Raw genomic sequence first — 51,767 nt, 5'->3', positions numbered from 1 at the left:
GAAACTTCGTTCCCTCCTGAGTGGATCCTGAGTACGGCCGGACACGTGAAATCCGGTCGGAAGCAGGGAGGACCATCTCCCAAGGCTAAATACTCCCTAGTGACCGATAGTGAACCAGTACCGTGAGGGAAAGGTGAAAAGCACCCCGGAAGGGGAGTGAAAGAGATCCTGAAACCGTGTGCCTACAAGTAGTCAGAGCCCGTTCATGGGTGATGGCGTGCCTTTTGTAGAATGAACCGGCGAGTTACGATTGCATGCGAGGTTAAGTTGAAGAGACGGAGCCGCAGCGAAAGCGAGTCTGAATAGGGCGAAATAGTATGTAGTCGTAGACCCGAAACCAGGTGATCTACCCATGTCCAGGGTGAAGTCCAGGTAACACTGGATGGAGGCCCGAACCCACGCACGTTGAAAAGTGCGGGGATGAGGTGTGGGTAGCGGAGAAATTCCAATCGAACTTGGAGATAGCTGGTTCTCTCCGAAATAGCTTTAGGGCTAGCCTCACGTAGTTAGAGTCTTGGAGGTAGAGCACTGTTTGGACTAGGGGCCCTCATCGGGTTACCGAATTCAGACAAACTCCGAATGCCAATGACTTATCCGTGGGAGTCAGACTGCGAGTGATAAGATCCGTAGTCAAAAGGGAAACAGCCCAGACCACCAGCTAAGGTCCCAAAGTATACGTTAAGTGGAAAAGGATGTGGAGTTGCTTAGACAACCAGGATGTTGGCTTAGAAGCAGCCACCATTTAAAGAGTGCGTAATAGCTCACTGGTCGAGTGACTCTGCGCCGAAAATGTACCGGGGCTAAACGTATCACCGAAGCTGTGGGTGGACACCTTATGGTGTCCGCGGTAGGAGAGCGTTCTAAGGGCGTTGAAGCTAGACCGTAAGGACTGGTGGAGCGCTTAGAAGTGAGAATGCCGGTATGAGTAGCGAAAGATGAGTGAGAATCTCATCCACCGTATGCCTAAGGTTTCCTGAGGAAGGCTCGTCCGCTCAGGGTTAGTCGGGACCTAAGCCGAGGCCGAAAGGCGTAGGCGATGGACAACAGGTTGATATTCCTGTACCACCTCTTTATCGTTTGAGTGATGGGGGGACGCAGGAGGATAGGGTAAGCGCACTGCTGGATATGTGCGTGTAAGCAGTTAGGCTGGTGAATAGGAAAATCCGTTCACCTTAAGGCTGAGCTGTGATGCCGAGGGAATTATAGTACCGAAGTTCCTGATTCCACACTGCCAAGAAAAGCCTCTAGCGAGATAAAAGGTGCCCGTACCGCAAACCGACACAGGTAGGCGAGGAGAGAATCCTAAGGTGAGCGAGAGAACTCTCGTTAAGGAACTCGGCAAAATGACCCCGTAACTTCGGGAGAAGGGGTGCTTTTTGGGGTGAATAGCCCCGAAGAGCCGCAGTGAATAGGCCCAGGCGACTGTTTAGCAAAAACACAGGTCTCTGCAAAGCCGCAAGGCGAAGTATAGGGGCTGACGCCTGCCCGGTGCTGGAAGGTTAAGAGGAGGGGTTAGCGCAAGCGAAGCTCTGAATCGAAGCCCCAGTAAACGGCGGCCGTAACTATAACGGTCCTAAGGTAGCGAAATTCCTTGTCGGGTAAGTTCCGACCCGCACGAAAGGCGTAACGATCTGGGCACTGTCTCAACGAGAGACTCGGTGAAATTATAGTACCTGTGAAGATGCAGGTTACCCGCGACAGGACGGAAAGACCCCATGGAGCTTTACTGTAGCCTGATATTGAATTTTGGTACAGCTTGTACAGGATAGGTAGGAGCCTGAGAAGCCGGAGCGCCAGCTTCGGTGGAGGCGTCGGTGGGATACTACCCTGGCTGTATTGAAATTCTAACCCGCACCCCTTATCGGGGTGGGAGACAGTGTCAGGTGGGCAGTTTGACTGGGGCGGTCGCCTCCTAAAATGTAACGGAGGCGCCCAAAGGTTCCCTCAGAATGGTTGGAAATCATTCGCAGAGTGTAAAGGCACAAGGGAGCTTGACTGCGAGACCTACAAGTCGAGCAGGGACGAAAGTCGGGCTTAGTGATCCGGTGGTTCCGCATGGAAGGGCCATCGCTCAACGGATAAAAGCTACCCTGGGGATAACAGGCTTATCTCCCCCAAGAGTCCACATCGACGGGGAGGTTTGGCACCTCGATGTCGGCTCATCGCATCCTGGGGCTGTAGTCGGTCCCAAGGGTTGGGCTGTTCGCCCATTAAAGCGGTACGCGAGCTGGGTTCAGAACGTCGTGAGACAGTTCGGTCCCTATCCGTCGTGGGCGCAGGAAATTTGAGAGGAGCTGTCCTTAGTACGAGAGGACCGGGATGGACGCACCGCTGGTGTACCAGTTGTCTTGCCAAAGGCATCGCTGGGTAGCTATGTGCGGACGGGATAAGTGCTGAAAGCATCTAAGCATGAAGCCCCCCTCGAGATGAGATTTCCCATAGCGTCAAGCTAGTAAGATCCCTGAAAGATGATCAGGTTGATAGGTCAGAGGTGGAAGCGCGGTGACGTGTGGAGCTGACTGATACTAATCGATCGAGGACTTAACCAAGTCATATTAAGTAAGGCAAACTCGTTTTTACTATACTTCTTCTGCATTATCTAGTTTTGAGGGAATGAAAAATTTTAAATTTCCTCTTGAAAAATATAAAAAAGACACTATAATAATAAAGTGTCTAATATAAAGTCTGGCGGCAATGGCGAGAAGGTCACACCCGTTCCCATCCCGAACACGGAAGTTAAGTTTCTCAGCGCCGATGGTAGTTGGGGCGAAAGCCCCTGTGAGAGTAGGACGCTGCCAGGCATTTCATTATTCCGCAGTAGCTCAGTGGTAGAGCTATCGGCTGTTAACCGATCGGTCGTAGGTTCGAGTCCTACCTGCGGAGCCATTTTATTTTTACCAACAAAGATAGCTGTGCTTCCATAGCTCAGTAGGTAGAGCACTTCCATGGTAAGGAAGAGGTCAGCGGTTCGAGCCCGCTTGGAAGCTTACCTGATTTTTATAATAGAATATGGCCCCTTGGTCAAGCGGTTAAGACACCGCCCTTTCACGGCGGTAACACGGGTTCGAATCCCGTAGGGGTCACCATTTATTGGAGGATTAGCTCAGCTGGGAGAGCATCTGCCTTACAAGCAGAGGGTCGGCGGTTCGATCCCGTCATCCTCCACCATATTATTATGCCGGCTTAGCTCAATTGGTAGAGCAACTGACTTGTAATCAGTAGGTTGAGGGTTCAAGTCCTTTAGCCGGCACCACTTTTTGTGGAGGGGTAGCGAAGTGGCTAAACGCGGCGGACTGTAAATCCGCTCCCTCAGGGTTCGGCGGTTCGAATCCGTCCCCCTCCACCATTTATATTTTTTCGATATTTGGACAAGCTAGAAATATTACATTATTGGGCTATAGCCAAGCGGTAAGGCAACGGACTTTGACTCCGTCATTCGTAGGTTCGAATCCTGCTAGCCCAGCCAAATCAAAACATCGCTGAATTATCTTCAGAGGATTTTGCGAAAAGTACCGAGAGGTAGTTTGAGCAATGATAGTGAGCCATTAGCTCAGTCGGTAGAGCATCTGACTTTTAATCAGAGGGTCGAAGGTTCGAGTCCTTCATGGCTCATAATTTTTACGAGAAACCCGGGATATTGCATCCTCGGGTTTTTATTTTTTTAAAATGACGGTTTATGAAGGACATTTTCTGTTATCCGGCATATCATTTTGTCCTTCATGGGCGTTATGAAGGACATTTGTCGTTATCCAGGATATCATTTTGTCCTTCATCGGGGTCATGAAGGACATTTGTCGTTATCCAGGATATCATTTTGTCCTTCATCGGGGTTATGAGGGACATTTTCCGTTATCCAAGGTATCATTTTGTCCTTCATCGGGCTAATGAAGGCCATTCCCCAGTATCTAGGATTCCAAAATGTCCTTCATCAAGTGTATGAAGGGCATTTTTCGATATCAAGCTGTTGTTTTGTCCTATATCCCATTTATTAAGAACACACGCACCAATTCCGCCAACATTTAAATGTCTCCTCCCCCCGCCACGCGCATATATATACAAATTTCTGTCGAGTTGAGTCATCAGTATGAAAGCGGTTAAAATAGAGGCATAGACAATTAGGAGGAGACATAATGAAAAAGAAACTTTCGATTATTGGAATGCCTATGGACTTGGGGCAGATGCGCCGCGGGGTTGATATGGGACCAAGTGCCATTCGATATGCTGGTATCAACGAACGCCTAAAGCCATTATTTTCAGAAATCCATGACATGGGAGATATTCCAATTGGAAGACCAGAGGTTGTCGTCGATAAAGAATCCAATCTAAGAAACTTAGACCTGGTTGCAGAAAAAAATACTCTACTTTCAGAAAAGGTTGATGAGGCCGTTAATGAAGGCTGGTTCCCGCTTGTTCTTGGCGGTGATCATAGTATTGCCATCGGCACATTAGCAGGTGTGGCTAAGCATTATCAAAGCCTTGGTGTCATCTGGTACGATGCCCATGGTGACCTGAATACAGCAGAAACAAGCCCATCCGGAAATATCCATGGTATGCCTCTTGCGGTCAGCATTGGCTTGGGACATCCATTATTAACTAATATCGGCGGCTATGCACCAAAAGTGAAGCCTGAGAATGTCGTCATTATCGGAGCCCGCTCCCTTGATGAAGGAGAACGGATTCTAATTAAAGAAAGAGGCATCAAGGTTTACACCATGCACGAAATCGATCGCCTGGGAATGGCAAAGGTGATGGAAGAAACAATCGCTTACCTCAAGGAAAGAACCGATGGTGTTCACCTATCGCTTGACCTCGATGGCCTAGATCCAAGCGAATGCCCAGGCGTTGGGACACCGGTAATGGGTGGAATCAGCTACCGCGAAAGCCATCTTGCTATGGAAATGCTCGAGGAATCAAAATTAATTACCTCCGCAGAATTTGTTGAGGTTAATCCTATTCTCGATGAAAAAAATAAAACCGCCTCCATCGCTGTCGGACTAATGGGGTCATTATTTGGCGAAAAACTTCTATAAAAACCACACAGCAGCTGCCGAAACAAGGGCAGCTGCTAATTTTTTTCTACAGCTGCAATTTTTACAATTCATTTATTATTCCTCCACAAAACGTTCATAATTCCAATGTAACATTACTATTAGCACCTCTATGAATTCTTTTAGCAATTTTTACTAATACTTTGTTAAAATTATAGGTATTGAGAACTTTTTTTACCTAAAACGAAACCTTTTTGCTAACGATACGTATATCGGGTAGCAGCATTGGAGCTGAGGTAATTTAATGGAAGCTATAGTAAAAAAGAGAATAAAACAAGTCATTAAAGGCGACCAAGACGCATTTGGGGAAATTGTTGAAATATATAAAAACAGTGTTTTTCAGCTTTGCTTTCGAATGCTTGGGAACCGGCATGAGGCTGAGGATGCAGCACAAGAAGCCTTCATCCGCGCCTATGTGAATATAAAATCCTTTAACCAAGATTTAAAGTTCTCCACGTGGCTTTTTCGAATTGCCACCAATCTTTGTATCGACCGGATGCGCAAAAAGAAACCGGACCATTATTTAGATGCAGAGGTGGCCGGTACGGAAGGGCTGTCGATGTATTCGCAGATTCCATCCAATACCGAACTGCCGGAAAAGGAATTAGAAAGCATGGAACTGCAGGAGACAGTTCAAAAGGAAATTTTAAAACTCCCCGAAAAATATCGGTCAGCTATCGTATTAAAATATATGGAGGATTTGTCCTTAAACGAAATAAGTGAAATTCTCGACCTTCCGGTTGGAACAGTCAAAACAAGAATTCACCGCGGACGGGAAGCGTTGAAACAACAATTAAGGTATGTGTAAAAAAAGAGGTGAAACAAGAATGTGTCCAGACCATATCATCGAACTCATGCACGAATACTTGGACGAAGAAATTGATTTAGAAAAGGAGAAGGTTTTACGACTACACCTCCAAAACTGCAAAGACTGTGAAACGATTTTTTACGAACTGAAGAAAACGATCGCTTTTGTCAAAAGCGTTTCAAATATGCAGGCCCCAGCCAATTTTACAGCCAATGTTTTGGCGCGTCTGCCGAAAGAAAAGAAGAAGGTACTAATGACACGCTGGTTTAAGAATCACCCAATTCTGACGGCCGCATCCTTATTTGTTGTCTTAATGGGTGGCAGCCTGATGTCAACGTGGAATCATGAGCGGGAGTTCTCTGTGACAAAACAACGGAATTTAATTGTCAAAAACAACACGGTCATTGTCCCAAAGGGAGAAGTTGTCAAGGGGGACGTTGTCGTCCGAAATGGAACACTCAGAATAGAAGGAGAAATCCAGGGAGATGCGACTGTCATCAATGGGGAAAAGTACCTCGCTTCTGCGGGCCATGTTACGGGCGATATTGAGGTAGTAAACGAAGTGTTTGATTGGATCTGGTACCAGATGAAAAAAACAGCCAAAGACGTAGTAGGTGTTTTTGACCAGACGGAAACTAAATAAATGACAAATCACTCAAAATGGAGTGATTTGTTTTTTTAAACAGTAACATATAATAAGTACAAGTTTAGTTTGTGATATAATGTATTGGTTATATTGTTTTACTAGCAAATTTACGGAGGAAAAACCATGCCGTTTGCCGATTGGACATTCTGGAAGTATATATCGAGTACAATTGATATTGTCCTTGTCTGGTATGTCATTTATAAATTAATTAATATTATTAAAGGAACCAAAGCGGTTCAGCTTTTAAAAGGAATTTTTGTTATTCTGCTTGTGAAGGTCGCCAGTGATTTTTTCGGGCTGACCACCTTGAGTTGGATGATGGAGCAGGTCATTACCTACGGATTCCTGGCCATTATCATTATTTTTCAGCCAGAGCTTAGAAGGGCTCTTGAGCAGTTGGGAAGAGGCCGGTTTTTCTCCAGGTCAAACAATCCTGAAGATGAGGATCAGGAGAAAACAGTGGAAGCCATTATGAAAGCAACAGATTATATGGCGAAACGGAGGATTGGCGCCCTTATCTCGATTGAAAGAGAAACAGGGATGAGCGATTACATAGAAACCGGTATTGGATTAAATTCAAGAATTTCTTCTGAATTGCTGATCAATATCTTCATTCCGAATACACCGCTTCATGACGGCGCAGTCATTATCCAAAGAAATAATGTGGCGGCAGCGGCGTGTTATCTGCCTTTATCGGAAAGCCCCTTTATTTCAAAAGAATTGGGAACCCGGCATAGGGCGGCTTTAGGAATAAGCGAAGTGACGGACAGTATCACGGTTGTCGTATCGGAGGAAACGGGCGCCATCTCGCTTACCAAAAACGGTGAACTGCACCGTGATTTAAAAGCGGATGAATTTCGCGAAATACTGACAAATGAACTGCTGGATCAGCACAAAACAAAACAAGCTTCTTCAGCTCGTTGGAACTGGAGGGGAAAAAGCAATGGATAAATTAATGGATACCCCATGGTTTATAAAAATCTTGGCGCTTCTATTGGCGGTTTTGTTATACTCCTCGGTTCCGCATGCCGGGAAAGATGTTTATGTGCCTGGGGAGCAAACGAGTGAGACCATAAAAGATATTCCGGTAAAGATTTATTATGATACTGAAAATCTAGTCGTCACGGGAGTACCATATACAGTCGATGTGGACCTCAAAGGGCCGATCACGCATATTCAATCGGCCAAGGCTTTAAGAAACTTTGAGGTTTATGTGGATTTAACAAATGCCAAAATAGGACGGCAGAAGGTGAATCTGAAGGTTAAGGATTTATCCGATAAATTGCAGGCTTCCATTAAGCCGAACTCCGTTTATGTAACCATACAGGAAAAAATAGCAAAGGAATTTAAGGTTGAGGCAGAGTATAACCCAGGCCAAATTGAAGATGGATATGCTGCAGGAACCCCAGCAGTGGAACCGAAAAGAGTGAAAATTACTGGAGCCAAAAGTGAAATCGATCGAATTACGTATGTTAAGGCTGTCATTGAGGAAAAAGAAAAACTGAAGGAAACCACAACAAAAACGGCTCGGATTCAGGTTCTTGATAAGGATTTAAATAAACTGGATGTAACGGTGGAACCGGAAACCGTTAAGGTCACACTTCCAATCAAAGAAACAGCTAAAACGGTACCTATCAATATAGTTAGAAAAGGTTCGCCGCCATCCGGCGTGACAATAGAATCCATCGACCTAGATACAGCGGAGGCTGTCATCACAGGGGATGAAGATATATTAAAAAATACCGAAAGTGTCAGGGTAGAAATGGATGTTAGTAAAATAAATGATAATACGACATTGGATTTGCCTGTTATTATTTCAAATGGCATCTCGAAGGTAACCCCGCAAATGGTAAAAGCCACTGTAAAGGTGAGCAAGCAGGCGGAAACAACTGTATCCGGAGTGCCGCTTAAGATTAAAGGCTTGGGGCCTAATTTGAAAGCGGACATTACCGACCCGGCAAACAAAGTGATTAATTTAATCGTAAATGGGCCAAGCACTGCCCTAAGCGGTCTCAGACCTGAAGATTTTAACGCATATGTTGATCTCTCAAGCCTTCCGGAAGGAAATCATGAAGTGAATATTCATATTGATGGCCCGCCGAATGTTAATTATAAGCCTGATAAATCTACAGCAAAAATAACGATAACAAACAATGCTTAATTCGGAGCAATAGATATAGAAGGAGCGGATAATAGAATGGGAAAATATTTTGGAACCGACGGAGTACGTGGAGTCGCAAACAGCGAATTAACTCCGGAGCTGGCCTTTAAACTAGGCCGGTTTGGCGGATATGTGTTAACAAAAGAACATGCCCGTCCAAAGGTTTTAATTGGACGTGATACCCGGATTTCCGGGCATATGCTAGAAGGCGCCCTTGTCGCCGGTTTGCTTTCGATTGGAGCCGAAGTTATGCGCCTTGGTGTTATTTCCACACCAGGTGTTGCCTATTTGACTAAAGCTTTAGGTGCACAGGCAGGTGTTATGATTTCTGCCTCTCATAATCCTGTTGCAGATAACGGAATTAAATTTTTCGGCCCGGATGGTTTTAAACTATCCGATGAGCAGGAATTAGAAATTGAAGGTTTGATGGACCTGTCAGATGATCAGCTGCCGCGTCCGACAGGGGCCGACCTTGGTCTTGTCATGGACTATTTCGAAGGCGGACAAAAATACCTGCAATATTTAAAGAATACGGTGGACGAAGATTTTTCCGGTATCCACGTTGCCTTAGACTGCGCCCACGGTGCCACATCTTCATTGGCGATGCATTTGTTTGCTGATTTGGATGCAGATTTGTCGACGATGGGAGCAGCTCCCAATGGCTTAAATATTAATGCCGGTGTGGGTTCAACCCATCCGGAAGCGCTGGCTGCTTTGTTGAAGGAAAAAGGGGCGGACGTTGGTTTGGCCTTTGACGGCGACGGTGACCGCCTAATTGCGATTGATGAAAAAGGGAACATCGTTGATGGCGACCATATCCTTTATATCTGTGGAAAATACATGAAGGAACAGGGCCGATTAAAGCATAATACGATAGTTTCAACCGTCATGAGCAACCTTGGTTTTTATAAAGCAGTAGAAAGCCAAGCCATTCAAAGTGTCCCTACGGCAGTGGGTGACCGCTATGTTGTCGAGGAAATGAAGAAAAATAACTATAACCTTGGCGGTGAGCAATCCGGTCATATTATTTTCCTTGATTATAATACGACTGGTGATGGTTTATTAACAGGCCTGCAGTTAGTGAATATTATGAAAGCAACTCAAAAGAAGCTTTCAGAACTAGCGGCCGAAATGAAAAAATACCCGCAGAAACTTGTCAATATTAGGGTTACAGACAAACACCATGTAACCGATAATGAAAAGGTAAAAGAGATTATTGCACAGGTGGAAAGCGAAATGGCTGGAAACGGACGCATTCTTGTTCGTCCGTCAGGAACAGAACCGCTTGTCCGCGTAATGGCAGAGGCATCTTCAGAGGAGCTTTGCGAAGAATATGTGAACCGCATTGCAGCTGTTGTTAAGGCGGAAATGGGTTTAAACGAAGAATAAAATTCGCTATATGCATAAGGGAACATCTAATTTCCTTATGCATATTTTATTATGTATGGTTTAAATTTTGCCATAAAGTTTTAAGTTGACGAACCAATGCGTATCATGTACTATTAACTTGCTTTGTTTAATAAAGCAATGTTATTGGAAGGGGGGCAGCGGTAGGACAGTTGTTTTACAAAAGCGCCAGAACTAGCCGAAAGAGGGTTTGGCTAGTTGACGAGGTGGAGGATTATCGAAATGTTCGGCGGATACCTCCCGGTTGAAACGCACAACCGTCAATTTCTTCCTTAAAACACGGAGGCAACTCGGTGCACAAAGGGGAGAAAATGCACATACTAAAATAATGTTGAAAAAGGTATAGACAGATACCTATAAAAAACAGAGATAAGGGGGCAGGTACGCCTCCAAAGCTTCTTGCCCCCTATATCAGGGAGGAAAAGAATTAATATGTGCGGAATTGTTGGATATATTGGAAATCTAGATTCGAAAGAAATTTTACTAAAAGGCTTAGAAAAGCTTGAATATAGAGGCTATGATTCAGCAGGTATAGCTGTTAAAAACGAAGACGGGATTCAAATTTTTAAGGAAAAAGGCCGCATCGCTGACCTTCGTAGCATTGTCGATGAAGATGTATTGGCACACGTTGGAATTGGCCATACACGTTGGGCAACACACGGGGTTCCAAGCAGAGGAAATTCCCACCCGCATCAAAGCGCATCCGGCCGCTTTACGCTTGTTCATAACGGCGTCATCGAAAACTATGATCTGCTAAAGCACGAATATTTAGCGGATGTTTCTTTCAAAAGTGAAACCGATACAGAAGTCATTGTGCAGCTTGTCGAGAAGTTTGCAAACGAAGGCCTGAGCGTATTAGAGGCTTTCCGCAAAACATTGACACTTTTGCATGGCTCTTATGCATTAGCTCTTTTGGATGCAGAAGACAACAACACCATTTATGTAGCAAAAAATAAAAGCCCGCTGCTTGTCGGCCTAGGGGACGGCTTCAATGTAGTCGCAAGCGATGCCATGGCGATGCTCCAAGTAACCGATCAGTTTGTTGAATTAATGGATAAAGAAATCGTCATTGTAACAAAAGATGTTGTGACCATTCAAAACTTAGATGGAGAAGTCATCAGCCGTGCGCCATACACAGCCGAGCTTGATGCCAGCGATATTGAAAAGGGAACATACCCTCACTATATGTTGAAGGAAATTGATGAGCAGCCTGCTGTTGTTCGTAAAATCATTCAACATTATCAAGATGAGCAGGGCAAGCTTGTGATTGACCGCGACATCATTGATGCTGTAAACGCTTCGGACCGCGTATATATCATTGCTGCGGGGACTTCTTATCACGCTGGACTTGTGGGTAAGCAGTTCATTGAAAAAATGGCGAAGATTCCAGTTGAGGTTCATATCTCCAGCGAATTTGGCTACAATATGCCGCTTTTATCTGAAAAGCCATTGTTTGTGTTCATTTCACAAAGCGGTGAGACTGCCGACAGCCGTGCCGTACTCGTTCAGGTAAAAGAAATGGGCTATCCGGCGTTGACGATTACAAACGTGCCTGGATCGACATTGTCACGTGAAGCGGATTATACCTTATTGCTGCATGCAGGTCCGGAAATCGCTGTAGCTTCGACTAAGGCTTATACAGCACAGTTGGCAGTTCTTGCAATTTTAGCCGAAGTGACAGCGAAGAGCCGCAGTTTAGAAGTTGGCTTTGATCTGATTCATGAGCTTGGCTTAGTTGCTAATGCGATGGATGTTCTATGTGACTCTAAGGAAATACTTGAAGTCATTGCCCGTGAATTCTTCTCAGTCACACGGAATGCTTTCTTTATCGGCCGCGGCATTGACTTTTATGTTGGCTTAGAAGGTGCCTTGAAGCTTAAGGAAATTTCTTATATTCAAGCAGAGGGCTTTGCTGGCGGGGAGTTAAAGCATGGAACGATTGCCTTAATCGAAGAAGGTACTCCGGTCGTTGCTCTTGCCACTCAGGAAAGCGTGAATTTAAGCATTCGCGGCAATGTGAAGGAAGTTGTTGCCCGCGGCGCCAATCCATGCATTATCTCAATGAACGGACTTAACATGGACGAAGACAGCTTCGTCATTCCAGAAGTGCACGAATTATTAACACCACTTATCTCTGTCATACCATTACAAATCCTTGCCTACTACGCAGCCCTTCACCGCGACTGCGACGTCGACAAACCACGTAACCTCGCGAAGTCGGTAACAGTGGAGTAAGGCATGGGGACGGTTCTTTTGCTTCAGTTTTTGAAGCAAAAGAGCCGTCTTTTTTTTGTATTTGGGCGTAACTTGATGCGGAGACGGGTTTTACCGGTTTCCCCCAAAAGGAGACAGAAGAACCGTCCCATACATTTGATCTAACGCTTGCTATTTTTTTATGGGAGGATTGTTACTATCAACATGAAAAGGAAGAAGATTGTCTTCTTTTTCTCCATAGAATTGTTCCTGAATTTCTTGATTAGCCTTTTCTGTTTCGGAATTTACCTGAGAGTATCTTGCACTATAATCTTTAAATTTTTGACTTAAATATTGATTTACTTCCTTAGCCTTATTTTTGTTTTGTTCACCTTCGGACATGCTAATCCCTCTCTTACTTTTTAATCTATTTTCCCTTCTAATGTTCAATTTTTTGAAAAAATAAATTCACAGAACGTCAAGGAATATTTTAGGACAAAGGTAGTAAATGCTGCTTGCCTTGAAAAGTTTTTATCTTACTTAAATATTTATTTTTGGCAGAGGCATCATAAAAAGGAATGATGCTATTCCTAATACTAACCTTATCCGGGAGGAATTTACGAAAATGAAAAGTTTAAAAAAAATCAGCCTATTGATGACAATTGTAGCTTTAATGTTATTTGCAGCTGCGTGCGCCGGAGGAGCGAAAAAAGACACAACTAAAGATACCGGTGATAAAGCCGGAAAAGAACTTTCTGGTTCCTTGGTCGTTTCTGGCTCTTCTGCCATGCAGCCCCTTGTAGCGGCAGCGGCGGAAGAATTTATGGCTAATAATCCTAAAGTAGATATTCAAGTAAACGCTGGCGGATCTGGTACTGGTTTATCACAGGTTGCGGAAGGATCTGTTCAAATCGGAAACTCTGATGTTTTCGCGGAAGAAAAACAAGGGATTCCAGCTGACCAATTAGTGGATCATAAAGTTGCGGTTGTTGGAATCACTGCCGCAGTTAACCCAGGTGTCGGAATTAAAGACATTTCAAAAGAAAACCTTATTAAGGTTTTTACAGGCAAAATTACAAACTGGAAAGATGTTGGCGGTAAGGATCAAAAAATCGTATTAGTCAACCGCCCTGATGCTTCAGGTACTCGTGCAGTATTCAATAAATTTGCTCTTGATGGAGCAACACCTGCGGAAGGAATTACAGAAGATTCATCTAACACGGTTAAAAAAATTGTTAATGAAACCGCTGGTGCAGTTGGTTATTTAGCTTTCTCATACTTTACAGATGATAAAGTAACTCCACTATCTATAGATGGCGTTGAACCAACAGATGAAAATGTCCAATCAGGCAAATTCCCAGTTTGGGCGTACGAACACTCTTATACCAAGGGTGAACCAAGCGGTGCGACAAAAGCATTTTTGGACTATTTAATGTCTGCTGATGTTCAAAACAAGTTATTAAAAGAGCAGGGCTATTTACCTGTAACAAAAATGAAGGTAGAACGTGACGCGAAAGGTAATCAAACAAACAAATAGGTCGTATGTAGCAGTTAAAGGGTAAATGTGTCACCACATTTACCCTTATGACGTAGTTTTAGGGGGTTGGTGCAATATGGAAAAAGTGAGTTCTGCAAAAGATAGGCTGCTGAAGTCCGGCCAAGATTGGCTGGGTGGGGAATTTAGGGGAAAGGCCTTGGTCATCTTATGTGCTGTCATTATGATTTCTGCCACTATTGCCATTACGATATTTCTAGGGACAAAAGGGCTCCAATCCTTTATAAAAGATGGTATCAGCCTTATCGAATTCATAACTAGTAAGACTTGGAATCCTACGGATAAGGCTAATCCGAAATATGGTACACTGCCATTTATTTTTGGCTCATTTGCCGTCACCTTTCTCTCGGCACTTGTTGCAGCGCCATTAGGGATTGGCGGGGCCATCTTTATGACAGAAATTTCCTCATCCTGGGGAAGAAAAATATTACAACCTGTTATTGAGTTGTTAGTTGGAATTCCTTCGGTTGTATATGGGTTCATCGGGCTTTCCGTATTAGTCCCTTTTATCCGGGAAAATATAGGAGGACTTGGATTCAGCCTGCTTTCCGGAACCATTGTTCTTTCCATTATGATTTTGCCAACAGTAACATCCATCGCTACCGATGCAATGGGTTCTCTGCCAGGGGCCTTAAGAGAAGGTTCTTTTGCTTTGGGTGCCACCCGTTGGCAAACCATCAAAAAAGTACTTATTCCTGCTGCCATGCCATCACTGCTGACGGCCATCGTACTAGGAATGGCGAGAGCATTTGGTGAAGCGTTGGCAGTTCAAATGGTCATCGGAAACGTGAAGAATTTGCCTTCAAGCTTATTGGATGCTTCTGCCACGTTAACAACCATTATTACGTTAAACATGGGTCATACTACATATGGAAGTGTGGAAAATAATACCCTTTGGTCGATGGGATTGATCCTATTAGTCATGTCGTTCGCATTTATTCTCCTCATTCGTTATTTATCAGCAAGGAGGAAATTGTAATGAATACGAAAACCGCTGACCGAATAGCTACTGGTGTGTTCTATTGCATAGCACTTATTATCATTGCAATTCTTGTTAGTCTTTTTTACTATATTTTGGTTAACGGATTAAAAAATATATCGCTTGATTTCCTAACAACTCCCTCAAGCAACGTAAGAGCTGGAGGGGGAATCCGTGACCAATTGTTCAATTCCTTGTATGTTTTGGTCATTACGATGGTAATTGCCGTCCCATTAGGGTTGGGCGGAGGAATTTATATGGCGGAATATGCTAAACCTGGAAAGATTACTGATACTATTCGTTCTTGTATCGAAGTTCTAGCCTCTCTGCCTTCAATTGTGATTGGAATGTTTGGTTTATTGATGTTTGTTAATTTAACTGGATGGGGTTATACGATTTTAGGGGGGGCATTAGCTCTTACCGTATTCAATCTGCCAGTCATTGTGCGGGTGAGTGAGGATGCGATTCGGTCTGTTCCCCGGGAGTTAAAAGAGGCCAGCCTTGCATTAGGGATTACTCATTGGCACACCATTAAAACGGTAATTTTGCCTAGTGCATTTCCCACGATTTTAACCGGTATCATCCTTGCTTCGGGCCGTGTATTTGGGGAAGCAGCGGCATTATTATTTACTGCCGGCTTGTCTACACCAAGACTTGATTATGCAAACTGGAACCCCTTTTCTGCCACATCCCCATTAAATATTTTTCGTCCGGCGGAGACCTTGGCAGTACACATTTGGGCTGTCAATACTCAAGGCTTAATTCCTGATGTGGAAGAGGTCTCAAGCGGTGCGGCTGCCGTTTTAGTCCTTTCCGTATTAATTTTTAATTTATTGGCAAGATGGATTGGAAGCTTGATTCATCGCAAAATCACGGCAACTAAATAAAAGCAGGTGAAAAAACATGGCGACAGCAATGAAGCAAAGACCAGCCGAAACAGACTTGATTCAAAGTAAAGAAAATCAGCAACAAAATATGGTTTTGCATGTTAAAAACTTAGAAATTTTCTATGGAGAAAAACGAGCTGTTAATGGAATATCAATGGATATTGAGAAAAATTCAGTAACTGCCCTTATAGGTCCGTCTGGATGCGGTAAATCGACATTTTTGCGCAGTATTAACAGAATGAATGATTTGATACCCGGAGCAAGGGCAGAAGGGGAAATTATCTATGATGACCTAAATATATTATCAGAGCAAATAAATGTTGTAGCGTTACGGAAAGAAATCGGGATGGTCTTTCAAAAGCCGAATCCATTTCCAAAATCCATTTATGATAATATCACCCACGCTTTGAAGTTTGCAGGCATCAGAAAGAAAAGCAAGCTTGATGAAATCGTTGAGGAGAGTCTTCAGAAAGCAGCATTATGGGAGGAAGTAAAAGATCGTCTGCATAAATCCGCATTATCACTGTCTGGAGGGCAGCAGCAACGTCTCTGCATTGCTCGGACGATCGCTATGAAGCCAACTGTCATGCTCCTTGACGAGCCATCTTCAGCGCTGGATCCTATCTCGAATGCCAAGGTTGAGGATCTTATCGTGGAGTTGAAAAAGGACTATTCAATCATAATTGTTACTCATAATATGCAGCAAGCGTCTCGTATTTCTGATAAAACAGCCTTCTTCCTGAGCGGTGATTTGATAGAATATGACATCACCGATACGATATTTACGAATCCATCTGTCAAAAAAACAGAGGAATATATCTCGGGAAGATTCGGATAAGGGGGGAATGGTGTGACGTTTACAACCTTAACCAGGAATGTATTTGATATAAAGGACCTTAATTTATGGTATGGTGAACATCATGCATTAAAGAATATTAATTTTCCGATTATCAAAAAAGAGGTCACAGCTATGATTGGTCCTTCCGGGTGTGGAAAGTCAACCTTTGTAAAGACGTTGAACTTGATGATTAATTATGTTTCGAATGTTAAGATGACGGGGGAAATCAATTTTAATGGCCACAATATATTAAATGAAAAATTGGACTTGGTAGAATTGCGGAAAAAGGTTGGAATGGTCTTTCAAAAAGGAAATCCCTTTCCACAGTCAATTTATGATAATGTCGCTTACGGACCCAGAATCCATGGAATCAAAAAAAAGAAGCATCTGGATGAGATTGTCACGAAATCATTGATGAACGTTGCTTTGTGGGATGAGGTGAAGGACAGGTTACATGCACCTGCTCTCGGGCTTTCGGGCGGCCAGCAGCAAAGGCTGTGTATTGCCAGGGCTCTTGCTACAAAACCAGAGGTCTTATTAATGGATGAGCCAACATCGGCCCTTGATCCCATTTCCACCTTGAAAATTGAAGAATTAATTTTGGAACTAAAGGAAAAATATACGATTGTCATTGTGACGCACAATATGCAGCAAGCCTCAAGAGTGTCGGATAAAACAGCTTTCTTTTTAATGGGAGAATTAATTGAACTCGATGAAACTTCAAAGATTTTCTCGAACCCAAGGGATGAACGGACTGAAGGGTATATTACAGGGAGATTTGGATAATAGGGGTGACAATAGTGAATACAAGGTCAAAATTCGATAGTCATTTAAAAGAATTAAAAGATATGCTGATGGAAATGGCCCGCAAATCGGAAAATGCCATTAAGGAAAGTATTAATGCCCTAATAAATCAAGATATTGATAAATCAAATGAGATTATTCAAAATGATACAATCATCGATGATTTGGAACATGAAATTAATAATAAAGCCATTATCCTAATTGCAAAGGAATCTCCCGTAGCAAGGGATCTCCGGAAAATCATTGTCGCTCTAAAAATATCATCAGAGGTCGAACGTATTGCTGATAATGCTGTTAATATTGCAAAATCAACGGTACATATCGGCAAAGAAAAACATATTAAAGAAATAGTCGACATTCCGATTATGATGAATCTTGCATTGGAGATGCTAAGTGATTCTTTAAACGCTTTCCTCTCGGAAGATGTCGAACTGGCAAAGACGTGTGCAAAGAAAGACGATAAGGTCGATGAAATGTATGGAAAACTTATAAAAGAGCTTATGGGATATGTACAGAAATATCCTGATCATATTAATCAAATTAATCAGTTAGCATTTGTATGCAGATATATCGAAAGGATTGCGGACCACTCAACCAATATTGGTGAGCATGTTATTTACCTTGTGACCGGAGAACGTTATGATTTAAATGCTTAAGATTGTTCATTAGAATGATGATAGAGCTAATGAATATGTCTAATACCTGATAATTTAATTGAAAAGGACTTTTGCTTTTCATCCTTTAAAAAAAGAACTTGTTCTTTTAAATTAACACCGCAAACTTTACCTTTCAGTATCTTCAAAGTTCCATTTGTATCATAATCAATAGTAATCATGCGATTGTTAGTAAATTGTCTTAAAAACATGGATATCCTCCTTTTATGTTGAAATTGTTTTTCATGCTTATTGTAAAATCGGTTTATTAAGTCAGTATGAAAGATGTGTAAAAGATCTTTATGTTTTAGTTGAAGTTTCTAAATATATAAAAAGGACGTTCAAGTAAAAAGTTATACTTGGCGTCTTTTTTTAGATCCAAAAAAGAATAATAAATTTATCAGATTGGCGAGAAAGGGTATTTTTCTCGGCAATTTTTTATTTTGTCAAAACCTGAATTATCCAATTTTTATTAATCATCCCTGCTAACAGGCCTGTTGATTTCCGCTCCGGGCACTCGCTTTCCGCGGGGAGGTCCTAGAGCCTCCTCGGCGCTTTGGCGCCTGCGGGGTCTCCAGTGACCTCTATATCCCGCAGGAGTCGAGTGCCCTCCTCTCCAATCAACAGACTTGTTGAAAAAGCCTTTTATTAATTACGCTATAACAAATTAACACGGAGAATCATTAAAGAAAATGGATAAAATAAATGGCTATCGATAGTTTCTCGACAGCCTGAAGAATTGTAAATTCATGATTCTTATTATTTAACTTATCTTTACATAACCTTTACAACCAATTAAAACCACGTTAATACTTTTGGACTATCTTTATATGTGTAAGGCAAATAAATATAATCAAACTTCCTGAGGAGGAACCAACGCAATGAAAAGCTTGAAAAAATTAAGCCTTCTTACATTATTTGCAGCATTAATGGTCATCATGGCAGCTTGTGGAGGCAGTGCTTCAACAGATAAGAAAGAGGAAAATACTAGCAAGGAAAAACCTAAAACTGAAGAAGTGAAAGAACTTTCCGGTTCATTAGTTGTTTCTGGTTCGTCTGCGATGCAGCCATTAGTAGCAGCGGCAGCTGAAGAATTCATGGCAAAAAATCCAAAAGTTGATATTCAAGTAAATGCGGGCGGATCTGGTACAGGCTTATCTCAAGTATCTGAAGGATCTGTTCAAATTGGTAACTCTGACGTTTTTGCTGAAGAAAAAATTCCTGATAAAGCAAGTGAACTTAAAGATCATAAAGTAGCTGTTGTAGGTATGACTGCTGCTGTTAACCCTAAAGTTGGAATTAAAGATATTAAAAAAGATGACTTAATCAAAGTTTTCACTGGTAAAATCACAAACTGGAAAGAACTTGGCGGGAAAGATCAAAAAATCGTTCTTGTAAACCGTCCTGACTCTTCAGGTACTCGTGCTATTTTCAATAAGTTTGCTCTTGACGGTGCAACACCTGCTGAAGGCGTGACTGAGGATTCTTCAAACACTGTTAAAAAGATTATTAGCGAAACAGACGGTGCTATTGGCTACCTTGCATTCTCTTACTTCACTGATGATACTGTAACTCCACTTGCAATCGATGGCGTTGAAGCAACTGCAGAAAACGTTCAATCTGGTAAATTCCCAGTGTGGGCATACCAGCATTCATATACTAAAGGTGAACCAACAGAAATTGCAAAAGCATTCCTTGACTACCTAATGAGTGACGATGTTCAAACAACTTTATTGAAAGAACAAGGTTACCTTCCTGTAACGAAAATGAAAGTAGAACGTGACGCTGAAGGAAAACAAAAAAATCTATAATATTCACCAAATGGTAAATGCGTCAGCATTTACCTTTTTTAATATTTAATGAACTAAAAAAGCATCCTAACTATGCTTTTCAGGGTGTCGAGAAACTATCGATAGCCATTTTTTTATCCACTTTCATTAACGATTAACCGCGTTAATTCGTTTCAATGTTATTAATAAAAGGCTTTTCAACAAGTCTGTTGATTGGCGCTCCAGGCACTTCGCGCACCTTAGGGCGTGACGGGGAGCCTCCTCGTGCTTCGCTCCTGCGGGGTCTCCCCTGCCCCGTACTCCCGCAGGAGTCTTCGTGCCTTCCGCGCCAATCAACAGGTGTATTCAATAAAGTCCTTCAACTCCAATAAAATAAGTGGTGAATTTAATGTTTAAGCCAAAAGAGTATAGCCAAAGCCAAAGTGAATATGAATGACCACCTTCTTCGTTTGACAAATATATTGATTTCTCTTTTCTTCTTGAAAAAGTTCGACCTTTTTATAGTGAGGACAAAGGCCGCCCATACGATCTCCTCATTCTTTTTAAAATGATAAACAGGCTCTTCTTACTGCAGCCTGCCAAAATATGAAAAAGATTGCAACACACTTATCAAGGATGGAAAATGTGTGTTGCATAACTTAGGTTGATTTGCCTCCCTGTTTATTGGAGTGGAGGGCACTCGACTCCTGCGGGATATAGAGGTCACTGGAGACCCCAAGGCGCCAAAGCGCCGAGGAGGCTCCAGGAGCTCCCCGCGGAAAGCGAGTGCCCGGAGCGGAAATCAACAGGCCCGTTAGCAGGGATAATCAATAAAAATTTGGTAATTTAGGTTTGGACAAAATAAAAATTGCCGATAAAAATAACCTTTCTCGACAATTTGAAAAGCATCCCAACGATGCTTTTTTATGTTTTAGCTGGCTTCACCTTCAGTGGTTGCCTTCTGATGATTTATTGAATACTTAGGAAGAACCCCAGGTTTTACTTCCTCATGTGGTTTACCTAGTGCATATCCTTGCCCGTAATGTACTCTTTGTTCACGTATAAAATCAAGTTCTTCCATTCTTTCTATTCCTTCGGCGATAATTTCCGTAGAAGATTGTTTTGCGTATTCGATGATTAATTTAACCAAGTGCTGCTGCTCGATATTTTGATCGATATTTTGAATGAGGGATCTATCAAGCTTAATAAATTCAGGCTTTAGATAAATTAATGTTTTAAGACTATTGAAGCCAGAGCCAACATCATCAATGGCGATTCGATATCCTTGGGAACGATAATTGGAAAGGACCTTTTCAAACAGTACAAAATCTGTAACAGCACTTCTCTCTGTTAATTCAAAAACAACCTGGTTTGGTTCAATTCCAAGCTCAGATAAGAGCTGAAGTGTTTCGCCGCTTTGATAATTGGAATCTAATAAAACATTAGGGTGGATATTAATAAATAGTAATGAGGTTCTTTGTCGGACATTCCCTTTTAAGCGATTAATAAAACGTTTAAGAGAAATATTTCTACAAAAACATTCAAATAAAAACACTTGATTCGATTGTCCAACAAATTCATAAAACGTATCGGTGTTTGGAAATAGATTCGTTGCAATAGGACGATTTAAGGCTTCATATCCAACCGTTTCTCCGGACTCTAATTTAAGAATAGGCTGAAAGAATGTATCTAATGCATTATTTTTCATTATTTTTTGTAATTCCTTCAATCTCTTATAATACAACACCTCTTTCTTTAGTCTGTTATTTAAGTGCTTAAAATAAGAATAAAAGATACTACTCCTAAACGTAGTAATTAAATGGCTGTTTTCTTGACTATCCATGTTAAGCGCACCTGCTTTAATATGATGATTATAATTTTAATTTACAAATATTAATCTAATGTAAATTTAACAATGGACTTTTGTTAATTTTTTGATGGACTTTCCTTAATTGTAATGAAGGTGTGGTATAGAAGCGAATAAGAAAATAGGCTCGGAATGTACCGAGCCTTGGTGAATCCAATATGTCTGACATATAGATAATACTTTTAAGCGGTAATTTGATACTCTTGCTTGGCCTTATTTTTTGTAGCTCTTTTACTTAACCATTCATACATAATCGGAATGATCAACAGGCTGATAAGTGTAGAACTGATCATACCGCCTATTACGACCATACCTAGTGTTTGAGAAACGATTGTGTTTCCGTTGCTTGAAAAGGCTAAAGGGAGCAGGGTCAGGATGGTTGTTCCTGCAGTCATTAACACTGGTCTGACCCTAGAAGAGGTGCCGACCAGAATGGCCTGTTTTGCCTCCATCCCTTCTGCTAAATTCCGTTCAATTTTATCAACCAGGACTATTCCATTGGTGACCACGATTCCTGCCAGCATTAATATTCCAATCAATGCTGCGAGATTCCATTCCATTCCGAATAGAACCATGCTCCACACGGAACCAATCAATGCCAATGGAATGCAAATAAGGACTGATGCTGGAGCATGCCATCCTCGGAAAACAGCACTGATAATCATAAGGACCAGTACAAGAGAGAGGGCAAGAGCGAGACTCATCTCTAATACCATCTGCTTCACTTGTTGAGAAATCCCTCCAATTGAATACTCAACACCTGAGGGAAGATCTAATCCGTTCATGGTTTCTTTTACTTGCTGGGTTACCTTTCCAATGTCCTTTGTAATAATATTACCTGTAACGGCGGCAAAAGGACGGCCATCCTGCTCACTTATAACAGTTTGCATGCTTGTCTCCAACGTCGTTATTTCCGCAAGCGACACCATTGACCCATCCTTGGCTGTAAACATTTCATGCCCCATTTTGGATAATATTGTTTTTTCAGGTTCAGGGTCAGTTGCTGTTAGGTTATGTTTAAAGCCATCAGCATGAATAGCTATGGGAGTTTCTATATTACCTGATAAAATCTTCAGGCTGTCGTCTTGGGGCAGGTAACCATTAATACGTTTAAGAACTTCATCAACATCTAGTCCCAAGCTTTGAATTTTTTCCTGATTAAGTGAAAGATAATGTTTTATTGGTGCATCCGCATCATTCGCTGCTCCTTCTACACTTAATCCTGGAATCATCTGCAGTTTGCTTTTAACCAAAATAGCAGCTGCTGCGAGTCCCTGTTGGTCTCCGCCAGTTAAAATAACTTTTAGCCTGGAATCATCTCCTGCTATATTTTGGTTGGAAACCGTATAGACCGCAGTAGTTGAAAGTCTCCCGAGCTGCTGACGCAATTCCTTAACGAAAGAATCAATGTCGGATTGGTCTTTAATCCCAACAGATACATTGGCGATATTTTGTTTTTGCATCCAGCCGCCGCCTTCATCAAAGACATCATCAAACATTGGGGTAAAGTTCGATCCAAGAGTCGATGAAAATGTGTCCACTTCATGGTTATTCTTTAAGATCGTTTCAATATTTTTCACTTCGGCATCGACATCTGACAGCTGTGCTCCTTCAGGGAGTTCAATTTGAATGGCAACATCCTTTGACGGCCCTCTTGGAAAAAAGTTGACCGGAAGAAATGTGGCCGCTAAGATTGTAATGGCAAAAAGGAAGACGGTAAGTGTTGCAATCAATTTTTTCTTCAAGAAAACCCACTGGAGGATTTTTTGAGCGCTTGTCTCCATATCCATTGGCTTTGTTATAAGCGGTTTTTTCCATAATAAATAGGCTAGTGCAGGCACGACTATAATTGAAACTGCAAGAGAGGTCACAAGGGAAATCACCACCGACCAGGCAAATCCGGAAAATGCGGAACTAATTATCCCGCCAATGATTGAAATAGGTAAAAACACAGCAACCGTAGTGGCTGTCGAGGAAACAATCGCAGGAACCATTTCGACAACACCCTTTGCCAATCCCTGAACCGCCATATGGCCGTTGTTTGTTTCCAACTGCTTTCTGTACATATTATCGATTACAACAATAGAATCATCGACCACACGGCCCATCGCGACGATTAATCCGGAAATGGTTAAGATATTCAAGCTGACATCCATGGCCTTCAGGATTGCAGTAGTGGTAAGAAGGCAGATTGGCAATGATAAGGAAATGATCAAGGTTGAACGGGCATTCCTGAAAAATAATAATACACAGATGACAGAGAACAAAATCCCCAATAGTCCTTCTTTAATTAACCCTTTTAATGAAGTGTTTATTTCTTGTCCCTGATCCAAAAAGATTGAAAGGTCTACGGCATCTGACTTGACTTCGGGTATGGCTTGAATCCGTTCGTTAATTCGTGCTGTTACATCCGTAACATTGGAAGAAGGCGTTTTTAAGACATCCAACAGAACGCTGGGTTGGCCTGCACTCCTTGAAACCGTTTGTAAATTAATGATACTGCTCTCAATGTTGGCTACTTCTTGTAAACTTACATCTACTCCGCCTTTAACCGGGATTTTTATTTTTTGCAGGTCAGTTTGATTTAAGGTCCAGCCTGTAATACGGATTGGCATGGTAATTTGTCCATCTGGACCACCCTGTTCTTTAATGGTTCCCTGTGGCCAAATGGGGTGGATAGATGTAAGTGCAGATTGAATATCTTTTGGTGTTAACCCGTATTTGTGGAGTGCATCTTCTTTTAATGTCAATAGGTATCCGGCATTCCCGGCACCCGTGACACGCACTTCCCTAACTCCTGGAACCCGTTTGATTTCATTTGCCACCTTTTCTTGAAGGGTTGTACGCAAAAGATTTTCATCGATATTTTCAGTTCCGCTTGTCAAACTTATTCTCATTACGGGAAAGGAGTTCGTACTGACCCTTGTTATCAAAGGTTCTTTTACATCGTTAGGAAATTTGACCTTTTCAACGGAAGCTTTTACTTCCTCTTCGGCCTTTTCCATATCCGTATGATTGGGAAAGTAAAGGCTTGCCATTAAACCGCCGTCAAACGAATTGGTTTCCAAATAATCCAGTTTATCAACCGAGCGGACAGCCTCCTCAACCTTTGCTGTAATCATTTGTTTGACTTGATCAGCTTGATAGTTATCTGCTTGTATTGTGACCATAAGGGCCGTGTTATTAATAGGAGGGAGGTAGTCACGCTGCATCTGAAAGGCAGAAATGGCTCCCCATGCGATAATTAACACAACGCAGGTCAAAATCAAAATGGACCGTTTCATGGTCCCTTCAATAAATCGAATCATGTTAGAAATCCTTTCTTGTATATGAATAAATTGCATGCTTGAAAAGAAAAGGGAGGCCGACCAAAGGGGCAGGCCTCCCTGAAAAAATTGTATAAACATTTTCAATAGATTACTTTTAGTGTCTGAAACTTATAAGTTAATTAGCATTTTTTTTCTCTCCTGGATAAGGTTTATCACCTTTTGCGGATTTCCAAAGAATCTTGTTCAATTTTTCTGAGTCGGCATGATCTACTCCTGAAAAGTCTAGTTCTGCGGATTCTTTCGCCATCGGTGCATTTTGCCCATTTTTACGATCAAGCGGATAGGTTGGTTCTTCTACTTTAAATGACTCGAAATTAGGTTTATGTGTAAATGTGTTGATCATTGGAACTGCAGAGGCATCAAATTGTGTCATCGGCTTCATGCCCAAAATCATTTCCATTGTCCGTAGCATGGAGGTGGTATCATACAATGTGCTGTCTACAGTGCGTGTTTGTGTATAAGGGCTGATAACAAGAGATGTTGTGCGGTGAGCATCAACAGAATCCCAGCCATTTTGAGCATCATCTTCTGTGACAAAGATGGCGGTGTCTTTCCAATATGGCGAGTGACTTACCATATCGACAAGCTTACCAAGTGCATAATCGTTTTCCGCTACCATCGCTTGAGGGGTTAATTCTCCAACCTTTGTTCCGAGTGTATGGTCGTTTGGAAGACGAACAATTTGAAGTTGTGGAAGATTCCCGTTATCGACGAATTGCTTAAATTCATCTGCCCACGCATCAAAGCGGGTAAGATCTGATATTTTTAAATTGTAAGAAGGGTAGTCTGGATCAAAGTTATTACCCATGCTCGCTTCGGCAGCCACATATTTACCTGTTTTACTATCATAATTGACGAACTCTCCATAGCTTCTGAAAGATACACCCGAGCGAAGCGCATTCGTCCATAGGAATCCGGCTTTTGGATAGGCTGCTTCATTGCCGCCTTCAAAGTCATAAGCACGGTTACGTCCGGAATAGTTAGCCAGCCAGTTTTTCTCGACATAATCATTTGATTGTGCAGCTGTAGACCAGTTATGTCCTTGGGCGCTGATTTCTGCATTTGCATAGAAATTATCCAATAAGACGAATTGGTCCGCCAGCTTATGAATATTCGGTGTAATATCTTTTCCGAAGATGGTTAAGCTCGGGTCGCCATTTCCTTTTTCCATATCACCAAATACCTGGTCATAGGTGCGATTTTCTTTAATGACATAAATGACATGTTTAATTGGTGATTCTTGGCCCTCGAAGCGTGGGATAGGAAATTTTTCGCTTGCACTATATCCTGTTGGTTTAGCTATTTCATTATTTTTTTCGACTTGTTTTGTATATTTTTTCAGCTGCTTGTCATCCGGAATGTCGATAAAGGACATGGTTCCTTTGATCATACTCCCGATGTACTGGCCGTCCCGGTTAGAACCTGCTCCAAGCCCCTTGGCATTTAGCACCATGAGCTGGCCATCATGTAAATAGATTCCGCTTGGGTACCATGCAGTCGGAATTAACCCTTTCACTTCTCCTTTTTCCAAATCAATGACCGCCACGTCGTTATTTCCTCCATTGGAAACAAACAAAGTCTTGCCATCATTGCTTAGGGTAAGGGCATTTGGCTGGCTTCCCATTGGAGCATTTTTATAAGGGCTAAGCGATATCGTTTGGATTTCTTTTTGTTGTACTGGGTCAATGACGGAAACGGAATCACTGTCGGAATTGGTTACATAGATCATGCCATTCACGGAGTTCTCAACAATCGCATTTGGATGAAGGCCTGTTGGAATGGTATTTTTGATTTCGAGTGTTTCTGGGTCAACAACACTGATGCTGCTTTCTCCCCAGTTGCTGACATATAGTGATTTTCCATCGTTACTTAAAATAGCTGCGTAAGGATGCTTCCCAACACCAATTGTTTTTACGATTTGATTGGTGGCAAGATCTACTTTTGAAACGGAATGGTTTAAATTATTTGCAATAAAGAGGAACTTTCCATCCTTAGAAACGGAAATACCAGCAGGATAGAAGTTTGTTTTGCTGCTGTTTTGTAGCATGATTGGAGATTGTTCTGTTAATGTTCCATTATCAAAACCATAAACGCGAATTTTGTTATTGCCTCCGGCTGAAGCATAAACTGTTTTTCCATCTGGACTAAATGCAACCCCAAAATAAAGTGCTTCCGGAGATTTGTAAGGAATGGTCTGTATGACTTCTTGAGTTTGAACATCTACGACTTGAAGAGATTGTTCACCTTGTCCATCGTTGGAAACAATCAGATACCGATGATCCGGACTTAGCGCGCCACCCATCGGGAAATCGCCAAGCGTTACTTGTTTACCCGAAGGGGTAACAATCCATCCATGTGGAGTAACAGCCGTTCCATTTTCTTGGGGTCCAACCAATTGGGTGTAGCCGGCATAGGCAGATGTTGATCCAAGAATCAAAGTAGCCAGAGAAGCCGCCAGAATTTTCTTCTTTTTCATAAAACCCTCTCCCTTTTAATCAGTAATCTATTACATCATTAATCCTACTCCGTTTTTGTAAACTGGGAATTAAATAGAATTAAAAAGTATATAAATATAAATGGTAAAATTTGATTATTGACTCTACTAAATAGTAGTTTTGTCGTGTGTTTTTATCTAACTATGTAAAAAAACCCGGGAATCAATAGATTACCGGGTTTAAACCTTAGAAAATTCCTTACTATTTATAAATCTTAATCATTTTTTCAAATCTTCTAGTGAAGGCAGTCCGGAAATATAACCTATTCCACCAGTACGATTAATACCGATTTCTTTTTCCATTGCCTTTATTAGTTCCACTTTATCCACGGCAGAAATGTTCTTCGTATCTAATTCATCACCAGGATGTTGGAAATTGCTCATAATATAAGAGTGTCCTTTTAGATTATCTGCTGCAAATAAACCAGTTGATTCAGCCCCTGCTGGTACTGATAAAACTCTTGATAATTCCTTTGTATCAACATTATAGGCCCATACGAAGTTATTGGTATGCATTCCGCTGTCTTCACCAATGAACAATGTTCTTAATGCTTCGGAATAGCTTAAATTATCAGTATTGGCTACTGAATTCACATCTGCTGTATTTCCAAATGCATCTGCAGATGGCATGTCCTTCCCGGCAATAAGCCCAGACATTTTAGCCGCTACATACTCACTGTTTATCTTTTGGCCTTGACTGTCTTTTTGTCCAGCTGTTAAATCCAATTGATACGTAACACCAGATTTAATTTTTGGAAGATGGATATCATCGACTGGATCCGTGGAGCTTGCTTCCATACCTTTGCTTTGGTCGGAAATCGCAATGTATACTTTCTTGTCCTTTTCGTTTAGGGTTACGCCTTCCATTTTGTTAAATTCAGCTGTAGCTCCAAGCATTGCTGCATAACGGCGGGACTCTAAAAACGCTGCCGCTTTTTCCATACCAGGCTTCAATTTCAAGTATTCCGTTTTTCCGTAGGAATATTGCTTAACAGCTTTAAAGCCTTCCTTTGGCACGTCTGATGTTTCGAAGATATCACTGAACTTAACACCGCTGTCAATAATGGCTTTGACTTCCTTGTCCGTTGAATGGCCAAGATTAATCCATTCCAAATCACCTGCTCCGCCATTTTCTGTACCGGTTTGGTGGAATTTCGCTGCATAGAGTGTACCAGCAGATAAATCCTTCGCTTTATCTGCTACATACATAAACAACGTCGTATAGGATCCGTCATCTCCGAAGAAGGCAGTACGCTTATCAGGCATCATCTTCATTACTTCGTGCGAGAAACGTCCAGCGCTGTAATGTTTTTCGACCGATGTAGAACCATCCTTGTTTACAGTAATTTCAGGAATGAATCCATAGAAATATGGATTTGCTTTTGAAGCATCCCCGAAATAAAGCTTTGCAAAGCTTTCTACTTGAGTTCTGGAAGAGGATGTTGAATCCAATTCAAAACTGCGGGCATCCGGCTCATATTCCTCAGAACCTAAATGGGTATTCCAAGGTGAAAGGGAACCGTTACAAGGAATCCATAGACCATTTACGCTTGAAAAATCAATCTTCTTTACCTGTTTCTGTGTTAGCTCACCGGTCTTATTATTTTGGTCAAGAGTTGTCAGGGACATAGATGCAGGAACAATTCCATATGCGGATTTGCCAGCAGCATCGATCGTTTGGTATTCATAATGAGTTACCATGTATTGTTTCCCGGCAATTGGCTTTAATAAACTATTGGAATCAGGAGCATCGGATACATAGTACGTTGGATTCCCTTCTACACTAGTATCCATGATTGGATTTCCGTTTACATCAATCGGAGTACCAGCAGGAATCAGCTCGCCTTTATTGATAGCCACTTTATCTTCAGATTTAAATAGTTTCTGATAAGTAAGCGGGAAGTTCTTTACTTCACCATTGCTGTATTTTACATCTACTGATGCTTCTGTGTACGTTTTTACCATTTTATCAATAGTAGTAGGTGCTGGCATTCCGTTAAACTTAACAGAATCAATTTTTACTTGATTATTAGATGCAGCTGCCGCTGGAGTTAAGGCAGGAATTGTTAATGATAGAGCGAGGGCAATGGTCGTGCCTTTTTTGCCAATACGGAAATTTTTCATTATGATCCTCCTCAAAGATTCATTACTTTTTTCGTACATACCTATTAAACAGGAAAAATATTAAGGCAGTGTATATCTTTTGTTAAGAGAAATTAAAGAATTTGTAAATGCAAAAAACTCCAAACTATTTAACTGTTTTAGTGCTAATTTTATAAAACTTTTTTCCTGAAATTATCTACTAATGACAAAAAACAGTGTGGTTTTACCTATTAAGATGGCATCATTTTTGTTGGGAATTAAGCAGCGTGGTAAAGATTGATGAAATATTTCATGCCATTTGGTATTGATTGACATAAATTCCTTACAATATATTTAGTTTTCTATGGATTCAACTTAATAATTCAGGTTTATGCTTCTTTAAGTAAGAAAAAATTCTATAAAAGTGGGGATCTGGATGGAAAAGTTGAAAGGGAAACGTAAAAAAATCATTGCAGGAGCTGCGCTTGCATCCTTGCTATTCGGTTCAAGCGTATCGGCGGCGTATACTTGGTTCGCTGGTCCTCAGGAGGACGGTACAGCTGTTACGACCAATGGCTGGCACCTGACGCCTGCCGGAAAACAAGTGAATTTAGGGAATTTTCCGATTGGCGGAGCATTGTCTCCAGATGGAAAATACATCGTGGTCTCGAACGCCGGAACCGGGACACAATCATTGCAAGTTGTAGATACTGAAAAGAAAGAAGTTATACAGACCATATCTTATGATTGGCCTGAAGCCTTGTATATTGGTGTTGTCTTTAGCCCCGATGGGAAAAAAATGTACGCCTCCGCGGGCGGAAATAACAAAATTCGTGTTTTTGATTTTGCTGATAGCAAGCTTACTGAACAATCTCCGATTCAGATGAAGGACCAAAACCAAACGGATTTTTACCCAGCGGGAATTTCTATTTCACCTGATGGTAAACTTCTATATGTTGCAAATAATATGAATCATTCAGTATCTCGTATCAATCTAACCACCAATCAAATTGAAGGCACTTCTGTTGTTGGAAAAAGTCCATATGCAGCTTTTGTCAGCAGCGACGGAAACACTTTGTATGTCAGTAATTGGGGAGAGAGCAGCGTGACGGTCCTAAATGCAACGGATTTAAGCGTGAAAAAGACCATACCAGTAGGACTGCACCCAAATGCTATCGCAGAAAACCCGGTGGACGGATCCATTTATGTTGCCAATTCTGATAGTGACGAAATATCGGTAATTGATTCAAAGCGGCTGGAGGTAAAAGATACTGTTTCGCTCGCTCCATACCGCGGGGCACCTACTGGGACACAGCCAGATGCTTTAACTGTAAGTGAGGACGGGAAAACACTTTATGTGGCAAACACGCTGAACAACAACATAGCTGTTATCGATCTTGGGAATGGCACCGGCAAAATGAAGGCAAAGGTTAAAGGACTTATCCCAACTGGATGGTATCCGACAGGTGTTTACCTTGGCAAGAATGATAATCAGCTGATGGTTCATAATGCCAAAGGACTTGGAGCAGGACCAAACGGAGACTCCCATGAATGGCTTGGAAACATGATTAAAGGTACTATGTCATTTATTGATGTGCCTGACCAAGAACAGTTAAAAAAATATACCAAACAAACCAATGATAATAACCAGGTCAAAGAAGCAGAAGCCAATAGCTGGTGGAAAGACGCAGAAGGCAAAAAAGACTTCCCTATTCCCCGCTATCCTGGTAAAGGCAAATCACCTATTAAGCATGTGATATATGTAATTAAAGAAAATCAAACCTATGACCATGTTTTTGGAGATTTAGGTAAAGGAAATGGGGATCCCAGCCTGGCTCTGTATGGAAAGGAAGTAACACCGAACCATCATAAGCTTGCCAATCAGTTTGTTACGTTAGACAATTTTTATGCAGACGCTGAAGTGAGTGCAGATGGCCACAACTGGACAACAGCTGGTAAGGCGAATGATTATGTACAAAAGAACTGGCTTGCTAATTACTCCGGAAGAAACCGTGATTATGATTTTGATGGCGGCGGAGGAGGAAGTATTCTCGACGATGCTCCTTACACAAGATCTAAAGAGGGATATATTTGGGATATAGCAATGAAAGCCGGCCTAACCTTCCGTAATTACGGAGAATTCGCCTACAATTATGATCCAGCAACGAAAACCTATTTGCCTAATAATCCAGGTACAACCAATTTTGGCGGCAATTACGATCCCTATTACCCAAGTTGGGATTTAAACATCTCGGACGTCACAAGATACAAAGAATGGGAAAAGGAATTTAGAGAATTTGAAAAGAATGGAAACCTTCCGCAATTAGAAGTGGTTTATTTACCAAACGACCATACAGGCGGTTCAAAGTGGGGTCCAGAGCAGATGGTTGCGCAAAATGATTACGCACTAGGTAAACTTGTAGAAACAGTTAGTCATTCAAAGTATTGGAAAGACACGGCTATTTTTGTAGTAGAGGATGACGCTCAGGGCGGCATAGACCATGTAGATGCCCATAGAAGCGTAGCGTTAGCCATCAGCCCTTACACGCAAATAGGCAAAGTGGATAGTACGTTCTATGATACACCTGCAATGCTGCGGACAATGGAGCTCATCTTGGGCTTGCAGCCAATGACTCAATTTGAGGCGGCAGCAATTCCGATGTTTAACTCCTTTACCGATCGGCCTAACTTTACAACTTATAACATGGAGCGAACAAAATACTGGACCGAAGAAGGTGACACTCAGTCTAGTCAGCAGCCTAAACCTGCGTCAAGCTCTCTATACCCTGCAGATATGGATTTCTCCAAACCGGACTCTGTAGACCGTAAGAAACTGAACGATGAAAACTGGAAGATTATCAAAGGTCACTATCCGAAGGAAAAGAATAAATAATAGAATTAAGTATTTTTCTTAGGAATCATTGTTAATTGAAAAAGGAGCTGACTTTGTGAGTAAAATTCTACTATTCTACTTATGGAGTCAGCCCCTTTTTTAACTAGCTGAGCTCAGAAAAAAACAGTTCGATTATATGAACTGTTTTTTTTTCTGAGTTAATATATCCTTACTATTAAACGCTCAAAAAAGTATAGATTCCCCATTTATTTTTTAAGTTCAATAATAAATTCGCTTCCTTCGCCAGGAGTACTTATAACACTGATTTGACCATGATGGGCTTCAATTAAATGTTTAACGATGGCCAAGCCAAGACCTGTGCCGCCGGAGTTTCTGCTTCTGGCACGGTCAACGCGGTAAAACCGCTCGAAAATACGGGGGATTTCTTCTTTTTTAATTCCTATGCCTGTATCTTTAACATGAACACGGACAGTTTCACCTTGCTCGAGAAGGATAACCCCTACATTCCCATTGCTTGGTGTATAAGTAATGGCATTGCCAATTAAATTGATAAATACTTGCTTTAGCCGATCTACATCCCCGTGTATTTGCACCTGTTCCTCTGGACAAAGAAGCTCGAGGCTAATGTTCTTTTCCTCAGCCTTCCCTTGGAGGAGTGTAATAACATCTTCAAGCAATTTAAATAAATCGATTTTCTGTATGTTTAACTTGAAGCCTTGCTGTTCTATTTTTGAAAGATCCAAAAGGTCTTGTATGAGTGATTGGAGCCGTTCACTTTCTTTTAAAATAATGGACAGGAAGGATTCTAACGTCTCTTGATTGTTCATCGCACCATCCAACAGAGTTTCAGTAAAACCTTTAATCGATGTAATCGGGGTTTTTAATTCATGTGAAACATTTGCCACAAAATCCTTTCGCATTTGCTCGAGCTTTTTAATTTCTGTAATATCGTGAAAGACGAGCAAAACACCTTTCCAAACATGATTTGTTCCAATAATCGGCACGCCGTATACAACAAAATATCTTCTTTCAATTAATAATGGAATGAGTAATTGTTTACTTACCTTTTGTTCTAGCCGAAAAACTTCAGTCACTAAATCACGAATTTCTTCCTGATCGATGACTTCGTAATAAAGCTTATTTAAATAATCGGCTTGGCTTACTTGAAAAATATCAATAAATCCTTTATTTATTAAATTGATGTATCCCTTGCTATCAATTAGGACCAAACCCGCTCCCATATTTTCAATCAATACTTTTAGCTGCTCCTGTTGCATTTCTTGGGATTTAGCCAGTTCCTGAAGGTTTTGGGCCAGCCTATTAAGGGATTTACCTAACATTCCAGTTTTGTCCAGCCCATTTACGTTTGTTCTTGCCCGGTAATTTCCTTTGGCGAGTTCAATAGCGACATCTGTTGCTTCAACAACTGGTTTTGTAAACTTGGAAGTAATTCTTATTCCAAGAAAAATGATGACCACTACGGCAATGACAAGGAATAAGGCAATGCCCCATATGATTTTCATTTTCAGGCCATCGCTCATTGATTCTATATAGAAGCTTTTAAGCAGCTCACCAAGCAATATTCCTAAACCCACTAATACGAAGCTGATTAGGGTGATTAATGCCATTACTAACCTTGTCCTAAATATGGTCATTCGTCTTTATGCTCCTCAAGTTTATAGCCCAGTCCACGTAACGTTTTAATATAAACTGGCCGCTTTGTATCTTCCTCTATTTTTTCTCGTAAATGCGAGATGTTTACATCGACAATTCTAGTATCCCCTACAAAGTCATAATTCCAAACAGCACTGAGCAGCTGTTCGCGGGTTAACACTCGACCCTTATTTTGGGCTAGAAATAGAAGCAATTCAAATTCCTTTAATGTTAAATATAGCGGTTTTTTCTGAAGGTAGGCTTCATATCGTTCAGGATGGATGACTAGATTACCTATTACTATTTCCTGTTGCTCATCATTAGTCTTTTCGGAAGATTGTTCCGCTTGGGCCTGGATTCTTCTTAAGATTGCTTTTACTCTGGCAATTACTTCTCGCGGGCTGAATGGCTTTATCATATAATCGTCGGCGCCAAGCTCAAGACCTAATATGGTATCGAATACATCATCTTTAGCTGTTAACATGATAATAGGAGTCTTGATGTTTTCCAGACGAAGCTGTTTGCATACTTCCATTCCATCTAATTTTGGAAGCATTACATCTAAAACGATAATATCCGGTGACTCCTGTTCTGCTAACAGTTTTCCTTCTTCACCATCCATCGCTGTTATAACTTCAAAACCAGCCTGCTCCAAATTATATTGAAGAAGCGTCACAATAGACTGTTCATCATCTACAACAAGTACTTTAGTTTTCATAATACACCCCCATTCAAGAATACATACAAATTGTTAACCCTTTATTAGGGGAATGTAAATCTAAAGTAAAGACAATGTAAATAATTGAGACGTGGGGACGGTTCTTCTGCCTCAATATCAAATAGTGAGTAAATAACAATAAAGAAAAAGGTAAGCCTCAGCTTACCATTTATCCAAAAGCGCTCTTACATTGAGTTATAAGTCTTCAGAAAATCCTCCACTGCTTTAGTCAAACTCATCGCTTCAGCCGAGTTATTATTTGAACCAAGCAGCTTGGTGATCTCCCGATGTGTTAATGAATGAGTTACAAATATATCTGCTGTATTGCCAGCTTTTTTTGTTTCTTCTATAAAATCAAAAACACTATTTCTGTTTTGGGTAACCAACAACATGGGCGGCAAGTGTTGATTAACTGCATTAGCAGCAGGGGATGCATCCATCCATGCTTGACGATCATGGCCAAAAACCTCTTTATATTGCTCATTTTTAGGGAGAAACTTCACTAAGTCGATTGGTCCATCCAGATTCACTATGGATTGTACCGTGTTTACTGGTATCCCCGCATGTTGCAAATAACTATGGTCCGTACCGATGAGCATGACCAAATGTCCGCCTGCAGAATGCCCCATTAAATTAATCCGCTTTTTGTCAATATGATATTGGTCAGCACGGTCGTAAACCCATTTCACCGCGGTAGAAATATCATTCGCCATGTCATTGTACGTTGCATTAGGGTGGAGCCGGTAATTTACGGATATGAATACATACCCTCTGTTTGTGTAAAAAGAGGGCTTATCCGATACATTAGATTTATCACCTCGCATCCAGCCTCCGCCATGAACATAAATGATAACCGGGTGATTTATGCTCTCTTTACCACTTGGTGCATAAATGTCTAATGTTTGCTTCACATCTGTCCCATAATGAAGGTTCATATGTTTCAATTCTTGCCCATTGATAGATTGAGTAAAAGACATTGTTATAACCAAAGTAACCGACAATAGAAATAGTCTGAAAAGCATTGGCTTCATCTCTTTCTTCTTTTTAAAAAATAGATTGCCCTAATTATTGGTAAAACTATTCAAGGGTTTATTTAGTTCATATGAGAGATAAACGGAATTGCTAAATGCATGATTTGTGCGGTTTAATATCAATATAAAGAATGTTGAATTGTTTTAAATAGGCGGGGATAAGAGTGGTGCAGCATATAGATTATCTGCTTATGCATTATGGTTATTTTGGTATCATTATTGCTTTAATTGGCGGCATTATTGGATTGCCGATACCTGATGAGGTGCTTTTGACCTATGTCGGTTATAATGTCTTCCAAGGGAAGATGGCGTTCCTAACCTCATTGGTTTGTGCTTTTATAGGGGCTGCTGGCGGTATTTCCCTTAGCTACTTAATTGGATATAAATTCGGGTTACCTCTGCTGTTAAAGTATGGCCCGAAAATTCACATTACAGAGGCAAAAATCAATCGAACCAGAAGGCTTTTTGAAAAATTTGGCCCGCCACTTTTAGTGGTCGGTTATTTTATCCCTGGAATCCGCCACCTGGCAGCCTACGTGGCCGCCATAAACAAATATCCATTTAAAAAGTTTATCGTTTTTGCCTATAGCGGTGCGCTATTGTGGACCTTTACATTCATTACATTAGGGAAAAAACTTGGGCAGGACTGGATCTTGGTTGAGAGATATTTATCTAAATACAGTATTTACATTATTTTGTTGGCACTCATCCTATTCGGCGGTTTTTATTTTTATTGGCGGCGAAAGGGAATGGTCGGAAAGGTGTAAAGCAGGGTTACTTACACTCTTTTATTTTGGAAATATAAAAAGTGGCCGTATAGAGAGATTATACATACCCGAACCCAAGTAAAAAACAAGAACAAGGTCACGTAGGGAAGTTCTACGTGCCTGAAACCCAGTAAAAAGTGAGCATGAGGTAACGTAGAGGGGTTCTACGTGCCCGAACCCGAGTAAAAAACAAGAACAGGGTCACGTAGCGAGGTTCTACGTGCCCGGACCCAAGTAAAAAACAAGAACAAGGTCACGTAGGGAAGTTCTACGTGCCCAAACCCAAGTGAAAAACGATAACAAGGTCACGTAGGGAAGTTCTACGTGCCTGAAACCCAGTAAAAAGTGAGCATGAGGTAACGTAGAGGGGTTCTACGTGCCCGAACCCAAGTAAAAAACAAGAACAGGGTCACGTAGCGAGGTTCTACGTGCCCGGACCCAAGTAAAAAACAAGAACAAGGTCACGTAGGGAGGTTCTACGTGACCGGACCCAAGTAAAAAACGAGAACAAGGTTACGTAGGGAAGTTCTACGTGCCCGGACCCAAGTAAAAAACGAGAACAGGGTCACGTAGGAAAGTTCTAAGTGCCCGGACCCAAGTAAAAAACGAGAACAAGGTTACGTAGGGAAGTTCTACGTGCCCGGACCCAAGTAAAAAACGAGAACAAGGTTACGTAGGGAGGTTCTACGTGCCCGGACCCAAGTAAAAAACGAGAACAAGGTTACGTAGGAAAGTTCTACGTGCCCGGACCCAAGTAAAAAACGAGAACAAGGTTACGTAGGGAAGTTCTACCTGCCAGGACCCAAGAAAGAAAAACTAGAACAAGGTTTTATAAGCTTTCTATAATAAACGAAGCCGAGTAAATAGAAAGAATGGGCTCCGATTAATGATTTATTATTTATTTACTCGAAATAGTACCATCTACCATACCCAATCGTTCTAAAATACTTTTTTAATACCTGTCTAATAATCTTTTTAGAAACGGCTCCTCCACACCACTCATAAATAACAGTAGTTGTAATTTTCCTCTTTGGAAAAAGTAGCTTAAACTCCTCCACACAACGCAAAATCCCAAATTCAATCAACACTTGGTGGCCGCAATTATGGCACACCAACTTTCCGTCTACAACCAAAATCGAAAAAGATTGGCATTTATCACAAATCATATCCTTTTTTAATTGTTCATACGAATAAGCAGGCACCATTTCATAAGGGGACTCAATTATATGCATGGAGATTAGCTTGTCTGCAAGCCTTTTGTGATAGTCTCCTAATTTTAATTGGTGATTGTTTAACTTTTTTCTTAAGGAATTTAATTGCGATGGAAAGATGATTGGGTAATTTCGAGGTACTTGATATAAGGTAAATTCGGGATTTATATGGACAAGGTGAGATACAACGTTACACTTGTAGCCGAGGCTATGGAGTAATTGGCGAAAATAGGATTCGCATCTCTCTAACTGGAGCAGTGGATTCTTTCGCTCCTCCCCATTGATGGAAAAGAATTTCCCGCCTTCATAATAGTAATCGCCTTCAAAGTTTTTTACATCATAAAGATTAATGGTTTCTTTAAAAATAATTGTCGTATCAATTTGGAAATAGGTGTTATTAAATTTGAAAAGCAAATCGTTTAAAACAAGTCCTTCACACCTGAGCTGTTCAGTTACCAGTTGGTCAAACATCACTTCTCCATCATAGCCCTTTTGTTTATTCTCATAATACCTCCTTTCTTGTTCAGTTAAATTTCCTCGTGCATTCAACAACCTCATAATTTTCAAAAAATCTGGCTCAACTCGGGGCTTATATGCCATAGTCAACGTCCTTTCTTTTCTCAAAAATCCACCTCAAGTTTACTAAAGATTTTCATCTTGGCATTAGTTTATTCTTGAACAATTTGTTAATTTTCTATCAAATCTTCGAGTGTCCAACTTCTCAAAAAAATAAAATTGGAAGGAAATAGAATTCGGGATTCAGAATATATAAATAAAGGGCAATGGCCCTATTTTTAGAGAGGAGGAATTTTCAATGTCAAAAAAGGTACTGATTTTAGCAGGGGACGCTGTAGAAGCGCTGGAGGTCTATTACCCATATTTTCGCTGCTTGGAAGAAGGGTTTGAGGTGCAAATCGCAGCCCCTTCGAAAAAGAAGCTGCAGACAGTCGTTCATGATTTTATCGGCTGGGATACTTATACGGAAAGCAAAGGATACTTAATCGAAGCCCAAACTGCTTTTGAGGATGTAAATCCTGAGGAATTCGACGGGCTGATTATTCCAGGAGGAAGGGCACCGGAATATATCCGCTTAAATGAGAATGTGCCGGGAATCGTTGCCCATTTCTTTGAGGCAAACAAACCAGTTGGTGCCATTTGCCATGCTAGTCTCGTTCTAACAACTGTACGCCAGTATATGGAAGGCCGCGAGTTAACTGCCTATATTGCCTGCAAACCAGATGTGGAAGCGGCAGGAGCGACTTATATTGAAAACCATCTCCATGTTCAAGGAAATCTCGTTTCCGGCCATGCCTGGCCAGACCTGCCTGGCTTTATGAGGGAATTTATTAAACAATTAAACCAAAATAAATAACAATTTAGGCAGGAGCGCAGCAATGCTTCTGCTTTTTTAAAATAAGTGTATTTTCTGAACCTTCGAACAACTGTATTGACAAAAACATAGATGGCATATATGCTAGTCGCAAGTATGGACAAATACCAGCAGGTGGAATTAGGGAGATTTTTAAAAGGAGGGACTTATATGTGGATTGAACCGAATGAATTGCCAGTCAACAAGGTTCAGTATTTGGATGAAAACGGAAAGCTGACAAACGGGGCGCCTGAGGTAAGTGATGACGAGTTAATTGCAATGTACAAATGGATGGTTCAAGCAAGAGTATTTGACCAAAGAGCCTTAAAGTTTCAGAGGCAGGGGAGAATTGGTACATATGCACCATTAAGCGGGCAAGAGGCAGCACAAGTTGGCAGCGCTTTCGCACTTGAGAGGCAGGATTGGATTTATCCAAGCTATCGGGAAGGGGCGGCGCTTTTTGTTCACGGGTTCCCGATGAAAAACTTTTTCCTTTATACGATGGGGCATTTAAAGGGAACTGATGCCGAAGGAGCCAATGTTTTTCCGGTGCAAATTATCATCGGTGCGCAGTGCCTTCATGCTGTAGGCGGGGCATGGGCAGGTAAATACCAAGGTGAAAACAGTGTCAGTGTGACCTATATCGGTGACGGCGGTACCTCCGAAGGTGATTTCCACGAGGCCCTCAACTTTGCCGGTGTTTACAAGCTTCCGATGGTCTTCTTCGTTCAGAATAACCAGTGGGCCATCAGTGTTCCGAGATCAAAACAAACGGCGAGCGGGACAATCGCGCAGAAGGCAGTTGCCCATGGAATCACTGGGATTCAGGTGGATGGCAATGACGTTCTCGCGGTTTACACGACAATGAAGCAGGCGTTAGAGAGGGCGCGCAGCGGACAGCCTGTATTAGTTGAAGCTGTTACATACAGACAGGGCCCGCATACCACCGCGGATGACCCGACAAAATACCGAAATAAAAGCGATGTAGATGAGTGGCTCGCCAAGGATCCGCTCAAGCGGATAAAAGCGTTTTTGCTAGATAAAGGAATCTGGAACGAAGAACTGGAACAAAGAGAATTTGCGCTAGCAGAGCAAAAGGTCACAGAGGCCTTTGAACTGGCCGCAAATACTCCGAAAAGCAAAGTGGAAGATATATTTGAAATTGTTTATGAGAAAAAGACCAGCCAGCTTACTGAGCAGCAGCAATCTGTTTCATCAGAGGGGGTTTTGAAATAATGACCGCGATGACAATGATAGAGGCAATTAATTTTACCTTAAAGAAGGAAATGGAGAGAGACCAGAGAGTCATTTGCTTGGGTGAGGATATTGGAAAAAACGGCGGTGTGTTCCGGGCAACTGACGGTCTGCAGGCTATCTTTGGAGAAGATCGGGTAGTAGATACGCCAATTGCGGAATCGGCTATCGTTGGTACGGCAGTCGGCATGGCAGCAAGGGGCCTTCGGCCGGTGGCGGAAATCCAATTCTTTGGGTTTATTTATGAAGCGATGGATCAAATGGCATCGCAGGCAGCGAGACTCCGCTTTAGGTCTGGCGGGGTGCTGGGTGCGCCAATGGTCGTCCGTGCACCATATGGCGGGGGAGTCAAAACGCCGGAGCTGCATTCTGATAGTTTAGAAGGTTTATTTTTGCATTCACCGGGGCTGAAAGTGGTAATGCCAAGTTCCCCTTATGATGCCAAGGGGCTGTTAACCGCGGCCATCCGCGATAATGACCCAGTTTTATTTTTGGAGCCGATGAAGCTATACCGCGCCTTTAAACAGGAGGTGCCGGAAGAGGATTACTTGATTGAGATTGGCAAAGCCAAGGTTGTAAAAGAAGGCGAAGACCTAACGGTAATTACGTGGGGACAGACGGTACCGCTCGTAAGCAAGGTAGTTGAACAGTGGGAGCAGGAGCAGTCTATTTCGATTGAGATTATTGACCTGCGGACGGTGTCACCGATTGACGAGGATACCATCATTGCTTCCGTGCAAAAAACAGGACGAGCCATGATTGTTCATGAGGCGGTAAAAACCGGGGGACCGGGTGCTGAAATTTCCGCGATGATTAACGAAAAAGCGTTGTTCCATCTGTCGGCGCCAATTGTCCGGGTTACGAGCTTTGACACGCCTTATCCGGTGCCATCAGTGGAAGAAGACTGGCTTCCAAATGCAGACAGAATCAGCCAAGGGATTAGAGAGGTATTAGCACATTAATTTTTCAAAAATGGGAGTGGCATAAAAATATGGCTTATGAATTCCGTCTTCCTGATATTGGCGAAGGCTTACACGAAGCAGAGATTTTGACATGGTTTAAGGCGTCCGGTGACTATGTAAAAGAAAATGAGAACATCGTAGAGGTGCAAACCGATAAGGCTGTGGTGGAAATTTCGTCACCAGTCGGGGGAGTAGTACAATCCTTCGGCGCGGAAGTCGGCGAGGTTGTGAAGGTCGGCGAAGTTTTATTCACGGTTCTAGAGGACGTAAAGGCTGGAGCGGGAGTGCTGGTGTCAGCTGGTAAAACTTCCGGACAACATGAATCCATCCAGCAAGGCTCAAACGGGATCAATACATTACAACGAGAATCCACACAATTTGAACACACGAAACAAGTCTCCACACAAACCAATTCATTTACTCAACATAATTTACAACAAAATTCAGTAGGTATTTTACCAAAGAAACGCGTTATCGCAGCACCGTCTGTCAGAAAGCTGGCAAGGGAACTTGGTATCGATATTACCGAGGTTGTGTCAACAGGAAAAGGCGGAAAAGTGACGGAAGAGGACGTCAGGAACTTCAAGACACTCGCAGAGAAAGAGGCAGCGGCGACTGTTGCGACATTTGAGTTGCAGGAGGCAGCGGCAGTATCTGCGCCGTTTAAGTCTCCGTCAGAACGAGAAACAGCAGCGAGACTTGAAGAGGAAGTAAGGGAGCCAATCCGTGGCTTAAGGAAAAAAATCTACCAAAACATGAAAATATCAAAATCCACAGCTATCCACTGCAGCGGTATGGACGATGTCGTTGTCACTAAGCTTGTTGACTTCAAGAAACAGCTGGAGCCGCATGCGGAAAGAGCTAGAGTCAAGCTTACATATCTTCCGTTTTTTGTGAAGGCCGCAGCCAAGGCACTAAGCCGGCATCCTATCTTTAACGCAACGGTAGACGATGAGAAGCTGGAAATTATATACAAGAAAAACATTCATATTGGGGTTGCTGTGGCCACGGATGACGGTTTGCTCGTCCCGGTCATCAAACATGCTGACCAAAAGACGATTTTGGAAATAGCAGCGGAGCTTCAAGATCTATCAAAGCGGGCGAGAGAAAGAAAATTAAAACCGCATGAGCTTTCGGGAAGTACATTTACAATTTCGAGTACAGGCGGAAATGGCGGCTGGTTTGCCACTCCGATCATCAACTATCCAGAAGTCGCCATATTGGGCGTCCACAGCATCAAGAAAAAACCAATCGTCCTGGACGACCAAATCGTCATCGGTCAAGTCATGGGCATGTCCATCACCTTCGACCACCGCGTCATCGACGGGGCCCCTGCCAACGCCTTCATGGAGGAAATCGGCACCCTCATCGGAAACCCGGAACTATTCATCTTGGAAGGACGATAATTTGATAGGGTGAATTAATATGGTGTCAGGCACCGCTCGCGGACATTTGTCCGCTGTGGGTGGACAATTTGTGAATTTGTGAGGGGGGCGAGGTTGTGTGGCTGTATGATGAGTTGTTAAGGATTGTTGGGGACGCTGAGCGGGTTAGTGTGAATGGGGCGGTGTTGGAGCAGCATAGTAAGGGGATTTCGTATCACTCGCCGCTTATGCCTGATGTGGTGGTTTTTCCGGCTACTAAGGAAGAGGTCAGCCGTATCATGCGGTTTGCTAATGAAAATAAGGTTGCGGTTGTCCCGTTTGGGGCGGGATCGAGCCTTGAGGGGCATATCATCCCTTTAAATGGCGGCATTAGTCTTGATTTTACGTTGATGAATGAAATTATCTCCGTTCGCCCTGATGATTTTATTGCCACGGTTCAGCCGGGGGTTACGAGAAATCAGCTAAACCAAGCGTTGAAAAAGTATGGACTCTTCTTTCCGGTCGACCCGGGAGCAGATGCGACGATAGGCGGCATGACGGCTACCAACGCGAGCGGGACGAATACAGTTAAGTATGGAGTAATGCGGGACCAGGTTCTCGGACTGGAGCTAGTCTTGGCAGACGGTTCCTCCATTCGCACTGGAGGATATTCGTATAAGTCATCAGCAGGATACAACTTAACCGGTTTATTTGTCGGCTCGGAAGGTACCCTGGGAGTATTTACTGAAATTATCCTGAAACTGCAAGGCATCCCTGAGACCACCATTGATATCAAAGCAACATTCCCATCGATTGAAGCAGCGGGAATAGCGGCTACTGTACTTCTAAAAGCCGGCCTGCCGATCGGGAAGATTGAACTCGTTGATCAAAAAACAATCCAAGCCGTTAATGCCTTTAAAAACACATCCTATCGGGAGGAACCAACGCTGTTTATGGAATTTAGCGGAAGTGAACCGGAAGTCATGAACAGCCTCGAAATCGTCCAAGAAATTATCAAGGATGAGCAATTTGTCACCTTTGAATTCGAAAATGATTCCATTAAAAGAGCACAGCTTTGGGAGGCCCGCCATCAGGCTGCCCTGGCTATCATCGCAGCGAATCCTGGTAAGGGGCATATGGTAACGGATGTATGCGTACCGTTATCCGAGCTTTCCGATGCCTTACAACATACTAGAAAAATTGTTGACCAGTATGGAATTGATGCTGTCATTTTTGGCCATGTCGGCGATGGGAATTACCATGCCGTCTTTTCGGTGGACACGCAGGATGAAGAGCACATGAAACAGGTCGAGGAGGTTCATACGCAAATCGTTCAGTATGCCCTGTCCAAAGGGGGAACCTGTACAGGTGAGCACGGAATTGGCCTCGGCAAGAAGAAATTCCTTCAAGAGGAACACGGGGACACTCTTTTTATTATGAAGGGAATAAAAACAATGGTTGACCCTAACAATATTTTAAATCCAGGGAAGATTTTCGACGATGTACCTTTGTCAGCTCCATTTGAATTTAAATAAAATACACATTGACAAATAAAAATATTTGTGTTATAATAAAGAATTATGATATTGACGGGTAATGACGGATGCCTTACTATTAACTCCTAGCGGATTTTTCGCTGGGAGTTTTTTCTTTTTTTAAAAAGAAGGGGGAATTGATTTGGAAAAAACAAAAGAAAGTTTGACTGCGTTAGTAAGCTGCTTTGCCAGAGGCTATCATGCATCTACATCGAGTCGTCCAATTTTTCAAGACAATATGGCTAATGCTCTTTTGCTTGAGGAGGAAAAGCAATTGATTGGCGCCAATTGGGCCAACGCCATTGCCTTCTTTGATCCGGGAACAAAATTGACTGCCTTTGAGGAAAAATTAGCCTGGGTCATGAATAACCAGACGGTTCCGCAATTGGTCAGCAGGGCAAGATATGCAGAGGATGCGCTAATGGCAGCTATTGAACGTGGTGTCCGGCAATATGTGATTTTAGGTGCCGGATTTGATACCTTTTCGTTAAGGCAGTTGGATATACCCGAAGATTTCACCATCTATGAAGTCGACCATCCCGCAACTCAAGCTTTTAAACAAAATCGGCTTCAAGAACTAGGCATGGACCTGCCAGCCAACGTAAAATTTGTCCCCGTAGATTTTAAACACAATTCACTTCAAAACGAACTCAAAAAATACGGTTATGATCCGCAAAAGTTAAGCTTTTTTAGTTTGCTTGGTGTGGTGATGTACCTCGAGAAAAAAGGCTTTTTTCAACTTTTGTCGACCATTTCGGCGATGTCTATTAATGGAACTTCTTTCGTATTCGATTACCTAGATGATGCTGCGTTTGACGACCGGTTTGCCTCCAAAAGATTGATTCAGATGCGGCAAATTACTGCGCAAACGGGAGAACCAATGAAAACAGGCTTTGACCCGTTGGAACTAGACCTGGAACTGCAGAATTGTAACATGCTCGTGTATGAAAACCTGGCTCCTGCTAATATCGAAGATTTATATTTTTCCAACAGAGAAGATGGTCTCCACGCTTTTGATCATTTTCACTTCGCTCATCTGGCCGTGCATAAATAACTGGCGGCAAATTAATATTTCAGGAATGCGCGCATACATTTTTATTGATACCAATTTTTAGCTGTAGGAGGCATTCATGGATATTATCGTTAGGCGTGGGGACTCTTTATGGTACTTCAGCCAATTGTTTCATCTAGATTTACAGCTTATCTTGGATTCAAATCGGGGCATTGACCCCGATAAAATTTCCGTCGGACAGCGAATTAGAATTCCTGGCTTTGTTGTACAGGACTACCAGGTTCAGCAGGGGGATTCCTTATGGGCCATTGCCCGCAATCGGAATCTGGGCGTGGATGCCTTATTACTTGTTAATCAACATATTAACCCGAATCAGCTGGAGATTGGGCAAATGATAAAGGTGCCGATCAGGATTACCTGGAGATTGGTCCAAGGAAAGCAGAATTACGATTTCAGCAGAACGATGAAGGATATAGGGCGATTGCAGAGCGTATATCCATTTATGGAGGTAAACGCAATCGGGAAATCAGTTCTCGGAAACGAGTTATCTGAGCTGCGGATGGGAAAGGGGTCAAAGAGAATTCATTATAATGCATCCTTTCATGCCAACGAGTGGATTACGACAGCGGTGTTAATGACATTTTTAAACGATTACCTGTTGTCGCTGACTAATCAAAATCCGATCCGCGGTCTTGAGATGTCCCGTTTGTATCAGCAAACCTCCTTATCGGTGGTACCTATGGTCAATCCGGATGGGGTTAATCTCGTTTTGCATGGACCACCTGAAAATCCTGAATGGAAAAATAGAGTCGTCGAATTCAACAAAGGAAGCACGGATTTTACCGGCTGGAAAGCGAATATCCGGGGCATCGATTTGAATGATCAGTTCCCGGCACGCTGGGAGCTGGAACGGGCACGAAATCCCAAAGTGCCGGGCCCGCGCGATTATGGCGGCGAGAAGCTGTTGTCAGAACCGGAAGCTATCGCGATGGCAGACTTAACTCGGGAACGTGATTATGCCAGAGTCTTTGCCTTCCATACCCAGGGCGAGGAAATCTATTGGGGCTTTGAGAATATGGAGCCGCCGAAATCTGAGGGGATGGTCAATGAGTTAAGCAGGGTAAGCGGGTATAAACCTGTTAAAATCCTCGAGAGCTATGCCGGCTATAAAGACTGGTTTATCCAGGATTGGCAGCGGCCGGGCTTCACGGTCGAACTTGGCCACGGGGTGAACCCGCTCCCGCTCTCGCAGTTTGATGAAATTTATCAGAAGGCTTTGGGGATTTTTTTGGCTGGGTTGTATCTTTGAATTTTTGAGGCAGTCGCTTGTTGTGGGGAGTGACTGCCTGTTTTTGATTTTGGTCAATGAAGGCCAAATCCACCCACGCCAAAGATGAAAATGTCCTTCATAAAGTCGATGAAGACCAAAACCACCCGAGGCAAGTGGAAAAATGTCCTTCATAAGGACGATGAGGACCAAAACTATACGAGTCAAGTGGGGAAATGTCCTTCATAAAGTTGATGAAGACCAAAACCATCCGAGGCAAGTGGAGAAATGTCCTTCATAAAGTCGATGAAGACCAAAACCACCCGGGGCAAGTGGAAAAATGTCCTTCATAAGGCCGATGAGGACCAAAACCACCCGAGTCAAGTGGGGAAATGTCCTTCATAAAGCCGATTAGGACCAAAACCACCCGAGTCAAGTGGAAAAATGTCCTTCATAAAGTTGATGAATACCAAAACCATCCAAAGCAATGGGAGATGATGTCCATCATTAGGACAAGACCCCCAAAGGGCAAACAAAACCCCAAAAAAGCTACCTGTTTTTAAGCTATCTTAATCTTTATTCGTAGTATGTCCATTGGTGAACCCCGACTCTTTTATATTTCTTTTCTAGAATCCGTCGAACCCTCTTCTTATCCACCCCCCCACCACACCACTCAAACACCAAATTAGTAGTAATCTTGAAATCCGGAAATAGCAGCCGCAGTTCCTCCACATGCCGCAATATCGCCGACTCAACCTTTTCCTCGTGCCCGCAATCAACGCAAACACACCGCTGGCCAACAACTGAAACCTCGAACGACAAGCAATTCGCGCATGTGAGTCCTTTTCGGCACTGGCAGTAGGCATAAGGAGGCAACTTTGAATAAGGATTTTCTTCCTGATGAAGGGATAATAGTTTTTCTACGAATTTCCTATGTTTATTATTCAGCGCAACCGGGGCCGCTTCTAATTTCCGCATATAAGTGTTAAGTTGGGTTGGAAAAATGATAGGTACCTCTCGAGGAGCTTGGTAAAGGGTGAATTCGGGGTTAACATGGACAACTTTTCCCACAACGATGAATTTAAATCCTAACTTTTCCAGCAATTGACGAAACATAGACTCGCAACGATCCAATTGAGCTAAGGGGTCTTTTCGTTCTTTCTTATTAGAATCATAGAACTTACCATCTTCATAAAAAAAATCCCCTGTAAAATTTTTCACTTCATTCAACGAGATAATATCTTGAAAAATAATCAACGAATCGATTTGGAACGTAGTACCATTTAATTCAAATAGTAAATCGTGTAACACATAGCAATCGCATTGAAGCTTGTCCGTTAAAGACTGAAAAAACATCTCACCTTCAAAGCCGCTTTTCAACTTTTGGTAATTCCATCTATCATCTGGCAGTAACTCCATCCTCGTATTTAGAGAACGGTAAATTTTAAATCTCTTCGATTCAGCGAGCGGTTTTAAATTCACATCCGACCACATCCTGTTCTAAAAATAAACTCCAAGTCCATTTTAAACGGAATCGGCCAACCCCACCGCCCCAAGAAATGAATATTTTGTTAACCTTCTAAAAATATCGACAATCATAATGAGCAGATATTGTTATTTAAGTTAATTAAACGTTTGAATAGTATAATACATTTTTTGGATGTTTTTAATTAAACGATTGAATAGTATAACATAAAAAAAGGGAACTCCTGCCAATAAAAGACTTCCCCCTGTTCCAAAATTTAATTAAACGTCTGATTAGTAAAGCACAGTTGTCACTTCGGTTTAATCAAACGATTGAATAGTATAGTACAAATATAAACGCTTGGATTTTTAATCCAAGCGTTCCTTTTCGCTATTTAAATATTAAAGCTCTTCATATTTCGTCCGGTTTGGAATGTTTTGTTCTCCTGCTATGTTTTGCATAAATTTAAGTCCCGGAACGAACCGGTGCACAACTAGAGCAGATATGATACTAAGGATAGCAGCGACCAAAACATCTCCTGGATAATGAACCCCTACCCATATCCGCGAAAACCCAACAAGCACAGCCAACAGAATCCACAAGAAACTCCAGCCTCTTCTGAAAAGCCAGAACGTCACGCATAGGGAGAAAAATATCATCGTATGGTCGCTAGGGAAGGAATTGTCGACTGCTTTCTCGATAAGTTTATTGACGTTGGACAGTTCGGCGAAGGGTTGATTATTGGAGTGGAGCATTCCTGCCAGTTTTCCTAGACCTTCTGCCAATAACAAGGTGAAAATCGAGCAAATGACCATCACTTTATTTTTTCGGCCGCCAATAAACAAGTACAACAACAAAGCCAATATTAACACATACAGCGTGTATTCAGCGATAACCATAATGGGGGGATTTAAAAAGTCGTATTGTTTCCCCAAATTATTAATCATTCGAAACACATTAATATTAATTTCCATAAAAGACATGTTAAATTTGTAACCTCCGAATCTACAGATAAATGGATTATACTATAAAGCCGGTGAAAATGTTACCCGAAAAAACAGCAAATATGGGAGGATATCCCTTCCTTTATTGATACCAAAATGATATCATAATGATATAGATGGAAAAATTTTTCAAAAGGGGAGTGGTTGGGATGAGAGAGAAAGATATGTTCAGAATTAATGGATTTTTAGGGGTATTATTGTTTCTGTTAATCGGGGCGGCAGTAGTATTTTCATTCAGGCAATTTACCTTAACTGAAAGTCCTGTATCTTTTGTCCTTGCAGTGATAGGTGTTGTGGTGCTGTTTCTCCTGCTTTCCGGGTTCACTGTCATTCAGCCGAATCAAGCAAAGGTATTTACTTTATTTGGCCGCTATCTCGGAGTAATCAAGCACGAAGGATTTTGGTTGACGATTCCTTTAACGATAAGAAAAACAGTATCCCTCAGGGTAATAAACTTTAATAGTGATAAATTAAAGGTAAATGATTTGGAAGGAAATCCGATTGAAATTGCTGCGGTTGTTGTATATAAGGTGTTTGATTCAGCCAAAGCTGTTTTTGACGTTGAAAACTACAAAACGTTTGTGCATACGCAAAGTGAAACAGGCCTGCGCCATATCGCCAGCCAATACCCATATGACAATGTCAACAATGATTATGAAGTATCGTTAAGGCAGCACTCGGATGAGGTTGGTGACGAGTTGACAAAGGACCTCCAAAAACGCTTGGAATTAGCCGGTGTGGAAATTATTGAAGCAAGGATCATGCATCTGGCGTATTCAAGTGAAATTGCCCATGCGATGTTGCAACGTCAGCAGGCAAAAGCGGTCCTCGCAGCGCGCAAGGTCATTGTTGAAGGTGCGGTATCCATGGTCAAATCGGCAATTGATCAATTAAAGGATGAAGGAATTGTTGAACTGGATGAGGAAAAGAAAGCGCAAATGGTGAATAATTTAATGGTTGCCATCGTTTCTGATAAGGGAAGCCAGCCAGTAATTAATACAGGATCGATTTATTAAGGTAGTGATGATGTGGCCGATAAGAAGCGATTTTTACTGCGCGTCGATCAGAAAATATATGATGCCTTGGAGAAATGGGCAGATGATGAATTCCGCAGTGTGAATGCCCAGATTGAACTGATTATAAAAAAAGCATTAAAGGATGCCGGAAGATTAAAAAACTCAAAGGCGCCCGGAGAAAAAGAAGAAGATTAAAACCGGAGGCAAACCGCCTCCGGTTTTTTAACAGCATAGTGTCTGAGATTTGACACTGTATGATCTTATAATTATTGACTAGCCAAATTCCCACAAGTTTTACATTCTTCCAAAAACATTCCAGATAAATTTGAAACCGAATTCAAGCTGTGCTATAGTAAAAGCATATTAATTGACCGTAGAACCAAATTAGTCAATGAGAAGGATGTGCGCTATGGCACCTGATCGCAGAAGAATGATTGTGGAGGCAGCAACTAAGTCTTTTTCCTTGTTTGGCTATAAAGCAACGACCATGGACCAAGTTGCCAAGCTTGCAAACGTCGGAAAGGGAACCATATATACATTTTTTAAAAATAAAGAGGAGTTATTCGAAGAAATCATTTCTTCTTTAGTGAAGGAAATGATTGCGGAGGCGGATTCTGTCATTAACCCGGAATTGCCCTTTACGGAAAATGTCCATCGGGCCCTTTATCGTTTACTAGAATTCCGCTCTAGGCACCAATTAATGATTAAATTGGTACAAGAAGAGGCTGAAATGGGAACTCTAGCAGTTTCGGAAATGCTCCAGCATGTGGAGGACGAAATTATCGGTTATTTAAAGGAAAAAATCGAAACGGCTATTGCTAAGGGAGCAATACCAGCGGTGAACTCGGAAATAACTAGTTTTCTTTTGCTGAAAATGTATATCGCCTTGGTTTCGGATTGGGAAAAAAATCATGACCCGTTAAGCTCTGAGCAAATTGCGGAAATTATGAAGGTATTTTTGTTGAAGGGGCTTCCAAAAGGAACGTAACGCGATAAAGCACTGGGGGAAAGTGAAGAGACCTAGTTAAATAAGACAAAGGAAAAAGCACCCCCTGGATCGTATTTAAATAATACGTAACTCAGGAGGTGTTTTCTTATGGGGAAGAAAAATGCTTACTCAGAAGAAGTTAAAATGGCTGTTATTGAGATGAAATTAAGTGGTGAGTATTCAAACCGTGAGATTATGGACAAATTTGGAATAACAAATGTTACTCAGGTCAAAAGGTGGATGCAGTGGTATCGTGAAGGACAAAAATATCGTTTGGCACAGGGGATTGGTAAACAGTACAGTTATGGGAAGGGTCCCGAAGAATTATCTGATATGGAAAAATTAAAGAGAGAAAATGAGTATTTAAAGGCACAATTAGAAATTTTAAAAAAGTACCAAGAAATCGAGAGGAGTTGGTTCCAGAAGCTGTAGTTACCTTAGTTGAAAAATTAAAGGAAAAATATTCTGTAACCTTTCTTTGTAGGTGCCTAGGTATCCCGAAATCAACTTACTATAGATGGAGGAATCAAGGTCCAAAAGGTAAAACTGAACTCGAAATACAAATCACTGAAATTTGTAAACGTCATAAATTTTTAATTGGTCATCGGACAGTTAAAGCCTGGTTATTACGTGATTATAAAAGGAAAGTTAACCGAAATACTGTCCAACGTATTATGCAAAAATATAATCTCCAATGCCAGGTGAAGCCTAAACGTAAGAATAATATAGCTGGAGAAATTAAGATAGTAGTCCCTAACCATTTAAATAGAAATTTTA

Annotated in this window: 38 protein-coding genes, 8 tRNA genes, 2 rRNA genes and 1 pseudogene; 37 read left to right on the top strand and 12 right to left on the bottom strand. The window is 41.9% G+C overall.

Going from position 1 to position 51,767, the window contains the following annotated elements; translation table 11 throughout:
* From KHA99_RS29060 to glmS, 17 genes are all read left to right on the top strand, one after another.
* Window positions 1–2,549 (top strand): 23S ribosomal RNA (locus tag KHA99_RS29060); the annotation flags it as partial.
* Between the two features lie 135 nt (window positions 2,550–2,684).
* Window positions 2,685–2,801: ribosomal RNA gene (gene rrf / locus KHA99_RS29055) — 5S ribosomal RNA — on the top strand.
* A gap of 10 nt (window positions 2,802–2,811) precedes the next feature.
* Window positions 2,812–2,886: transfer RNA gene (locus KHA99_RS29050), tRNA-Asn, on the top strand.
* Window positions 2,887–2,914: 28 nt separating this feature from the next.
* Window positions 2,915–2,987: transfer RNA gene (locus KHA99_RS29045), tRNA-Thr, on the top strand.
* Window positions 2,988–3,011: 24 nt separating this feature from the next.
* Window positions 3,012–3,086: transfer RNA gene (locus KHA99_RS29040), tRNA-Glu, on the top strand.
* 6 nt (window positions 3,087–3,092) lie between these two features.
* Window positions 3,093–3,168 (top strand) — tRNA-Val (locus KHA99_RS29035).
* Between the two features lie 9 nt (window positions 3,169–3,177).
* A tRNA-Thr gene (locus KHA99_RS29030) sits at window positions 3,178–3,253 on the top strand.
* Window positions 3,254–3,261: 8 nt separating this feature from the next.
* Window positions 3,262–3,346, top strand: a tRNA-Tyr gene (locus tag KHA99_RS29025).
* A gap of 45 nt (window positions 3,347–3,391) precedes the next feature.
* Window positions 3,392–3,466: transfer RNA gene (locus KHA99_RS29020), tRNA-Gln, on the top strand.
* Between the two features lie 73 nt (window positions 3,467–3,539).
* Window positions 3,540–3,612, top strand: a tRNA-Lys gene (locus KHA99_RS29015).
* 518 nt (window positions 3,613–4,130) lie between these two features.
* Entirely contained in the window at window positions 4,131–5,030 is a 900-nt protein-coding gene (rocF, locus tag KHA99_RS29010) for an arginase (RefSeq protein ID WP_213120989.1), read from the top strand.
* Between the two features lie 262 nt (window positions 5,031–5,292).
* Entirely contained in the window at window positions 5,293–5,856 is a 564-nt protein-coding gene (gene sigW / locus KHA99_RS29005) for an RNA polymerase sigma factor SigW (protein ID WP_213120988.1), read from the top strand.
* 19 nt (window positions 5,857–5,875) lie between these two features.
* Window positions 5,876–6,499 carry an anti-sigma factor family protein gene (locus KHA99_RS29000; protein WP_213120987.1) on the top strand — a complete coding sequence of 208 codons (624 nt, stop codon included), beginning with the start codon at window positions 5,876–5,878 and terminating at the stop codon, window positions 6,497–6,499.
* Between the two features lie 126 nt (window positions 6,500–6,625).
* Window positions 6,626–7,453, top strand: a complete 828-nt coding sequence (cdaA, locus tag KHA99_RS28995; RefSeq protein WP_213120986.1) for a diadenylate cyclase CdaA — start codon at window positions 6,626–6,628, stop codon at window positions 7,451–7,453.
* Window positions 7,446–8,663, top strand: a complete 1,218-nt coding sequence (locus KHA99_RS28990) for a CdaR family protein (protein WP_213120985.1) — start codon at window positions 7,446–7,448, stop codon at window positions 8,661–8,663. Before cdaA ends, KHA99_RS28990 begins: the two co-directional genes overlap by 8 nt.
* Before the next feature lie 36 nt (window positions 8,664–8,699).
* A complete protein-coding gene (glmM, locus tag KHA99_RS28985; RefSeq protein WP_213120984.1) occupies window positions 8,700–10,052 on the top strand; it encodes a phosphoglucosamine mutase in 1,353 nt (450 codons plus the stop codon).
* Between the two features lie 450 nt (window positions 10,053–10,502).
* On the top strand, window positions 10,503–12,305 hold the full coding sequence (gene glmS / locus KHA99_RS28980) for a glutamine--fructose-6-phosphate transaminase (isomerizing) (RefSeq protein WP_213120983.1): 1,803 nt from the start codon (window positions 10,503–10,505) through the stop codon (window positions 12,303–12,305).
* 150 nt (window positions 12,306–12,455) lie between these two features.
* On the opposite strand, the gene KHA99_RS28975 is transcribed toward glmS, so the two are convergent.
* Entirely contained in the window at window positions 12,456–12,665 is a 210-nt protein-coding gene (locus KHA99_RS28975; protein ID WP_213120982.1) for a hypothetical protein, read from the bottom strand.
* Between the two features lie 223 nt (window positions 12,666–12,888).
* Here KHA99_RS28975 and KHA99_RS28970 point away from each other — a divergent pair, with 223 nt between their 5' ends.
* From KHA99_RS28970 to phoU, 6 genes are all read left to right on the top strand, one after another.
* The gene (locus KHA99_RS28970) at window positions 12,889–13,800 is read left to right on the top strand and encodes a phosphate ABC transporter substrate-binding protein (protein ID WP_213120981.1); all 912 of its coding nucleotides are present in this window, start codon (window positions 12,889–12,891) and stop codon (window positions 13,798–13,800) included.
* A 76-nt stretch (window positions 13,801–13,876) separates the two neighbouring features.
* Window positions 13,877–14,797, top strand: coding sequence for a phosphate ABC transporter permease subunit PstC (gene pstC, locus KHA99_RS28965; RefSeq protein ID WP_213120980.1), 921 nt, complete (start codon window positions 13,877–13,879; stop codon window positions 14,795–14,797).
* Window positions 14,797–15,684 carry a phosphate ABC transporter permease PstA gene (gene pstA, locus KHA99_RS28960; protein ID WP_213120979.1) on the top strand — a complete coding sequence of 296 codons (888 nt, stop codon included), beginning with the start codon at window positions 14,797–14,799 and terminating at the stop codon, window positions 15,682–15,684. Before pstC ends, pstA begins: the two co-directional genes overlap by 1 nt.
* A gap of 28 nt (window positions 15,685–15,712) precedes the next feature.
* A complete protein-coding gene (gene pstB / locus KHA99_RS28955; protein ID WP_213120991.1) occupies window positions 15,713–16,522 on the top strand; it encodes a phosphate ABC transporter ATP-binding protein PstB in 810 nt (269 codons plus the stop codon).
* Window positions 16,523–16,534: 12 nt separating this feature from the next.
* Complete coding sequence (pstB, locus tag KHA99_RS28950) at window positions 16,535–17,308, top strand: phosphate ABC transporter ATP-binding protein PstB (protein WP_213120978.1); 774 nt, start codon at window positions 16,535–16,537, stop codon at window positions 17,306–17,308.
* 14 nt (window positions 17,309–17,322) lie between these two features.
* The gene (gene phoU / locus KHA99_RS28945) at window positions 17,323–17,982 is read left to right on the top strand and encodes a phosphate signaling complex protein PhoU (RefSeq protein WP_213120977.1); all 660 of its coding nucleotides are present in this window, start codon (window positions 17,323–17,325) and stop codon (window positions 17,980–17,982) included.
* 26 nt (window positions 17,983–18,008) lie between these two features.
* Here phoU and KHA99_RS28940 read toward each other — a convergent pair whose 3' ends face one another.
* Window positions 18,009–18,191: a hypothetical protein gene (locus tag KHA99_RS28940; protein WP_213120976.1), complete on the bottom strand. Its 183-nt coding sequence runs from the start codon at window positions 18,189–18,191 to the stop codon at window positions 18,009–18,011.
* A gap of 669 nt (window positions 18,192–18,860) precedes the next feature.
* Here KHA99_RS28940 and KHA99_RS28935 point away from each other — a divergent pair.
* Window positions 18,861–19,790: a phosphate ABC transporter substrate-binding protein gene (locus KHA99_RS28935; protein WP_213120975.1), complete on the top strand. Its 930-nt coding sequence runs from the start codon at window positions 18,861–18,863 to the stop codon at window positions 19,788–19,790.
* An 889-nt stretch (window positions 19,791–20,679) separates the two neighbouring features.
* Here the strand turns inward: KHA99_RS28935 and KHA99_RS28930 are convergent.
* The 4 genes from KHA99_RS28930 to KHA99_RS28915 all read right to left on the bottom strand — a co-directional run bounded on the left by KHA99_RS28930 (window position 20,680) and on the right by KHA99_RS28915 (window position 29,562).
* Window positions 20,680–21,591, bottom strand: coding sequence for an EAL domain-containing protein (locus tag KHA99_RS28930; protein ID WP_213120974.1), 912 nt, complete (start codon window positions 21,589–21,591; stop codon window positions 20,680–20,682).
* Window positions 21,592–21,797: 206 nt separating this feature from the next.
* Window positions 21,798–24,923, bottom strand: coding sequence for an efflux RND transporter permease subunit (locus tag KHA99_RS28925; protein ID WP_213120973.1), 3,126 nt, complete (start codon window positions 24,921–24,923; stop codon window positions 21,798–21,800).
* Window positions 24,924–25,059: 136 nt separating this feature from the next.
* Complete coding sequence (locus KHA99_RS28920) at window positions 25,060–27,420, bottom strand: alkaline phosphatase family protein (RefSeq protein ID WP_213120972.1); 2,361 nt, start codon at window positions 27,418–27,420, stop codon at window positions 25,060–25,062.
* Window positions 27,421–27,657: 237 nt separating this feature from the next.
* Window positions 27,658–29,562, bottom strand: a complete 1,905-nt coding sequence (locus KHA99_RS28915) for a PhoX family protein (protein ID WP_213120971.1) — start codon at window positions 29,560–29,562, stop codon at window positions 27,658–27,660.
* Between the two features lie 394 nt (window positions 29,563–29,956).
* On the opposite strand from KHA99_RS28915, the gene KHA99_RS28910 reads away from it, so the two are divergent.
* Window positions 29,957–32,413, top strand: coding sequence for a bifunctional YncE family protein/alkaline phosphatase family protein (locus KHA99_RS28910; protein WP_213120970.1), 2,457 nt, complete (start codon window positions 29,957–29,959; stop codon window positions 32,411–32,413).
* A 206-nt stretch (window positions 32,414–32,619) separates the two neighbouring features.
* Here KHA99_RS28910 and pnpS read toward each other — a convergent pair whose 3' ends face one another.
* The 3 genes from pnpS to KHA99_RS28895 all read right to left on the bottom strand — a co-directional run bounded on the left by pnpS (window position 32,620) and on the right by KHA99_RS28895 (window position 35,767).
* Entirely contained in the window at window positions 32,620–34,029 is a 1,410-nt protein-coding gene (gene pnpS / locus KHA99_RS28905) for a two-component system histidine kinase PnpS (protein WP_213120969.1), read from the bottom strand.
* Window positions 34,026–34,745 carry a response regulator transcription factor gene (locus KHA99_RS28900; RefSeq protein WP_213120968.1) on the bottom strand — a complete coding sequence of 240 codons (720 nt, stop codon included), beginning with the start codon at window positions 34,743–34,745 and terminating at the stop codon, window positions 34,026–34,028. The genes pnpS and KHA99_RS28900 overlap by 4 nt, the downstream gene beginning before the upstream one ends.
* A gap of 185 nt (window positions 34,746–34,930) precedes the next feature.
* Window positions 34,931–35,767 carry an alpha/beta hydrolase gene (locus KHA99_RS28895; protein WP_213120967.1) on the bottom strand — a complete coding sequence of 279 codons (837 nt, stop codon included), beginning with the start codon at window positions 35,765–35,767 and terminating at the stop codon, window positions 34,931–34,933.
* Between the two features lie 173 nt (window positions 35,768–35,940).
* On the opposite strand from KHA99_RS28895, the gene KHA99_RS28890 reads away from it, so the two are divergent.
* Window positions 35,941–36,543 carry a DedA family protein gene (locus tag KHA99_RS28890; RefSeq protein WP_284036769.1) on the top strand — a complete coding sequence of 201 codons (603 nt, stop codon included), beginning with the start codon at window positions 35,941–35,943 and terminating at the stop codon, window positions 36,541–36,543.
* Window positions 36,544–37,445: 902 nt separating this feature from the next.
* Here KHA99_RS28890 and KHA99_RS28885 read toward each other — a convergent pair.
* Window positions 37,446–38,354, bottom strand: a complete 909-nt coding sequence (locus KHA99_RS28885) for a nuclease-related domain-containing protein (protein WP_213120966.1) — start codon at window positions 38,352–38,354, stop codon at window positions 37,446–37,448.
* A 214-nt stretch (window positions 38,355–38,568) separates the two neighbouring features.
* Between KHA99_RS28885 and KHA99_RS28880 the strand changes: the two genes are divergently transcribed.
* The 7 genes from KHA99_RS28880 (at window position 38,569) to KHA99_RS28850 (ending at window position 46,559) form a co-directional block, all read left to right on the top strand.
* On the top strand, window positions 38,569–39,126 hold the full coding sequence (locus KHA99_RS28880; protein ID WP_213120965.1) for a DJ-1/PfpI family protein: 558 nt from the start codon (window positions 38,569–38,571) through the stop codon (window positions 39,124–39,126).
* A gap of 168 nt (window positions 39,127–39,294) precedes the next feature.
* On the top strand, window positions 39,295–40,359 hold the full coding sequence (gene pdhA, locus KHA99_RS28875) for a pyruvate dehydrogenase (acetyl-transferring) E1 component subunit alpha (RefSeq protein WP_213120964.1): 1,065 nt from the start codon (window positions 39,295–39,297) through the stop codon (window positions 40,357–40,359).
* The gene (locus tag KHA99_RS28870; RefSeq protein ID WP_213120963.1) at window positions 40,359–41,339 is read left to right on the top strand and encodes an alpha-ketoacid dehydrogenase subunit beta; all 981 of its coding nucleotides are present in this window, start codon (window positions 40,359–40,361) and stop codon (window positions 41,337–41,339) included. Before pdhA ends, KHA99_RS28870 begins: the two co-directional genes overlap by 1 nt.
* A gap of 29 nt (window positions 41,340–41,368) precedes the next feature.
* Window positions 41,369–42,745 (top strand): dihydrolipoamide acetyltransferase family protein, encoded by a 1,377-nt coding sequence (locus tag KHA99_RS28865; protein ID WP_213120962.1) that lies wholly within the window; start codon window positions 41,369–41,371, stop codon window positions 42,743–42,745.
* Window positions 42,746–42,840: 95 nt separating this feature from the next.
* The gene (locus KHA99_RS28860) at window positions 42,841–44,238 is read left to right on the top strand and encodes an FAD-binding oxidoreductase (RefSeq protein ID WP_213120961.1); all 1,398 of its coding nucleotides are present in this window, start codon (window positions 42,841–42,843) and stop codon (window positions 44,236–44,238) included.
* 142 nt (window positions 44,239–44,380) lie between these two features.
* A complete protein-coding gene (locus tag KHA99_RS28855; RefSeq protein WP_213120960.1) occupies window positions 44,381–45,292 on the top strand; it encodes a class I SAM-dependent methyltransferase in 912 nt (303 codons plus the stop codon).
* A 76-nt stretch (window positions 45,293–45,368) separates the two neighbouring features.
* Window positions 45,369–46,559 carry a M14 family metallopeptidase gene (locus KHA99_RS28850; RefSeq protein WP_213120959.1) on the top strand — a complete coding sequence of 397 codons (1,191 nt, stop codon included), beginning with the start codon at window positions 45,369–45,371 and terminating at the stop codon, window positions 46,557–46,559.
* 534 nt (window positions 46,560–47,093) lie between these two features.
* Here KHA99_RS28850 and KHA99_RS28845 read toward each other — a convergent pair.
* Together KHA99_RS28845 and KHA99_RS28840 are read right to left on the bottom strand one after the other, a co-directional pair.
* Complete coding sequence (locus KHA99_RS28845) at window positions 47,094–47,999, bottom strand: nuclease-related domain-containing protein (RefSeq protein WP_284036775.1); 906 nt, start codon at window positions 47,997–47,999, stop codon at window positions 47,094–47,096.
* Window positions 48,000–48,383: 384 nt separating this feature from the next.
* Window positions 48,384–48,965, bottom strand: coding sequence for an undecaprenyl-diphosphatase (locus KHA99_RS28840; protein WP_213120957.1), 582 nt, complete (start codon window positions 48,963–48,965; stop codon window positions 48,384–48,386).
* Window positions 48,966–49,135: 170 nt separating this feature from the next.
* Here KHA99_RS28840 and KHA99_RS28835 point away from each other — a divergent pair, with 170 nt between their 5' ends.
* From KHA99_RS28835 to KHA99_RS31095, 4 genes and pseudogenes are all read left to right on the top strand, one after another.
* Window positions 49,136–50,002, top strand: a complete 867-nt coding sequence (locus KHA99_RS28835) for an SPFH domain-containing protein (protein ID WP_213120956.1) — start codon at window positions 49,136–49,138, stop codon at window positions 50,000–50,002.
* 12 nt (window positions 50,003–50,014) lie between these two features.
* A complete protein-coding gene (locus KHA99_RS28830; protein WP_213120955.1) occupies window positions 50,015–50,197 on the top strand; it encodes a type II toxin-antitoxin system antitoxin in 183 nt (60 codons plus the stop codon).
* Between the two features lie 214 nt (window positions 50,198–50,411).
* The gene (locus KHA99_RS28825) at window positions 50,412–50,990 is read left to right on the top strand and encodes a TetR/AcrR family transcriptional regulator (protein WP_213120954.1); all 579 of its coding nucleotides are present in this window, start codon (window positions 50,412–50,414) and stop codon (window positions 50,988–50,990) included.
* Window positions 50,991–51,098: 108 nt separating this feature from the next.
* Window positions 51,099–51,767: pseudogene (locus tag KHA99_RS31095) on the top strand (IS3 family transposase); the annotation flags it as partial.

The organism is Neobacillus rhizophilus (genome assembly GCF_018343535.1).
GTDB classification, from domain to species: Bacteria; Bacillota; Bacilli; order Bacillales; family Cytobacillaceae; genus Neobacillus; species Neobacillus rhizophilus.
Note: the sequence above shows the minus strand (reverse complement) of the source record. Positions and strands in the feature narration are given on the sequence as shown.

Bases quoted from the DNA above. Each gene is read 5' to 3' on its own strand.
- KHA99_RS28870 (WP_213120963.1), top strand. From the start codon at position 40,359: ATGACCGCGATGACAATGATAGAGGCAATTAATTTTACCTTAAAGAAG.
- KHA99_RS28910 (WP_213120970.1), top strand. From the start codon at position 29,957: ATGGAAAAGTTGAAAGGGAAACGTAAAAAAATCATTGCAGGAGCTGCG.
- KHA99_RS28880 (WP_213120965.1), top strand. From the start codon at position 38,569: ATGTCAAAAAAGGTACTGATTTTAGCAGGGGACGCTGTAGAAGCGCTG.
- KHA99_RS28900 (WP_213120968.1), bottom strand. From the start codon at position 34,745: ATGAAAACTAAAGTACTTGTTGTAGATGATGAACAGTCTATTGTGACG.
- pdhA (WP_213120964.1), top strand. From the start codon at position 39,295: ATGTGGATTGAACCGAATGAATTGCCAGTCAACAAGGTTCAGTATTTG.
- KHA99_RS28920 (WP_213120972.1), bottom strand. From the start codon at position 27,420: ATGAAAAAGAAGAAAATTCTGGCGGCTTCTCTGGCTACTTTGATTCTT.
- pstA (WP_213120979.1), top strand. From the start codon at position 14,797: ATGAATACGAAAACCGCTGACCGAATAGCTACTGGTGTGTTCTATTGC.
- KHA99_RS28975 (WP_213120982.1), bottom strand. From the start codon at position 12,665: ATGTCCGAAGGTGAACAAAACAAAAATAAGGCTAAGGAAGTAAATCAA.
- glmS (WP_213120983.1), top strand. From the start codon at position 10,503: ATGTGCGGAATTGTTGGATATATTGGAAATCTAGATTCGAAAGAAATT.
- KHA99_RS28970 (WP_213120981.1), top strand. From the start codon at position 12,889: ATGAAAAGTTTAAAAAAAATCAGCCTATTGATGACAATTGTAGCTTTA.
- rocF (WP_213120989.1), top strand. From the start codon at position 4,131: ATGAAAAAGAAACTTTCGATTATTGGAATGCCTATGGACTTGGGGCAG.
- KHA99_RS29000 (WP_213120987.1), top strand. From the start codon at position 5,876: ATGTGTCCAGACCATATCATCGAACTCATGCACGAATACTTGGACGAA.
- KHA99_RS28935 (WP_213120975.1), top strand. From the start codon at position 18,861: ATGAAAAGCTTGAAAAAATTAAGCCTTCTTACATTATTTGCAGCATTA.
- cdaA (WP_213120986.1), top strand. From the start codon at position 6,626: ATGCCGTTTGCCGATTGGACATTCTGGAAGTATATATCGAGTACAATT.
- KHA99_RS28895 (WP_213120967.1), bottom strand. From the start codon at position 35,767: ATGCTTTTCAGACTATTTCTATTGTCGGTTACTTTGGTTATAACAATG.
- KHA99_RS28865 (WP_213120962.1), top strand. From the start codon at position 41,369: ATGGCTTATGAATTCCGTCTTCCTGATATTGGCGAAGGCTTACACGAA.
- KHA99_RS28990 (WP_213120985.1), top strand. From the start codon at position 7,446: ATGGATAAATTAATGGATACCCCATGGTTTATAAAAATCTTGGCGCTT.
- KHA99_RS28930 (WP_213120974.1), bottom strand. From the start codon at position 21,591: ATGGATAGTCAAGAAAACAGCCATTTAATTACTACGTTTAGGAGTAGT.
- KHA99_RS28825 (WP_213120954.1), top strand. From the start codon at position 50,412: ATGGCACCTGATCGCAGAAGAATGATTGTGGAGGCAGCAACTAAGTCT.
- KHA99_RS28835 (WP_213120956.1), top strand. From the start codon at position 49,136: ATGAGAGAGAAAGATATGTTCAGAATTAATGGATTTTTAGGGGTATTA.
- pstB (WP_213120991.1), top strand. From the start codon at position 15,713: ATGAAGCAAAGACCAGCCGAAACAGACTTGATTCAAAGTAAAGAAAAT.
- KHA99_RS28915 (WP_213120971.1), bottom strand. From the start codon at position 29,562: ATGAAAAATTTCCGTATTGGCAAAAAAGGCACGACCATTGCCCTCGCT.
- KHA99_RS28850 (WP_213120959.1), top strand. From the start codon at position 45,369: ATGGATATTATCGTTAGGCGTGGGGACTCTTTATGGTACTTCAGCCAA.
- KHA99_RS28885 (WP_213120966.1), bottom strand. From the start codon at position 38,354: ATGGCATATAAGCCCCGAGTTGAGCCAGATTTTTTGAAAATTATGAGG.
- KHA99_RS28940 (WP_213120976.1), bottom strand. From the start codon at position 18,191: ATGTTTTTAAGACAATTTACTAACAATCGCATGATTACTATTGATTAT.
- pstC (WP_213120980.1), top strand. From the start codon at position 13,877: ATGGAAAAAGTGAGTTCTGCAAAAGATAGGCTGCTGAAGTCCGGCCAA.
- pnpS (WP_213120969.1), bottom strand. From the start codon at position 34,029: ATGACCATATTTAGGACAAGGTTAGTAATGGCATTAATCACCCTAATC.
- sigW (WP_213120988.1), top strand. From the start codon at position 5,293: ATGGAAGCTATAGTAAAAAAGAGAATAAAACAAGTCATTAAAGGCGAC.
- glmM (WP_213120984.1), top strand. From the start codon at position 8,700: ATGGGAAAATATTTTGGAACCGACGGAGTACGTGGAGTCGCAAACAGC.
- KHA99_RS28925 (WP_213120973.1), bottom strand. From the start codon at position 24,923: ATGATTCGATTTATTGAAGGGACCATGAAACGGTCCATTTTGATTTTG.
- KHA99_RS28840 (WP_213120957.1), bottom strand. From the start codon at position 48,965: ATGTCTTTTATGGAAATTAATATTAATGTGTTTCGAATGATTAATAAT.